This is a genomic window from Streptomyces sp. NPDC051104, assembly GCF_040682835.1.
Lineage (GTDB): Bacteria > Actinomycetota > Actinomycetes > Streptomycetales > Streptomycetaceae > Streptomyces > Streptomyces cynarae.
In genome coordinates this window covers 1-42,314 of record NZ_JBFBBS010000046.1, presented here as the reverse complement: position 1 = coordinate 42,314, position 42,314 = coordinate 1, and the positions used below count along the sequence as shown (strand labels likewise).

The following is a 42,314-nucleotide window of genomic DNA, read 5'->3' as shown; positions in this document are numbered from 1 at the left end:
GCCGGTGTACTGCCGCGACACGCATGCCGAGGCAGTCCCGTCCTTGAGGAACCCGGTGTCGTCGAAGACCAGGGCCTGCGGCCCGATCACTCCCTTCATCCGCCAGGCCAGTTTCGCCCGGATGTGGGCCGGGTCCCACGGGCTGGTGGTGATGAAATGGGCCAGTGCCTGCCGGTTCCCGTCCTCACCGAGCCGCGCGGCCATCGGCTCGACCGACTTACGCTGCCCGTCAGTAAGCAGCCCCCGCAGATAGACCTGGCCCCAGCGGCGCTGGTCATTGCGCGCGAACGGCTCGAACACCTCCGCCGCGAACGCCTCCAACTCACCACGCACCAAAGCCATCTCGTCCGGAGTCACACACTCCCAACGCACACCGGGCCCCAAGGACACGCACCACCGCAACCGACCTGACCAAGCAATACTAGGGACGCAGACCGTCGAAGCCGACGGCCAGATGGCGCGGCCCGCGCAGCACCGCGTTCTGCCGGTAGGGCGGCGGGTCCTCGAGGAGACGGGGATCGTCGAGCCTGCGGGCCAGTTCGGACAGCGCGATCTGCGCCTCCAGCCGCGCCAGCGGAGCGCCGAAACAGGAGTGGATGCCGCTGCCGAAGCCGAGGTGCTGGATGTCGCCCCGGTACGGATCGAACCGGTCGGGATCCCTGAACCGCTCCGGATCCCGGTTGCCCGCGGCCAGGACGAGCCAGATCCTCGTACCCTTCGGAATCGTGACCCCGCGCACCTCGATGTCCGCGATACAAGTCCGCTGCGGCACGAGCTGCACCGGAGGCTCGTAACGCAGCAGCTCCTCCACGACGTTGACGGCCAGGCCGGGGTCGTCGCGCAGTTTGCGCAGGTACTCCGGGTACCGCAGCAGGGTGAGCATGCCGTTGGTGATCAGGTTGACCGTCGTCTCGTGGCCCGCGATCAGCAGCAGTACCGACGTGCTGAGCACCTCCATCGTCGTCATCGGGCCGTCCGGGCCGTGGCTCGTCACCAGCTCGGACAGCATGTCGTTCCCGGGTTCCCTCCTCCGCTGCTCGACCAGCTCCGCCAGATACAGGCCCAGTTGCACCCGCGCCTCCCGCGTGGACCGCAGGCGTTCGGCCTCGTTCTCACCCGTCTGCGTCTGCGGATCCAGACTGGCGACGATCGGCTCGACCCAGGCGCGGAAGCGCGGTTCGTCCTCGCGCGGTACCCCGAGCAGCCTGCAGATGACGGTCACCGGGAAGGGGTAAGCGAACTGGTCCACCACATCGATCTGCCGCGCGTCCCCGAAGCCGTCGATCAACCCGGTGACGATCCCGGCGAGTTCACCGCGCATCGCATCGATCCGGCGGGGGCAGTGCGGCGGCCCGAAGGACCGGTTGGCGATCCGCCGCAGCCGGTCGTGCTCCGGAGGGTCGAGCCGGATGAAGCTCGGCGGCAGCCCCGTCTCCTCCGCCCCGACCGCTTCGTCGGCTCCCGCCGCGGCGAGGTTGCCCGCGTCGGAGCTGATCCGCGGATCATGCAGCAGACCCAGGATGTCCCAGTACGAACCGACGAGGTAAGGACCGCCGTCCTCCTCGTGCAGCACCGGAGTCCTCCGGAGCTCCTCGTACAGCGGATAGGGGTTCGCGCGGTTGGCGGAATCGGTGATCCGGTGCAGGAGCGAGGCGTGCGTCATGAGTGGTCCTAGGGCGTGAAGTCCGTCAGGGCGGGGGAGGCGCGGGGACCGGAGTCGGTCAGTGGCGGGCCGGGGTGAACACCAGACGGCGGTCGCTCGGCGAGTAACCGCTGAGCGTCACGGTCGGGCCGTGCGTCGGCAGGGACGGGTCGGGGAAGTCGGCGGGCACCGGCTGCCGTCCCTCAGGACGGCGGTTGACCGTCGGGAACTCCAGCGGGAACGGTGTGGCCGTCTCGATCAGCCGCTCGTAGAACTGAAGCCACCGCGTGTTGTCGAAGCTCACCGCGGCGATGACCCGGCCCTGGTAGCCGTACGCCCCGATGAACCGGCGCTCGGCCAGCGACCCCTGAGTGATCATGATCTGCTCGCCCATGGACGGGACACCGACCGACTTGATGTTCACACCGAACTGCGACGACCAGAAGGCCGGCACCCACAGGTGCGGACGCCGGTCCGCACCGCTGCAGATCATGTTGTGGGCGGCCACCTCGGCCTGTGCGACGGCGTTGCCCCAGTGCTCCAGCGACAGGAACTGATAGCCGAACAACGGATGCGGAGAACGGGCCACATCGCCGGCGACGTAGACGTCGTCGGTCACGATGCCCCTGAAGTCGAAGGCCCGGCAGCCCGCGTCGCAGGCGATGCCCCGGGGCCCCGCACCGAGCCCGGAGCCCTCCAGCCACTCGGTGTTGCGGGTCGCGCCGAGGCAGACGACCACGACGTCCGTCTCGACGACGCTGCCGTCGGACAGATGGGCGGCCCGCACCCGGCCCATCGAGTCGCCCTCCAGCGCGGTCACCATGACGCCGGTCCGCAGGTCCACACCGTTCTCCCGCTGCAGTTCCGCGGCCACCGCGCCGATCACCCCGCCGAGGGCGCCCACCAGCGGTGCGCCCCCGCGCTCCGCGAGGGTCACCGCGACGGCCTGCACCCGGCAGGCGGAGGCGATCTCCGAACCGGTGAATCCGGCGCCGATGACGAACACCCGGCGCGGGGAGGCCTGCAGCCTCCGCAGCAGGGCGGCCGCGTCGTCGCGCGTGCGCAGCACGAAGACACCGTCCAGTTGGGCCTCCGACGCCTTCGGCCAGGGCCGGGCACGCACACCGGTGGCGATCAGCAGCCGGTCGTACTCGACCTCGTCCCCGTCGGCCAGCCGTACCCGTTTGGCCGTCATGTCGAGGCCGGTCGCCGCGACACCCAGGCGCCACTTGGCGTCGATCTCGAGGCGCCGGGGCAGGTCGGTGCGATGCGGTGACGCCTTGCCGAGCAGGACCGCCTTCGACAACGGCGGCCGGTCGTACGGTTCGTACGGCTCGTCACCGATCATGGTGAGCGAACCGGCGAAACCCTCGGCGCGCAGCGTCTCGGCGGCCCGCAGCCCCGCCAGTGAGGCGCCCACGATGACGATCCGGCCCTCGCGCCTGAGCCATTGAAGGAAGTCCTCAGCGGGCATGGGACGTCTCCTGCCCGGCCCCGGCGGGCTCCTCGCCCACGTCGTCCAGCCCGTCGGCCAGGATGGCCTGCACCGGGCAGGCCGCCACGGCGCGCGCCAGCCTCTCCCGCTGCCCCTCCTCGGCCCGGGGGTTGTAGACCAGCGACTCCTCGCCGTGCAGGGCGAAGACATCCGGTGCGAGGAACGCGCACTGCGCGTATCCCTGGCACCTGTTGAGATCGACGACAAGCCTCATGAGCCCTCCGCCCCTTCGGCGGCCAGGTCCGCGGGGCGCCGCTGCGACGCGGCGGAACCGTCGGACGGCGGTCAGCTCCCCCACGCCAGCATCGCCGGACCGGACGGTGGCGCGCCCCCCGAGGCGCGCCGAAGGAGTGACCGGCCGGCGCCCCGCTACGACGCCGCGGTGGTGCCCGGCCGGGGGCTGCGGCCCGCCGTGAGGACGAAGGCGCCGACGAGGAGCGACCACCCCGGGAACACCAGCTCCGACCAGGGCACACCGGCCGAGACGAACAGCAGTGTCAGGAAGGTGAGGAAAACCAGCAGACTGACCCACCGCGGCAGGAGCCTCAGTTGATGGCAGATGACCGACGTGGAGCAGGTGAAGACCGCCGCCATCCGCGTCGCGTACTCGGTCAACAGCGTGTACGCGAAGTGGCGGCCGAAGTTCCAGGCGGGCAGGCCGGGAGTGCCGCCGGGCGCGTCCGTGGTGGCCAGCACGCCCGCGGCGGCCGCGGCCGCCCCGAACAGCGTCGCCACGAAGACCAGCCCGCTGCCGAGAAAGACGGTGGCGAGGAACTGGTCCTCGGCCTCACCCATACGGGCCCGCAGCGCCCCCATGAACCACAGGAAGCAGATACCGGCCAACGGCACCAGCGCGAGCGCCGCCTTCACCGCGCTGCGCCGCGTGGGGTCCGTGAGCCCCTGGAGGGTGACCGACTCCGCGCCCTGGGGGATCGACAGCCGGATCAGCACCATGGCCGCCGCGAGGAGGAACGCGAACACGACTCCGGCCAGCCCGGCGGCCCGCGGGGTCTGCAACGCCTGCTGACCCGCCCGGGTCTCGGTCATACGCGGCTCACTCCCTTCGGTACCCCCTGGCACCAGCAAGCCGCCGTGCGGGAAGGGCCGCCACCGGGACACGCCCGAACGGCAGATCCTCTGCGGCGAGGCTCACCTCCTGTCCCGCACGTCGACGGCGTCGAGCACGGCGTCGGCCACCTCGCCGACCGGCCGGCCGTCACCCACGTCGAGGCGGGTCAGCCCGAGCCTGTCGACGGCGTCGAGGACGATGCTCCGAAAGCGCTCGGAACGGGCCACGAACTTGTCCATCACAAGCCGCTCCGACGGCGTGGCCGCGTCGTACTGCCCGGCCGCGTACACCCGCGTCCGTACGACGGACACGTCCGCGGCGAGCCATACCGCGCCCGTGCCCGGACCCTGCAACCGCGCGACGTGATCGGGCAGGAGCGCCGACCCATCGAGGACCAGCCCCGGCCGGACGTTGTCCTCACCGGCATGGGCCACGATCAACTCCTCGATGCGGGGCCGGAGTCGCTCGTGGTGACCGAGCACGGACTCGGTCAACTCCTCGACGTGAGGGCCGCGTAGTGTTCGGTTACATGGGTCGGCACCTCCCGCTCCGGGACTCCGCCACGGCCTTCCCGGGTGCCGCGCCAGCCCGCCCGTCGACCGGTACGCGAACCCGAGTCTGTCCGCCGACTCCCGGGCGACAGTGGACTTCCCGGCATTCGACGTCCCGCCGATCAGCATCACACGCATCGCACCCATACCGGCGACCCCAGTGATCGCGGGAAGGCGGCACGAGCCTTACTGAGTGGCCTTACCGGTCCTGCTCCGGCCGGTCCTCGGCCTCGTTCGCCGTGGTCGGTTCGGCGGCGTCCGGTGCGGTGTAGAAGACAGCGGTTCCCTGCTTGGTGCGCTGGGCCTGCTTCTTGGCCACGAGCCCTTCGAGCGTGGACCGCACGACGGTGGCCTTGATGCCACGCTCGGGATGGGCCTCGCCGAGTGCGTCGGCGACCTCCGCGGCGGAACGCGGCTCACTCTGCTCGCTGAGGTGGGCGCGCACGAGTTCGACCAGCGTGGGCTGGCCCGTCTTCGTCGCCTCCGTCTTGGCGGGCTCCGCCTTCGTGGCTTCCGTCTTCTTGTCCGCGGCCTTCTTGCCGGCGGTCTTCCGGCCCGTCGTACGCGTCTGCCCGGCGGCGGCCTTCTTCTTCGCCTGCGGCTGCCTGCCCGTGCCGGATCCGGCAGGGGACTTCTTCCGCGGAGCGGGGACCGTGGCGCTCTCGGGCGCGGCGACGGGCTCCACGGGTCCGGTCGGAATACCGAGTGCGTTCTGCATGGTCACCAGCACCGCGTGGTCGTGCTGCAGTGTGGCCAACTGCTCCTGCAGAGCGGCGATTTCGGCACTGACGCGTTCCTGCTCCTTCACATTGCGCTCGAGATCGCCGGCCACTTGGGCGGCGTACTGCGATGTCAGTTCGGAAGTCGCGGTCGTGGTCTCGGACATGGCGTGACTCACTTTCCTCGCCTACGGCGATGTTGCTGCACAGTGTCCCCCCGGTGCACAAGATGGTACGGGCGAGGGGAGGCACTTGTTCCTCTGTTCCTCGGTCCGTGGTCAGTCGTACGTCGCGCGGCCCTGACGCCTCATCGGCGTGTGAGGGGGCTCCAGCCCTGTTGCGTCGAAGACCGGAAGACCGGCCGTTACTCCGACAGGGTAGTTCGTCATATGGTCGGTATGTCGGATGCGGTCAGCTTCGCGGCGATATGTACCTTCAGTCTCGCATCGGTTCACAGCCGACGTGTCTGAGACAGGAGAAGTGACATGGCAACGCGTTCCACTGCAGTAACCGCCGCGATCGCGGCCGGTGCGGCCCTGGTGGCCACTGGCATCACCTACGCTTCGGCCGCATCCGAGCCCGCCCACTCGGCCTCGGTCGTCCAGCAGGCCGCCGCCCCGGCCGCCGCCCTCGAGGGCAATGGCAACAACAACAATGGGAACAACAACAACAACAACGACAACAACAACAACTCCAAGGGCAACGAGGGCGAGCACCACTACCGCCACCACTACCGCCACCACCACCGCCACCTCCGCCTGCGCCACATCGGCCGGATCCACATCAACGAGCGGGACTTCCCGGCCATCCCGGACGGCTGCGTGCCCATCCTGAGTGGCCTCGGCTCCAACAGCATCAACATCGTCAACGACAGCAGGCACACCGTTGAGGTGTTCAGAGGGGTCACCTGTGACAACGGCGCTCCCATCGCCGTTGTCGGCCCGTGGAGCCAGAGTGACGGTGTGCGTCCCCAGCACGTCCGTGGCGGTGTGAAGATCAAGCACGGTGTCGCGGGCAGCTTCCGCGTGATCTGCGACCGCCGCGGGCGCGGCGGCTTCGGCTTCGGCGACGGCGACGGCGACGGTGACGGCTACGGCGAGGGCTTCCGCGGCGACCGCTGCAGCGCCTTCGAAAAGGACGGCTACCACCGCGACCACGACCGCGACCGCGACCGCGACCACGACCGCGACCACGACAACGACCACGACAACGACCACGACAACGACCACGACGACTGACGGGAGGTCGTAACCGAGCCACCCGCCTGACACCAACAAGGAGAACCCCGGCCCGCCGGAATCGGGCCGGGGTTCCGGTCTGTCCGGGCCTCGGTGACACGGTGAGTCAGCGATGAGGCGGTGGAGGCGGTGGCAACTCCGTCGACGGGGCCTCTTCCGGCCACACCAGCAGAACAGGACAGGGGCCGTGGTCGACCACGAAGCGAGTGGCGGGGCCGAGGCTGTGCGGGCCGAGCCGGGAACGGTCGCCGTCCCGTGCGCAGATCAGCAGATCCGCGCCGGTGGCCTCCTCGACGACCTTCCGCTCCGTACGGCCATGTGCGAGGACCTGGCGGGCCGGGCGCCCCAGACGCCGCGCCGCGGCATCCAGCAGGCGCCGCGCGGCCGACTCCGACAGCCCCTCGATGCGATGCCCGGGATCCCGCTCGGGGCGACCACGGCCCAGGAGCCCGGCGAACGCGCTGTGCGCCGTCTCGGCGACCGTGTCGTCGCGCACGTACAGCAGCACGATCTCCTCGCCGGGGGCGGCGCGGCCGAGCGCGGCGTCCACACAGGCGGGCCAGGTCCCTTCGGTGATCCAGACGACGGCGCTCATGGGCGGCTCCGGTGTGGCGTGGTGGGTCGGGTGCCGATCGTGTGCAGAATCCCCGCAACACCGAGGGGTGGCAAGAAGCCAGGCTGGAACGGCCGCCGACCCGAACCGCCCACCGCGACACGGGGTCCGCAACCCGGCATTACCGGGACGGGGAGCTAGATTTCAGATCCGTACAATTGTGCGCTCTGGGGGCGTTGGGGGGAAGTCCTTGCGTCAAGGGGTGGAAAGGCCTCAAAACCGTGCCGAGGACCACGGCACATGGAGCAGCGGACCACGCCGCGGTACGGCGCCGTCCGCCACGGGCGACGGTGCCCTGGCTGCCGCGGTGCGCCGCGTCGCGCTGTTCATCGTGCGCACGGTGCGGGGTGAGTGGCGCGGTATCGTCGTCGATCCGGTACGGCGACTGCTGCGGCGCGGGCTGTCCGGGCTCGTGCTGGCCTTCGTCGCGGCCTTCGGTGTGATCTTCTTCCACGCCGTCGCGCAGCATCCGACCGGCGCGGTGGCGGTACGGCTCCTGGGCGGCGTCTACGCCGACCTGCCGTTGTGGCTGGCCCTGTTACGCACCCCCGTGTCGCTGTACGTCCCGGCCCTGGACCTGCCGGTCTGGGCCGGCATCACCCAGTTGTTCCTCGCCTTCGCCCTGGCGCAACTGGCGTTGGGCCCCGCCCGCACACTGGCCGTCGCGTACGCGACCACCCTCGCCGGCACCCTCACCGTACGGGTGATGATCGCGCTGGGGCCGGGCTGGTGGGGGCTGGGACTGCCGCCTGAGACCGGTCGGGTACTCGACACGGGACCGTCCGCCGCGGTCGTGGGCCTGTTCACCTACCTCTCCGTCGTCCGGCGCGCCCCCGTCGTGTTCACCCTCACCGGCGGGTCGATGGTGTGGGAGTCCATCGCCATACCGAACCTGGCCGGCCGGGAGCACCTGATCGCGGTGGCCGCGGCGATCGTCCTGGGACTGCTCCACGGACACGGCCGCAGCCTGCGGCGACGGGCGTGGTCGGTACTGCGCATCGGGAGCGGGCCCGTCAATGCGCCGGTGCAGGGCGACGGCGAACGTACCGTCACCGCGCCGCTCACCCCGTATGACAAGCCGTCAGCCGCGAAGCTGCCCCAGCAGCGGAGGCTCACCGGCCCGTCGAACTCGATGGGCACACCGACCGGAACACCTTGATGCCCGTCAACCGGCCGTGACGCTCCCCGGCATCACCGCGGGCCGCACCTGCGGAGGATCTGGTCCACACCGACCGCCACGATGACGAGGGTTCCGGTCGCCACATCCTGGTAGAGGCTGTCGATACCCGCCTGGGTGAGCCCGGAACGCAGCACATTGACGATGAGCGCCCCGATGAGCGTGCCGATGACGCTTCCGCGGCCGCCGAAGAGGCTCGTGCCGCCGAGCACGACCGCGGTGATGCTCTCCACGTTCGCCGTCTGGTACGAGTTGGGGTCGGCGTTCGGGATACGGCCGAGGGACTGCCAGGCGGCGATGCCGTACAGCAACCCGGCCGTGACGTAGACCGAGAGAACCGTGCGCCGTACGTCGATGCCGGTCAGGCGGGCGGACTCCGGTGCGTTGCCGACGGCGTAGATGTGCCGGCCCCACGCCGTCTGCGTGAGGACGTACCAGAAGAACCCGTACAGGCCCACGAGCAGAAAGGTCCCCCAGGTGAGGAACACACCACCGATGCCGAGACCGTTGCCCCAGAAGACGAGCAGGCCGGAGGTCACCGGATAGCTGCGGGACTGCGAGTACAGTCTGGCGGCGGCGTAGACGACGGTGAGCGCCCCCAGGGTCACGATGAAGGGCGGCAGGCGCAGCCGGGACACGAGCAGTCCGTTCACCAGCCCGACGAGGGTCGCCGCGACCAGGCCTAGCACCAGTGCCGTCACGGGGTTGCCGCCGTCGATGGCCAGTTTGGCCATGACGATCGTGCCGAGCACCGCGATCGCACCGTTCGCGAGGTCGATGCCCGCGGTGAGGATGATCAGTGACTGGCCCAGCGCCAGCGTGCCGACCACGATGGACTGCTGCAGCACCAGCGACAGGTTCTGCGGTGTCAGGAACGTCTCCGTCGTGACCGCGAACGCCACCACGGTGACGACCAGAGCCGCCAGCGGGCCGATGGCCGGCGTGCGAAAGGCGTACCGGAGCATGTCCCGCGGCCGGGGGCGCGCATCACCGCCGGCGGCGGGGGTGGTGACGGGTGACCTCATGTGCTGTTCCGATCCCTTCGACCCGCTCGGTGAGTCGGCGACTCGGTGACTGGAGTAGTCATCCCCAGCAGTGCTGGAGCCCCCAGGCCGTGCTCTGCGACGGCACACCGTGCACCGGCCTGTCCGTGATGAGCACCGTGCCCGTGTCCGTGAAACCGGACGGCCTCTTCCCGCTTCTGGCAAAAGCGATCACCGCGTCCACGCCGTCGGTCGCCATCCTGATCGGGAACTGCATGACGGTCGCTGCGAGAGTGCCCGCCTTGACGTCCCGGACCCCGTCACATGAGCCGTCGATGGAGCCGATGGTCACCCGGCGGGTCAGCCCCCGGTCCGTGATGGCCTCGTACGCGCCGCCCGCCACCGGTTCGTTGATGGTGTAGATGGTGTTGACGTCGCTCGCGCGCAGCAGCAGGTTCTCCGTCGCGGCCTGCGCCGTGTTCCGGTCGCCGTTGGCGTTCGCCTGGCCGATGATCGCCGGTGAGCCGTCCTTGAGCCCGAAGCCGTCGAGGAACCCGTCGTGGCGGTCCTGACTGACCTCCGAGCCCGGCGTGCCGTCCAGCATGAACACCTTGGGAGCCCGGCCGGCGAGCACCGCCTTGACATACGCCCCCTGCAGGCGACCGGCCTTGAAGTTGTCCGTCGCGTACGTGGCGTCGACCGCGTTCTCCGGCTGTGTCGCGGTGTCCAGCGCGATCACCAGGATGCCCTGCCGACGCGCCTCCCTGATCGCGCCCAGAATCCCCGTCGTGTTCGACGGCGTGATGAGAATGCCGTTCACACCGCGCGCGATGAGGCTCTCCACCGCGTTCACCTGACCTTCGTTGTCCCCGTCGAACTTGCCGGCGAGAGCGATCAACCGGGCGTCGTTCCTGTGCGCCGCGGCCGTGGCGGCATGGCGCAGCGCCACGAAGAACGGGTTGGCCTCGGTCTTGGTCACCAGGCCGATGGTGATCTGGTGCGCCCCCCGGCCACCGCTGCCGTTCGCCCCGCCGCAGGCGGCGGCACCGCTCACCAGGGCCCCCACCACAAGGAGCGTCACCCCTCGCCGGCGGCGCCGCCGGGTGCGTTCGTGGCCCGCACGGTCGCGTGTCATGGGTCAGCCCTCCTCCGGCCGGAGCCGGCGTCACACGAGCCTCTGTGACCTCCATCATGAGCCGAGATTATTAGTAAATGCGCAGATAACGGATATTGGGAGCTCTTGATCCGCTCTTAATCCTCTATGCCTTATTCATCCTGAAGGGACCATTGCTCGGATACCCTGGTGATCAGTCCGGCCGTACGGCGTCACCCCGCCGTACGCAGAAGGTGAGGTTCACGTGACTGAGCCGCCTCTGCTGGCGCTGCGCGGCATCTCCAAGCGGTTCGGCGCCGTCCAGGCACTCAAGGACGTCGAGCTGGAGGTCCACAGTGGGGAGGTCGTCGCCCTCCTGGGGGACAACGGGGCGGGCAAGTCCACTCTCGTCCGGATCATCGCGGGCGTCGTCCCCGCCGACCAGGGCGTCATCGAGTGGGAGGGTCAGGCCGTGCAGATCAGGACGCCCCGGGCCGCCCGGCACCTGGGTATCGCGACGGTGTACCAGAACCTGGCCCTGTGCGACGGCCTCGATGTCGCCGAGAACCTCTACCTCGGACGCGAACAGAGGCGCCCCGACGCCCTGGGTCGTCTCCTGCGGCTGATGGACAAGGGCGGCATGCGCAGGGAGGCACGCCGACAGCTGGACGCCATGGGCATCCGCGTCCCCGACATGCGCACCCCGGTCGCCTCCCTGTCGGCAGGGCAGCGGCAGACCGTCGCGATCTCCCGGGCACTGCTCGGCGAACCGAAGGCCGTCCTCCTGGACGAGCCGACCGCGTCACTCGGCGTCCAGCAGGCCGGCCACGTCCTCGACCTGGTCGACGAACTGCGCGAGCAGGGGGTCGGCGTCATCCTCATCAGCCACAACATGGGAGACGTCAAGGCCGTCGCGGACCGTGCCGCGGTGCTGCGGCTCGGCTGCAACAACGGCTTCTTCCACGTGCCGACCACCCCCCAGGACCGGATCATGTCCTCGATCATCGGCGTCACCAGCAGCCCCTGACCGGCCACCGCGACGACGCGACGGTCACCGCCGGTGCGGTCCGGTCTCCCCGTGGAGGTCAGCGGGAAGACGGTAGGCGGCGAGCGCGGCGGTGTCGTCGTCGAGGGTCGCGTCGCTGTAGGCCAGCAGATCCTGCTGCAGACGGTCTAGAAGTTCACCGGGAGGCAGAGCGGCCCACGACCGGACCCGCTCGGCCAGCGGGTAGAACGCCCCCGTACGGTCGCGCGTCTCGGTGACGCCATCGGTGTACAGCAGCAGCTGTTCGCCGGGACGGAACGGGCTCACCTCCACGTGGTAGTCGTCCCCGACCAGAACGCCGAGGTTGATGGGCGGTGAGGGATCGGCAGAGTCCAGCTCCGTGACCTCGTTCGGGCCGATGAGCAGGGGAGGGGATGGCCGCAGTTGACGATGCGGACCACGGGTTCGTGATCGGGGACCTCGGCGAACACCGCGGTGACGAAGCGTTCCGCAGCATCGCTGCCCGCGAGCTCCGTGGCCCTGCGGGTCATGCTCCTCTCGACCCGGCGCGCCACCCCGGCCAGGTCGGGTTCGTCGTGGGCGGCCTCACGGAAGGCGCCGAGCATCGTGGCGGCCGTCTCCACCGCCACCTTGCCCCGGACGTCACCGATGAGGAGGCGGACTCCGTAGGCTGTGGGCACCGCCTCGTACAGATCACCACCGATCCGCGCCTCCGCGGCGGCGGACAGGTACAACGTCTCGATCGACACCTGCCCGAGGCGCCGGGGCACTGGGCGCAACAGCACACGCTGTGCGGTCTCGGCCACGGACCGAACGGTGGCGAGGGTACGCTCCCGACGCGTCCGGCTCGCGGCCATGATCGTGCCCAGGACCCCGACCGGCACGGTGGAGATGTACGAGGCCACGTAGTGGCGCTCCCACAGGTACCCCACGGCGCGGCCCGCGCAGCACGGGGTGCCGGCCAGCAGAGCCTCGAACCCGACGGCGAACACCGTGATGGCGGCGACGGCGGCGGGACCGTGGGCGTAGGCGGCGACCACGGGGAGGGCGATCAGCAGGAAGCTCACCGGCCACTGCACCGGAGTGACAGGCTCGAGCACCAGGACTCCCGCGACGTAGATCGCCGGCAGCCAGCGCAGCCACACAGGCGGACGCGGCACCTGCAGGCCGGTGCTGCTGAGCCGCGGCGCCCGGCGGCTTTCGGCCTCCCGGCGCGCCGACCACCTCATGGCATGCTCCCGCCGGCACGGAACAGGGATGGCGGGCATCCCGCGCAACCGGGCCGGCGCACGAGGGCGCCTCCCAGGACCGGACGGCAGCCCGGGCGGATCCCTTCACACGGCCTGTTCACGGGAACTCCTGCAGAGCCTGATCAAGACCACCGGCTCGGTGCGGCTCGACAGAGCGATCCGACGACTGCTCGGACAGGGGGCATACCCGGATCTTCAGTGCAATCCTAGACGTTGTGATCCGCGCGAGGGATCCCGAGCCGCACCCCACACAACGGCCGGCAGACGGAAACCGCTGGGCGCGGACCGCCCGGTCGCGGTGCCCCAAAGGCGCGCGAAAAGGGGGAGCGACGGCGCCGTCGCAGGCCTTACGGTGCTGCGATGCGGCTGTATCCGGAGATCGAACCGTACGACCACGGCATGCTCGACGTCGGTGACGGCAACCGCGTCTACTGGGAGGTCTGCGGGAACCCGCGCGGCAAGCCCGCGGTCATGCTGCACGGTGGTCCCGGCTCGGGATGCGGGACGGGATACCGGCGGTACTGCGATCCGGCGGCGTACCGCATCGTGCTGCTCGACCAGCGCGGCTGCGGCCGTTCCACCCCGCACGCGAGCGCGTACGACACCGACATGAGCGTGAACACGACGGCCCACCTCATCGCCGACCTGGAGCGGCTGCGGCAGCACCTGGGAATCGAACGATGGCTCGTCTGGGGCGTGTCGTGGGGCTCGGTGCTCGGGCTCCGCTACGCGCAGACGCACCCGCAGGCGGTGTCGGAACTGGTCCTGACCGCGGTCGCGACGGGCTCGAACCGGGAAGTGGCCCTGCTCACCAGGGGACTCGGGCGGTTCTTCCCGGACGCTTTCCAGCGCTTCCTGGCCGCGCTGCCCGACGAGGACCGGCAGGGAGACCTCGCGGCGGCCTGCAACCGGCTGATCGAGTCACCGGGACCCCGAGGTACGGTCCCGCGCGGCGCGGGCATGGACCGACTGGGAGACGGCGACGATCCCGGCGCCACCGCGATCGGTCGAGCGCTACGAGGACCCCGTGTTCCGCATGGGCTTCGCCCGGACGGTCACCCACTACTGGGGCAACGACCACTTCCTGGGCGACGGCAACGACGAGGGCGTCATCCTGCGCGACGCCCCCCTCCTGAAAGGCATTCCCGGCACCCTGGTCCAGGGCAGCCTGGACTTCGGCAATCTGCTCGGCACGGTATGGCGGCTCCACCACGCCTGGCCGGACAGCGAGCTGATCCTGGTGGACGACGTGGGACACACGACGGGGGCACCCGGCATGGTGGACGCGCTGGTAGCGGCGACGGACGCCTACGCACACCACTGAACGTGCCGCGCGCCGCCCCCGGTCGAGGCCCAGCCCACTCCGCTGTTACCCCCTGCCCTCTGACGCCGGCCCGCGCGCCGGGAAAGGACGGCACCGTGGACGCCGAACCGACGAACTCGGCAGCCTGGACGACCTACGGGGCCCACCATCTGGCCAGGGGCACGCATGTGCCCGAAGTGGACCGCCTCGCCTGGGGTTTCTGGCCGAGCGGTCCCGGAGCGGAGATCCTCGGCGTTCTGCGCGGCCGACGCGTCGCGGACCTCGGGTCGGGCCTGGGCAAGCACGCCGCGCACCTGGTCCGGGCCCACGGGGCGGTCGTCGACGCTGTCGAGGCCTCTCCCACCCAGCACCAGCGGGCAACCGCCCGCTACGGCCGGTTGCCGGGGCTGAACCTGATCCTGGCCGACGCCGTCGACCACCTGCGGCAGGCGGAGCCGTACGACGTCATCTACTCGATCCACGGCTTCGCCTACGTCGAACCGCGGCGAATGCTGCCCGCCGTCGCGGCCGCGCTCGCTCCGGGCGGCCGTCTGGTGTTCTCCGTACTGCACACCAACTCCCACGGCCACCGACCCTCGAGCACCCTCACCCCCCGCCCGGAAGTCCTTCCGCTGGCCGGCGGCGGCCGGCTCACCGTGCAGATGTGGGTGCTCACCCCTGCGGTGTGGCAGGGCCTCCTGGAGGAGCACGGCCTGATCGTCGAGCGGGTGGACATCCTGCACGCGCCGCCCACGGACGGCAATCCGGTGTCCTGCAGCGTGTTCCACGCACGCCGGCGCACCCGGGTCACCAGCCGGCCCCGCACCAGCACCCCGCCCCCGCCGAACACGGCCCTCGGGGTGGGAGCGATCCTTCACTCGCCCCACGGCGTTCTGCTGGGCCGGCACCGGCGACGCACCTGGGAACTGCCCGGCGGAACCGTGGAGTCGGGTGAATCCCTGACCCGGACCGTCGTCCGCGAGGTGAGGGAGGAGACCGGCTGCACGGTGCGGGAGGAGGACGTCGTACTGCTCGGCATGCTCCTGGACGACGTCGGGGGTGTGGTCAGGGCGACCGTCGCCGCCGTGGTCACCGCCTGGGACGGCGAACCCGCGGATCAGCCTCGGGAGCCGGTCGGCGACTGGCGATGGTGGCCGCTCGACCGTCTCCCGAACGGCCTGTTCGTCCCGAGCGCACAGTGCCTCACCGCGTGGCGCCCCGAGCTGCCGATCGACCATCCGCCCGCCCGCTTCCACCCACTGGCCTCCAACGGCACGCCGTCAAGGGGAGGTTGAGAGGCCGCCGACTCGGATTTCCCGTTCCGTAGGCGGTGTTCAGCGGACGGGAAAGCCGAAGGAGTACCCCTGCTGCTTGAGCCACGGCAGGAGCTGGCGCAGGGCGGCCACGGTCTGGGAGCGGTCCCCGCCCGCGTCGTGGAAGAGGAGGGTCGGACCGTTGTGGATCTCGCTCTTGACGGTGGCCACGATGGCGGCGGTGCCGGGACGCTCGAAGTCCTTGGAGTCGACGTTCCAGCCCAGTGGCCGCATTCCGTGGGATGCGGCGAGGTGGCGGCTGTAGGGCGTGAAGGCGCCGCCCGGGGCCCGGTAGTACTGCGGCCGAACGCCCCCCGACGCCTGGGTGATCGAGCGTTCGGCGTCCAGGATCTGCTGCGACTGGTAGGCCTCGGACTTGGTGTTCATGGTGGTGTCGTGGGAGACCGTGTGGTCACACAACCGGTGCCCGGCCGCCACCACCGCCTTGACCAGGTCCGGGTGCGCCTGGGCCTGCGTGCCCACCATGCAGAACGTGGCCTTCACGCCGTTGTCCCGCAGCACCTCGAGCACCTGCGGCGTCCACACGGGATCCGGCCCGTCGTCGATGGTGATGTTGACCCCGTGGGCGCCCTGGTCGGAGGCGTGGACGATGTCCGCGGACACCGGCGCACCCGCGGCGCCCCGCCCCGGGGCGTTCGGCGCGGAGGGGCGCACCAGGACGTTCGTTCGCGCGCCGGGTTCCTCGGCGGAGCCGGCCTGCGCGGTCCACACCGAAGTGGCGGTCGCCACCGCCGTCACACCGACCGCCGCCGCGAGCACCCGCCCGTACCATCCCCGTCCGCCACGCCGCGCCATGTCCGCCCCGTTCCTCGTCGTCTCTGTGGTCACGTGCACCCATCAGGACGGAGGAAGAATGGTGCAGGATCCGTCTGTTACCGATCTCGGACAATTCCGCGGGCATTCCACGACACAGCGGCGGCGACCCTCAGGCCGCGGATCCAACTGCCTTGTCTCCACGGCGACTCCACGGCAAGGAGAGCCGACGCTCAGACCCTGCGCCAGCGCGCCAGCGCGAAGGAGAAGAGGCCGAACAGTACGACCCCGGCGGCCACGAGCACCAGCAGCCACGGACCGAACGGGGTCTCGGCGAACGACCGCAGTGTGTCGTCGAGCCCCTTGGCCCGGTCGGGGCGGTAATCGGCCGCGGCGCGGAGCGCGAAGGCGCCCGCCGCGGCGAACACCAGGCCGCGCGCAGCGCCTCCGCCCACGCCGGCGATGTCCACCAGTCGCCTCAGGCCCGGGGACATCTCGCCGAGCCTGAGATCCTTGTGGTACTTGCGCCGGACGGCCCGGACCCCGATCCAGACCCCCGCCACGACGATGCCGACCGCGACGGCGCCCACGATCCACTGACCGGCGGGCACCCCCAGAGCCCTGGCCGTGACGTCCCTGGACTGCTCGTCGCTGGATGAGCCACCCGTGCCGGAACCGGTCGCGAACGACAGCACCGAGTAGGCGACGAACGCATAGAACACGCACCGGGCCAGCGCCAGCAGCCGTTTCCTCACCTTGCGGCCGTCCGGCCCGACGGCGCCGAACACCGCCTCGGACAACCGCCACACGGCCATGCCGGCGACCCCGATGCCCAGCGCCCACAGCAGTACGGCACCGAACGGCTCTTGCGCGATCTCGGCGAGCGCACCGCTGCGGTCGGCCTGTCGGCTGCCGTCGCCGAACGCGATCCGCAGTGCCAGCACGCCGACCAGCACGTAGATCACTCCCCGGGCGGTCAGCCCCGCCCGGGCAGCGGCCTGCGTCAGTGAGCCGACCTCGCCCCCGGCCCGCATCCGACGGGTATGGGCCATGGCACTCGTGTTCATCTCGACCTCCCCGAATCCGTGTGCCCCCGCACCGCGTTGACACACCGGGCCGGCACTCGTGTCGGGGAGGAGCGGCGGGTGCGGAGGGGAGGTGACGGCTGATCGCAGGCACCTCCGTTCCCTGTTCAGGGGGTGCGCATGGCTTCCCGCATCGTCCGTGCGGTGCCGGCGGGGTCGTAGGTGTCGCGGACACCGTCGACCAGGATGATGTCGCCGTCGATGTGCCGGGAGCGCAGCGGTGCGATCTCCTGGTACGCGGGGGAGTCCCACCAGGCCCGGGCCTCGGCGAGGCCGGGGAAGCTGATGACGACCACGTGTCCGGGCCAGCTGCCCTCCTTCACCTCGTGCTGTGTGGCGTGCACGAGGAACCGGCCGCCGTAGGGGGCGAAGGTGGCGGTGATGCGCTCGATGTACTCGGCGATCTCCGGGTGCGGGGCGGCTTCCTGCAGGTGGGCTATGGCGTAGGCGGTCATGGCGTCCTTCCGGTCGGCCGGGCTCCGTACGCCGACGATCGTGGCATGCGCTCCGTTCCGGGTCGATGACCTCAGAGGTAAGCGGCCCTGGCCGGCGGCGTGTGCCCGCCGTCCAGGGCCGGTGACCACTTTGCCGCCGGTGCCGGCCTACGCGCTCTTGGGCGCCGCCTGCTGTACGACCTCGAAGGACCACAGCGTGGACCCGCTCGCCGCCGGCCTGGGGCGTTCGCCCCCTGCCGCGTCACCGCCCTGGTGGGCCGCCTTCATGGGGCCCTCCATCCAGGCCTGGAACGACTCCTCGTCCCGCCACCGGGTGTAAACGAGGTAGTTGTCGGTGCCGTCGACCGGCCTGAGGAGTTCGAACCACTCGAACCCGTCGGAACTCTCCACGGCGTGGGCCCGGGAGGCGAAGCGCTTCTCCAGCGTCTCCCGCTGCTCGGCGGGGACGGTCAGTACGTTGATCTTGACTACGCTCATGGTCCCATCCTGCCGCAGGCCGGCCGGCGGACGCGGAGCGGCTCGTCCACTCAAGCGGAGCGGCTCGTCCGCTCACGCGGACGGTTGGTGGCACGCCGCGCGCCCAAGGCGCGCAGGTCCGCTATCGGGGCTTGTCCTAGCGCATGGCGGGGTGCCCCTGATCGGTCTCGTCGCCGTGAGGTCACACTGGGGTCGTGAACGAAGAGTCAAGGGCCCTGCACGAGCGACTCGCCCGGTTGGAGGAACTGCTCACCGCGGCCCGCCAGGACCCGGCCTGGCGCCGGCCCACTCGTGACGAGTCGCGCTGGGCCGTCAGCGCGGCGGTGCTCGCCGCGGTCGCCCTGCAGCTCCTGCTCCCCGAGAGGCTGGCCTTCCGGCCGGTGTGGCTCCTGCCCACACTGGAGCTGCTCTTGCTGGTCGTGCTGCTGTGGGCCTTCAGGATCAGTACGAGACGGGCGGCCTCGCTGCTGCGCGCGGGCGGGCTGACGCTGGCCGCCCTCGTCAGCGTCGCCAACGGCTGGTCGGCGGCGCTGCTGGTCCGGGGGCTGGTGCGCGGTACCGAGGGCAGTGATGCCGGGGCGCTGCTGATGACGGGGGCGGGCATCTGGCTGACCAACGTCATTGTTTTCGCTCTGTGGTACTGGGAGTGGGACAGGGGTGGGCCGGCGGCCCGGGCCGCCGGCCACCGCGACTACCCGGACTTCCTCTTCCCCCAGATGCAGAGCGGGGAGTTGGCGCCGCCGGACTGGGAACCGGAGTTCGCCGACTACCTCTATGTCTCCTTCACCAACGCGACCGCCTTCAGCCCCACCGACACCATGCCGCTGTCCCGCTGGGCCAAGCTGCTGATGGCGTCGCAGGCATCGATCTCGTTGCTCACCGTGGCGCTGGTGGTGGCACGGGCGGTGAACATCCTCAGGTGAAGCGGCGTCCTGGCCGGGGAGACGGTAAGAGAGCGATGAGCGATGCGCTCAGCGTGTCGAGCGGACCGCGCTCAGGATCAGCTCGGTGACGGGGCTCGGGTCGCTCACGGCGACCGCGTGCGGTGCGCGGACCCTGATCGTGTGGGCGCCGGCCCGATCGGCCATCCACCGTTCGGCCGCCGGCGGGATGTTGCGGTCCTCGGTGGCCACGAGGTACCAGCTGGGGATCTTCTTCCAGGCGGCGGCGGTGGCCTTCTCCTGGAGCGCGGCAAGGGCGATGGGACGCTGCCCCACGGCCATCACCTGAGCGGTCGTGACCGGCACACCGGCCGCGAACTGCTCCCGGATGAGCTTCTTCTTGATGACCAGTTCCTCACCCTGTCCGCCTCCGGGCAGCGGGTAGTACTGGGCCGATGTGGCCTGCGCCAGAGTGCTGCCGGGATACCTGTCGGTGAGCTCCAGCGCGCTCTCTCCGATCTCCGGCACGAAGGCGGCTATGTAGACCAGCGCCTCGACCCGGGCGGCCGGCCGCGGCGAGGCTGATGACCGATCCGCCGTATGACTGGCCCACCAGGACGATCGGGCCCGGAACGCTGTCCAGAACACTGCCGATGTAGGCGGCGTCGCTCGTCAGCCCGCGCAGCGGCAGTGCCGGTGCCAGGACGTGGTGGCCCCGCCGCTGCAGCCGTTCGACGACGGCGTTCCAGCTGGAGGCGTCGGCGAACGCGCCATGGATCAGGACGATGGTGGGTCTGCCCTCGTGCGGGTGCGGACGGGTCGGCCCGTCGGCCGCCGCCGACGGGGCCGAGAAGGCGGGCACGGCGCTGCTCAGAGCGGCCGCGCCGGCCAGGAGGCAGACGGTGACGGTACGGCGGGAGATCGGTGCGTTCATCCTTCACTTCCTCGGGTGGTGGCAGGAGTTCGTCCCCGGGCGGGCGGACGCGCGCGTGAGCGGTGCCGGCCAGGGGGAGTCAGACGGGTGAGACCCGTGGCCGAGGGGCGGCCGGGATGCCGGTAAGCCCTACCGAGCGGTGGCCCGGACCGCCTCGACGATGAACTCGGCGACACGCCGGGGATGGGCGAGCATCACCAGGTGCGAGGAGTCGACCTCGAGACGGGGTCACGAGAGGGGCCGGGGACGGCCGGTGTCTCGTACCGGGAATGCCGCCGCAGGGGACCCTTCGATGGTTCCGGGCCGGCGGAGAGCCGCCGGCGCCAACGAAAAGGTAGGGACGAACGGCACGGGCGTTTTGCCTGTCCGTGCACGGAGTCTGACCTGTCCCCGCCTGCCGGGCCCGGACGCCCACCTCGTCGCCGTCCGCGGTATCAGGATGTACGTGGCCGATGCCGCGCCACGTCCCCAGCAGGACCGAAGTTCCGCATCGCCTGCCCCACCGGGCGCTGGGCCGAGGTACGGCGCGGGCTGCGCGTGTCGTGCGGGGCGGATGGATACCGTGGGGTTCCTGGCCAGTGATCAACTGCCGAGTGTTTCCCCGAGAAGGGAGTTCCCGATGGTCGACGAGCCGATCCTGGTGCTTGCCGCGACCGGTGGCCAGGGCGGGGCGGTGACCGAGGCCCTGCTCGCCCGAGGGGCCGGGGTCCGGGCACTGGTGCGGGATCCCGCGCGCAGCACCGCGCGGGAACTGGCCGACCAGGGCGCCGAAGTGGTGGCGGGGTCCCTGAGCGACCGTGCGTCACTCGCCGCGGCCATGCGCGGGGTGGCCGCGGTGTTCGCGTTCACCACTCCCTTCGAGGCCGGTCCGGAGGCCGAGGTGGCCCAGGGGCGGGCGATCCTGGCCGCCGCGCACGAGCAGCGCGTGCCGCATCTCGTGTTCAGCTCGGTGGCCGGGGCGGACCAGGAGAGCGGGGTGCCGCACTTCGACAGCAAGGCGCGCATCGAGGCCGAGCTGGTTTCGGGCGATGTGCCCTACACGATCCTCGGGCCGACATACTTCTACGACAACGCGCTGGGCGGAGCCGAGCGGATCCTCGGCGGGGCGCTCGATCTGCCGCTGCCGTCCGACCGGCCGTTGCAGCAGCTCGACCGCGCCGACCTCGGTGCCTTCGCGGCCGCGGTGCTGCTGAACCCCGGCCCGTACGCAGGGCACCGCATCGAGCTGGCCAGTGACGCCCCGACGCCCGCCGACATGGCGGCCGCGCTCGGTACGGTCGTGGGACGCGAAGTCCGCCATGTGCGGGTACCGCTGGCGGCGGTGGGCGATCCGGACATGCACGCGATGTGGACGTTCCTGAACGGGCCCGGCTATCAGGTCGACATCCCCGCGCTGCACGACGCCCATCCCGGCATCTCCTGGACCGGTTTCACCGACTGGGCGCGCCGCACGTTCGCGGGCGTCCGCTGAGGACAGCCCTCACGCTCGCAGATCACGAAGTATGCCGTGATGTCTTTCATGGTTGAATGACCGCCCGATGCCCGGACCGGGACACACGGGCCAGGTACCGGAGCGGGTCCGGAGGGCGGGGGAGCGGCAGGGGCGTCGCGGTGGTGAAGAGGGCGGGGTAACCGAGGTCATGAGCGGTGCGGGCATGGCCGGGGACCGTGCGGCCGAACCGGTCCTGGCCGGACGGGACACCCATGTCGTGGTCATCCGCGCGGCCCTCGTGGACATCGCCTCCACCGGGACGTCGGTGCTCCTGCGCGGTGATCCCGACATGGGGAAGACCGCGCTGCTGAAGGTGGCCGGGGCCGAGGCCCGTCGCGCCGGTCTGCGCGTCCTGCGGATGACCGGTGCCGAAGCGGAGTCCGGCCTGCCGTTCGCCGCCCTGCACCAGGTGCTCTGGCCGCTGCTCGGCGACGCGCAGTCTCTCGCGGAGGAGCAACGCGACGCACTGGAACGGGCGTTGGTCGTACGCGAGGGCGCACCTCCCGAGGGTTCACGGTGGCGGGCGCCGCCCTCTTCCTGCTCGCCCACGCCGCCGCCCGCCGACCCGTCGTCGTACTCCTGGACGACCTGCAGTGGGCCGACCCGTCCAGCGCCGCCGTGTTGGGGTACATCCAGCGGAATCTGGCTCCCCTGCCCGTCGTCGTCATCGGGGCGAGGCGGCACCTGACGGCCGTGGCCCGGCGGGATCCTGTCGCGGCCCGGGAAGAAGGGAACGACACCGAGGGGCTGCCGGGCCGGGTGCTCGACCTGGAGCCACTGGACGAGCGGCAGGCCGAACTGTTGCTGAGCACCCTCCACCCGCACCTGCCCGACCAGGCGCGCCGCCGGGTGCTGCGCGCCGCGGGAGGCAACCCGCTCGCGCTGCACGAACTTCCGGTGCAGATGCGGACGGTGGCAGCGGCCGGCCCCGCCCACCTGGCAGACCCACGGGCAACCGGCGTCACCGAGCTGTTCGACGAGCTGCCTGTGGGCGAGCGCCTCGGGCGCCTGTACGAGGACAGGGTGCGCGCCCTGCCGGACGGCACCCGGCGTCTGCTGCTGGTGGTGGCACTGGGCGGCTCGTTCGCGCAGCGCGTCCGCGTGCTGCGCGACCTGGCGGACCGGGCGGCGGGAACGTCCTGGACGGAGGTCCGGGACCAGATGCACGCCTCCGGCCTGGCCCACGCCGACCCGGCGTCGGACCACGTGGCCTTCCACCATCCGCTGGTGCGTGCCTGCCTGGTGCACCTCGCCTCGCCGGCCGAACGCCGGGCTGCCCACCGCCTGCTCGCGGACGCCCTCCCCGTGCGGAGCCCGCGGCGGATCATTCACCTGGCGGCCGCCGCCATCGGCAGCGACGGCGAGCTGGCCGCGCTGGTGCACGCGGAAGCCGACACCATGGCCGCCCAGGGCGGACCCGCCGAGGCGGCGGGAATGATGGCGCGCGCGGCACGTCTCAGCCCGGACACGGCGAGCCGGACGGCGCGCCTCGTCGCCGCCGCGGCTGTGGCGGCACGGGACGGACGGCTGCGCCTGGCGGCGGAACTCGTCGCCGAGGCCGAGACCGAGGCCCGCCCGGGAAGGCCCGAACCCGCCGACCTGTACGCCTTCGCCGTCGCCTGCACCCGGCTCCAGCTGGACGCCGACCCGGCACCGGCGATCGAACTGCTTCCCGAGGTCCTGGACCGCCCGGCCGCACCGGTGGCCGACGCCTCGTGCAGCAGCCGGCGCGGGTCGTCCACTTCCTGGGGCGCGCCGCCATGAGCGGTTACTGGGAGCATTACGCGCCGGACCCGGAGACCCGGACCCAGGACATCGTCTCGCCGCTGCGCGCACCGACTCGCCGTCTGCGGGGCCTGCCGCCCGCGCTCGTCCTCACCGCCGAGGCCGATGTGCTGCGCGACGAAGGCGAGGCGTACGCGGCGCGACTGAGGGAAGCGGACGTCCCGGTCGTGTCGGTCCGCTATCAGGCACGGTCCACGGCTTCGCCCTGTTCGACCTGCTCCGCGGTACGCACGCGTCCAGAGCGGCCCGCATCCAGGTGACGGACACCCTGCACGCCGCCCTGCACGCGTCCTGAGCGTGCCGCCCGCCCTCACCCGGCGTACTGGTCGTCGCGTTGTTCGGGCGTGCGGATCAGGCCGGGGCCGGCGTCGAGGACCGAGTCCTCGAACGTCACCTCATGCCCGTCCTCGCACTGCAGGACCGCGTGCACGGCGGCGCCGCACTCCTTGTGGCGTACGACCACCGGGGGCCCCTGTTCACCCGCCGCCCAGGTGTCGCCCCACTGGCGCAGCGCCACCAGCACGGGCAGGAAGTCGCGTCCGTTCTCGGTGAGTTGATAGGCGAACCGGGTCCGCTGGCCGGGTTCTTGGTAGGGGACGCGCTCCAGCAGCCCGGCGGCGGTCAGTTCCTTCAGGCGCGCCGAGGTGGCGGGCTCGCCGATGCCCACACGCCGTGCGAAGTCGTCGAACCGGCGTGTGCCGAAGAACGCCTCTCGCATGATCAGCAGCGCCGTCCTGGTGCCGACGATCTCCAGGGCGCGGGCGATGGAGCAGTTCGCCATCGACCAGGCGTCGCGTGCCGTCAGCAGATCGCTCATGTCTCACCATCTCGCCTGACTTGCGTCCAGCTTAGTCAGGAGATAGCGCACAGCTAACTTCTGCAAACGTTAGTCAGCCGCAGGGCGTCCGCGCCTTGGGAGGAATCATGGACATCGGCGGTGCAACCGCTCTGGTCACCGGAGCCAACCGCGGGCTCGGCAGGGCCCTCGCACAGGAGCTGGTCGCGCGCGGTGCGACCGTCTACGCCGCGGCCCGGCAGCCGGACCAGGTCGATCTGCCCGGCGTGAAGGCGATCCGGCTCGATATCACCGACCCCGCCTCCGTCGCCGCGGCGGCCGAGCAGGCCCGCGACGTCACCGTGCTGGTCAACAACGCAGGCACCTCGACCGGCGCTGATCTGCTCACCGGCAGCTGGGACGCCGTCCGTCTGGAGACGGAGACCCACTACCTGGGCACCCTGCGCATGACCCGGGCCTTCGCCCCGGTCATCGAGGCCCGGGGCGGCGGGTCGATCCTCAACATCCTGTCCGTCCTGTCGTGGATCAACCTGCCCACCGTCGGCGCCTACTCCGCAGCCAAGGCGGCGGAGTGGAGCATGACCAACGCCCTGCGCCAGCAACTCGCACCGAAGGGCATCACCGTCGCAGGACTGCACGTCGGCTACATGGACACCGACATGGCCCGCGATGTGACCACACCCCCGGCGGACGTCGCGCGCGGCCGTGGACGGCATCGCCACCGGCGCTCACGAGATCGTCGTCGACGACCTCAGCCGCCAGGTGCAGGCGGGCCTCGCAGGCGGCGTCGCAGCTCTCTACCCGCAGCTCGACTGACACACGGGGAGAGGACGACGCCGCCCAGGACCGCTATCCGGCGAGTGTCTGCGTGCCCAGCACGGTGAGCAGCGCCAGGCGCTCGGCGTCCTCGGTGCCCGGCTCGGCCGTGTAGACCATGATGCGCAGATCGCTGCCCGCCACGGTGAGCACGTCGCAGTCCAGCGTCAGGGCGCCCACGTGCGGATGGTCGATGATCTTGCGTGCGGCCTCGTGGCGGCCGACGGCTCCGGAGTCCCACAGCTCGGCGAACCGGTCGCTGCTCGTCCGCAGATCCCCGATCAGCCGTCGCAGCCGCTGGTCGGCCGGATAGCGGGCGGTGGCCGCGCGCAGATCGGCCACCAGTGCCGCCTCGAAGGCGCGCAGCGACTCCGGGGTGTGCCGGGCCCGGCCGCCCGGGCCGACGAAGTGCCGCCACACGCTGTTGCGCTCGTTGCCCCGCCAACCGGACGGGTCGCCCATCAGGGCCGCGTACGGCGGATTGGCCATGAGCAGCGTCCAGGTCGCGTCATACACGGCGACGGGCGTCCCGGTGAAGCGGTCCACCATCCGCTGGACGCTCGGGGTCAGGTACGTGGGGACCGTGTCCGGGCCGGGCGGAACCAGTCCCGCGAGACGGAAGAGGTGGGCTCGCTCGTCGCCCGACAGCCGCAGCGCCCGGGCGAGGGCGTCGACGACCTGCGTCGACGGGTTGGAGGCGCGGCCCTGTTCGAGGCGCGTGACGTAGTCGACGGAGATGCCGGCCAGCATGGCCAGCTCCTCACGGCGCAGCCCCGCCGCACGCCGCTGCCCGCCCGTGGGCAGCCCCGCCGCCTCGGGCGAGACCCGGTCGCGCCAGCGGCGCACCGCCCTGCCGAATTCCGCCGTCGCCATGCCGACCAGTGTGCCCCCGTGCCGCCCGGTGTGCCTGGTACCAGCAGTCCCAGGAACACGGGACGCCTGGCTGACCGCGCCGCCCGCCCGGAACCTGGGGGCATGACGACAACACTGATCACCGGGGCCAACAAGGGCCTCGGACACGAGACCGCCCGACGGCTGCTCGCCGCCGGCCACACCGTCTACATCGGCAGCCGTGACGCCGACCGCGGACGCCGCGCCGCCGAGCGGCTGGGCGCGCGGACGGTCCTCATCGACGTCACCGACGACGCGTCCGTCGCGGCCGCCGCCAAGGCCATCGAGGCCGAAGGCGGCCTGGACGTGCTGGTCAACAACGCCGGCATCGAGGCGCGCGGCGAAGGCAACACGGTCATCGACGCCGCAGGAGCCACCGCCGACCTGGTGCGGCCCGTGTTCGAGACCAACGTCTTCGGCCTCGTGCGCGTCACCCATGCGTTCCTGCCACTGCTGGAGCGGTCCACCGCGCCGGTCGTGGTCAACGTCAGCAGCGGCCTGGGCTCGCTCACCCGCGTCGCCACCCCGGGCACGCCGGCGTACGCCTACCCCGGTGTCGCCTATCCGGCGTCGAAGGCCGCGGTCAACATGATCACCGTGCAGTACGCAAAGGCCTTCCCGAACATGCGGATCAACGCGGTGGAGCCCGGCTACACCGCGACGGACCTGAACGGCAACACGGGCACGCAGACCGTCGAGGAGGGCGCCGAGATCATCGTCCGGATGGCACAGGTCGGGCCCGACGGCCCCACCGGAGGGTACTTCGACGCTGCTGGACCTCTTCCCTGGTGAGTGCGCGTCACCTTGCCGGTGCCCTGGAGACGGCTGACTCCCGGGCACCGGCCGCGCAGAACTCCTCGACCCGCCGCACGAACGCGGCGATAGCGGCGTCGGCACCCGCCGGACTCGGTGCCACCCACGTCCCGAACGTCACGGCACGCTTGACCGCGGCACTCGCCGCGTGCCGGCCCTGACGGATCGGATCGTTCGGACATCGTCGAACTCCCGGTCGTGACCCGCGACCGTACCCGTGAACCCGTGGTGAGGGAGTTCTTGAGCATTGCGTCGGGTGCCCGGCAGGAGACGCGAAGACGGCCGCACCCGCCCCCGACGACAGACGGCGGCCGTGCCACCTTTGTGCAATCGTGGCCGGTGCTTTGCTGCCCTACCGTTGTCATGCTCTGCCGCTCGTGCCTAGCCTCACCTGCGGACTGCGGGAGGGTCGTCATGCTGAAGACCGTCAGAGACCAGGCAGCGGGGCTCACCAAGGACCAGCGCCATGCCTTCGTCGCCGCCTATCTGGGCTGGGCGATGGATGCCTTCGACTACTTCCTGGTGGTTCTCGTCTACAGCGAGATAGCCAAGGATTTCGACGTCTCCCTCACCGACATGGCGTTCCTCACCACCGTCACCCTGGTGATGCGCCCGGTCGGTGCCGCGCTGTTCGGTATGTGGGCCGATCGTCGCGGTCGCCGCATCCCGCTCATGACCGATGTCGTCTTCTACTCGGTCGTCGGTTTCGCCTGCGCCTTCGCGCCGAACTACACCGTTCTGCTGGTGCTGCGCCTGTTGTACGGCATCGGAATGGGCGGCGAGTGGGGTCTGGGCGCGGCTCTGGCCATGGAGAAGATCCCGGCGGCACGGCGCGGTTTCTGGTCGGGCCTGCTGCAGAGCGGGTACTCCCTGGGCTACCTGCTCGCCGCCGTCGCGTTCTTCGTCATCGAGCCCGCCTTCGGCTGGCGGGGACTGTTCGCCTTCAGCCTGCTGCCCGCCCTGGTCGCGCTGTGGGTGCGTACCAGGGTCGAGGAGAGCGAGGTGTGGGAGAAGAGCGTCCGGCTCAACCGCACCCCCGCGTACCAGGTGTTCAAGAACCCGGCGGTGCTGCGGCGCTTCCTGTACCTGGTGGCGCTGATGACCGCGTTCAACTGGATGTCGCACGGCACCCAGGACATCTACCCGACCTTCGTCAAGAAGGGTCTGGGCCTGTCCGCGAACACCTCGATCGCCATCGCCGTGGTCTACAACATCGGCGCCATCCTCGGTGGTGTGCTGCTCGGCGCATACTCCGAGCGGCTGGGCCGCCGCCGTACGATCATGATCGCGGCGACCGGCGGCCTGCTCGTCGTGCCGTTCTTCGTGCTGTCCACCAGCGTCGGTTGGCTGATGCTGTCCTCCTTCCTGATGCAGGTGTGCGTGCAGGGAGCCTGGGGCGTCATCCCGGCGCACCTGACCGAGATGAGCCCGGACTCCATCCGGGGCTTCTACCCGGGCGTCACCTACCAACTCGGCAACCTGATCGCCGCCCTCAACCTGCCGATCCAGGAGGCCCTCGCCGGGCGCCACGGCTATCCGGCGGCGATGGCATGGACCATCCTGCCGACCCTGGCCGTGGTCATCCTGCTGAGCGCGGTCGGCAAGGAAGCCAAGGGCATCCGGTTCGGCACCACCGGCGCGCAGGCCCCGGCCGATGCGGCGGCCGACGCCGCGCAGCCCTGACGCGCAGGCGCACGCGCACGGCGCCGAGCGCGCGCCGCCGTCGCCGCCGGTCGCGCCGCGGAGTCACCGAAGGCGCCCGCGCACGGCCTTCCGACACGCCCGACGGCCTTGACCTCGAGAACACTCGAAGATCTAGTGTCGTCAGGGTCGAGGACGTGCGGGTGACTGTGAACGGAGACGGACATGCACGTGGGCGTGCACATCAACCGGTTCGACCACCCCGAGGGCGGCGGCGCGCTGCGCGACGAGCTGGCCGCCGCAGGCGCCGCGGCGGAGGCGGCAGGCGTGAGCTGGCTGTCGGTCATGGACCACTACTTCCAGATGGAGTTCAACGGCGGGGCCGAGGCGCCCATGCTGGAGGCCTACACCACGCTCGGATACCTGGCCGCCCGGACCTCCACGGTGCGGCTCGGCGCCCTGGTCACCGGAGTGACGTACCGTCATCCCGGACTCCTCGCCAAGATCGCCACGACCCTTGACGTGCTGTCCGGCGGCCGGGTCACGCTGGGCATCGGGGCTGCCTGGTACGACCGCGAGCACCATGGCCTGGGCGTGCCGTACCCGCCGCTGGCGGAACGCTTCGAGCGGCTTGAGGAAACCCTGCGAATCTGCCTGCAGATGTGGGATCCGGAGAACAACGGGCCGTTCGAGGGCCGGTACTACCAGCTGGCCGAGACGCTGTGCGTGCCGCCGCCGGTGAGCTCCCCGCGCCCGGAGATCCTGGTCGGCGGCGGGGGCGAGAAGAAGACGCTGCGGCTCGTCGCCCGCTACGCGGACGCCTGCAACCTGTTCGCCACGAGCCCGGAGGAGGTCGCGCACAAGCTCGACGTGCTGCGCCGCCACTGCGACGACGCCGGCCGCGACTACGACACCGTCCGCAAGACGGTGACGTACTCGGGAGAGCCGGCCACCGCCGGCGACGTGGACGGCTTCACCAGCGACATCTCCGGCTACACCAAGCTCGGCGTCGACACGGTGATCCTCGCGCCCCGCACGGGCACCACATCGCCGTGGATGGAGACCTTCGTGGCTCCCGCCGTGCGACGGCTGGCCGAGCTGGACTGAGGCGCCGGCGGACGTCGGCAGCCGTACGAACCCGGGGTGCTGGGCCGTACGCGTTCCGGTCGTGAGACCAGCGGGACTCGACCGGGCAACGCACGGCACCGGTGGACCCCGGACGAAGGGGCGGGACGGCGTGTGACCTCCCCAGGAACACGCCGCCCCGACCACCTGCGCCTGGGCGGCTACCCCCGCTGGTCTCGTTCATTCCTCCCGCCGGGCATCATTTAAACACCCATACGCTTCGCTCCTCGGACGCTCAGTTGCCGTTGGACGTCGCTTCCTGGTAGAGGCTCTGGACGCTCTGGCCGAAGACGACGCTGTAGGAGACGTCGGCGGTGTCGCCGCCCTGCTCGTAGCCGCCGATGACCCCCATGACCGTGCCCGGGCTGTCGCCGGTGACCCAGGGGCTGCCGCTGGTGCCGCCGGTCATGCCGGTGCAGTAGATCTCGTTCTGCGTGCTGCTGAACGAGGAGATGTGGTTGGTGCAGGTCACCGGGTCCTGTGACGTCGCCGGGTAGCCGGTGAGGGTGACACGACCGCTCGTACCCTCGTCGATACCGAGGGCGTAGCCGCCGACCACCGACTGGATGGTGCGCCCGTCGAGTGGTGCGACCACGGCGAACGCCACATCGTCGTCCGGGCTGGAGTCGTCGGTCCACGCGGCGTCGACGACGATGCGCTGCAGATGCCACACACCGTAGGGGGCGACACCGTCGTGGTACGCGGGGACGAAGACGTCCGACGTGGAGCCGAGGCAGTGCGCGGCGGTCACGATCAGGTCCTCGCCGGGGCTGTTCACCACGCTCGCCGTGCAGTGATGCGACCCGCTCAAACCGCTGCCATCGAACAACGCCCCGACTTGCCGACGCAGTTGGGGACCCGGAACCGTCCGTGAGACGCCCAGGGGAGGCGCCTGGTGAGAGGGGGACGCGGTGGCGTGCGGTGAAGACCGAGCGGGGGCGGCAGAGGGGGTCGGCGAGGCGGTCGCCTTCCGATCGGTGGGGGACGGCGGCTGGTGTCTCCCGCCGCTGGAACGCCGCGGTGAGGTCGCGGTCTTCTTGGCGTTCGCGGCGTTCAGGCCGAAGATCTTGCCGGCGGCCGCGGCGCCGCTGGTGCACGCCACAAGGCATGCGACGACACACCCCACAATCAGCGCCGGTCTGCGATACCGGGCGCGTCCAGTGCGTTGCCTGCCGCCGTCTGCCGCCCCCTGCATCGTCATGCGCTCGTCCTCGCTTCCCTGGCCGTCTGCCCCCTGGTACCCCCGCTTGCCGCGCATGTGCACCAGATTCGGGTCTCCCTGTGATGCCCGGATGGGAGACGGATGGGAATCGGATGAACTCGGCCGTGAGGTCGCCGATCTCCTCGCGCGCAGGAGCCGAGTCGGCCGGGTCAGGCAAGAGCGCCCCTCTCGCAGATCTGCTGGGCGACCTCACGCACTTTGATGTTCTTCTCCTGCGAGTAGCGGCGAAGCACGTCGAACGCCTGCTCCTCGGTGAGGTGGTGGCTGCCCATGAGGATGCCCATGGCTTCGCCGATCGCGTGGCGCGTGGCGAGGGCCTGCTCCAGCTGTGCGTTGGTGCGGGCGCTGGAGAAGGCGACCGCGGCGTGGGAGGCCAGCAGCCACCCGGCGGTCTCGCTGGCCTCGGTGAACGCGCCCGGCCGGCGGGAGTAGAAATCCAGCGCGCCGAGGTCCTCGTCCTCGGTGAACAGCAGGAAGCCCATGATGCTGCCCACCCCCAGCTCGCGCGCCTGCGGGGCGTAGGAGGGCCAGCGTGCATGCTCCTGGGTGAGGTCGGCGATGCGGAACACCCTGTCCCCTTCGCGGATGCGCGCGGCGTCGAAGCAGGGGCCCTCCTGGAGGCGTTCCTGAAGCTGGTCGCTGTGGAGGACCAGGTCGTCGGTGGGGGCCATCGTCTGCACCCGTCTGCCGTGCAGGAGCAGGATGCCGGCCGCGTCGCATCCCGCCACCAGCTCGATGGCCGAGGCGGTGATCCGCTCCAGGGTGGCAGCGACCGAGTCCTGAGCCAGCAGGTCGCGCGCCATGGAGGCCATCTGCTGCGCGAACGTACGCCAGTCCATACCGCCCTCCACGCTGTCGATGACCTCGGCGCGCCGCCGTCCGGCCGCGGATCCGGTCGGACACCGCGGTGGCGAGCATCGGCTCCGGCAGCGCCCGGATCACGCCGTCCTCCCGCCACACTAGAGCGTCGACCTGGGATTTCGCCGTCTCCTCGGTGCGTCCCCGGTTCGCGTCGCACCGGGCGGCCGGGGTGCTCTCCAAGCCTGCATCGGTGGCGATCTCCATGCGGCGGCCCGGACCGGCGACCGCACACGGGTGATCATCGGCGATGTCAGGGAAAGGGGACTGGCCGGGGTCGGGGAGGCGGCCACGCTGCTCGGCGCGTTCCAGGAGGCCGCCCACCAGCACGCCACGTTGCCCGCCCTGGCCGAGGTACTGATCGGCAGGGTCTCCCGCTGCCTCACCCAGTTCCCCTGGCGTTCCCTGTCGGTGCCGCTCGCCGGTCCGAGGCGATGGCCGCTTCGGCGCGGCACCGGCCAGGCGGGAGGGTGCCTGTCACGCGTCCAAGGCGGCGCGGAGGGTGGGGTGGAAGTCGATGAGGGAGTCGAGACCGACCAGCTGCAGGACGCGCAGGACGGGTTGCCGAACGCCGGCCAGGCGCAGCCAGCCGCCATCGCCGTGGGCCTGCTGGGCGGTGATGAGGGCGGTGATGCCGCCGGAGTCCAGGAAGGTCACGCCGCTGAAGTCCGCGACGGTCCGCGGCGCGGCGGTGCCGGAGGGAGGCGTCAGGGCCTGGCGGAGAGAGCCGACGGTGTTGTGGTCGATCTCGCCTTGCACCGTGACCACGGTGACTCCGTCGACGAGGGCGCTGGTGATCGACAGGCGGTTCGGTTCTGCCAGTTCGTCGGTGTCTGTCACACGTCCCTCAACAACGCTCGGTGATCTTCAAGCCAGTGCTTCCCCGGAGATGCTGCCCAAGATGGTACGGGGGATGCTCTCGAGGTGCGGCCACTTGGGTGCGGCAGGTCTGTACGGCGCGGGAGTGGGTATACGCGGCCGTGTGAACGGGGTAGCGAAGGTGATTCGGATGGAACCAGATGTCCTCGGGGAGGACCGGATAGCGCCAGATCGTGAGTATGTGCACATCACGGCGGCCTTGGAGGGCGATGGTGCCTGCATCGCCGAGGCCCGCCATCTGGCGGCTGACTTCCTCACCCGGGTGGAGGCCGTCCACGGGGTGCCCGTGTCGGACCGCACGGTGGACCTGACGCAGCTGGTGGTCAGCGAGCTGGTCACCAATGCCCGCAAGTACGCGCCCGGTCCCGTGCTGCTGGAGGTGCGGATCGCCGACGGGGCGGTGGAGGTGGAGGTCTGGGACAGCGACCCGGTACTGCCGGTGGCCCGGGCGGCCGACCCCGGCCGGGTGGGCCAGCACGGCTTGGAGATCGTGATGGCCGTCGTGCAGGGCTTCGAGGCACGACGGGAACCGGTCGGCAAGCGCATCACCGCCAGGATCGCCCTGCCGGACGAGCCGGTCGTCGACGTCGTCGGACGTCGCGCCAGGTAAGCCTGATCACCGCCCCGGCTGCCCCCGGGCCAGTCCGCGGACCGGAGGGGCGCCATCAGAGCCATCGGCCATGGTCCCGGCCACCCCGCTGCTCGGTGGCCGCCCTACGTCCGCCCGCGGCTGGACACACTCCATGGCCGGCAGGGGGAGTCCACCGACCACGGGGCCGACCACGCAGGGCAGCCGTCCCGCAGGCCGGCGGCACGCCGCACGTTGTGTCGGACGCCGGGGAGGGGTACTCGGCACGCACCGGCGTCGGGAGGCGGGGAAGGACCACAGGCAGCGATACGGAGACGGAACCGCTCCGCGATTCCGTCGGACGGGGCGGTCATGACCAAGGCCATTGATGACGCGGTCGAGATCCATTTCATCGGCAACGCAACTGTCCTGCTCCGCTACGGGGAGCTGACCCTCCTGACGGACCCCAATTTCCTGCACCGCGGCGAGTACGCCTACCTCGGGTACGGGCTGGTGAGCCGCCGCCTCACCGAACCGGCCCTCGATGCCGCCGCACTGCCGCGCCTCGATGCGGTGGTCCTCTCCCACCTCCACGGAGACCACTGGGACCGCAGGGCCCGACGGCGCCTCGACCGTTCCCTCCCCGTCGTCACCACCCCCCACGCCGCGCGCCGCCTCAGGACCGTGCACGGGTTCCGCCGGGCGGGAGGACTGCGGACCTGGCACAGCTGTACGCTCCGGCGCGGTGACGACCAGGTGCGCATCACCGCCTTGCCCGGACGGCACGCAGGCCACCCGGTGCTGCGCCGACTGCTTCCGCCCGTGATGGGCAGCATGCTCGAGTTCGGTCCCCCGCGCGGCCCTGTCCGCCTCCGGCTGTACGTATCGGGGGACACGCTCCTGTTCGACGGGCTCGACGTCATCGCCCAGCGCTTCCCGGCCGCCGATCTCGCCGTGCTGCACCTCGGCGGCACCCTCCTGCCGGGTGGCTTCCTGGTGACCATGGACGGCGCGCAGGGAGCCGAACTGGCCCGGCGTCTCCAGCCCCGCCTGCTGCTGCCCGTCCACTACGGCGACTACACGGTGATGCGCTCGCCGCTCGCGGACTTTCTCGCCGCGATCGCGCAGGCGGGGCTGGGTGATCGGCTCGTCCGCTGCCGTCATGGTCAGCGAGCGCGGGTGAGTGCGGCGAAGGACGAGGCTCCTGCCGTCTTCTGACGCGGCGTCGTTCAGCGACCGGCCGGTGGCTGGATGTAGTCCTCCAGGCGCGCCACGGCGAATCCCTGCTCCTGGATGCGCTTGAGGAGATTGCGGAACATCTCCGTCATGCCGACGCCCTTGAGCTCCTTGGGACCGCGGAAGTGGGCGAGGATGATGTCCCCGGGGCGCAGCTTCTTGTCCGGCTCCTGGTACTGCATGTTCTTGATCTGCATGGACTCCCGCCACCAGACGATCGCCCGCGGCCCGCACTCACCCACCGCGATCCGGGTGTTGAGGTTGTACACGCCGTAGGGCGGGCGGAACAGCAGGGGCGCGGTACCGTACTGCTGAGTGAGGATCTTCTGGTTGCCGCAGACCTCTTCCTTCTGCCCGGCCGGCGGGAGAGTGCTCATCACCGGGTGGTGCAGGGTGTGGTTCTGTATGTGGTCACCCATCGCCTGCAGCGGTTTGAAGTACGCGTAGTCCGACTTTATGGCGTCGTTCGTCAGGAACATCGTGATCGGGACCTTCAGGTCCCGCATCATCCGTATGAAGCTGGGGTCCTTCTCCTGCCCGTCGTCGACGGTGATGAAGACGACCTTCTGCGAGGTCGGTATGTGGGTGAAGACCGGGACTGTTCCGGTGGCGGAGAGCTTCACGGGCTTGTCGACCGGAGGCTTGGGGGTCGTGGGCAGCGGTGTCAGGCCCCACCTGTGCCAGGCGTCGGCGGTCACGCGCGGCGCGCTGCTTGTGCTGCCGCCGGTGGGGGCGGGCTGCGACGAAGTGGGGGCCGCTCCGAGCCCCCTTGCATCGCCCGCGCCGCAGCCGCCGACGGTCAGGGCCGCCACGACCGCCCCCGCCAGTGTCCCGTGGAACCTGCCCCGCCCGCTGCGCCGCGTCACCGCGCCTGCCCCCCACGACTACCGTGCCGTCACTGCCTGTCGCTGGGTACGGTACCTGGCGGAATGAGAGGTTCCTTCAACGCTGGGGTTCGTCCGGAGATCGGCGGGGGCCGTCGGCCCGGCTTCGGCATCGGTGTTTCCCCAGGTCGGGGGAGGGCGACTACGTGGGCAGCTCCGGCGCGGAGGTGAGTGCGCGCTGCGGGCGGCGGCGGGAATGCGTGAGCGGGTCCGCTTGTTGCAGGGGCAGCTGACATGCTCGGGCCAAACGTCCGGGGTGTGAGCGAAAGGAGGACCTCATGGCACGCACCAACGCGCGTCCCGTCGTCAAGCTGAAGTCGACAGCCGGGACCGGTGTCACCTACGTGACGCGCAAGAACCGTCTCAACGACCCCGACCGGCTCGTCCTGCGCAAGTACGACCCGGTGGTCGGCCGGCACGTCGACTTCCGCGAGGAACGCTGAACCACGCCTCCGCCCCCTGGGCGGTGGACCACGAGGAGGTACACCCCATGAGGCCTGACATTCACCCCGACTCCCGCCCGGTCGTCTTCCGCGACCGCGCCGCGAACGCCTCGTTCCTCATCCGCTCGACCGCGCACTCGGCCCGGACGACCGAATGGGAGGACGGCCGCATCTACCCGCTGATCGACGTGGAGATCTCGTCGGCCAGTCACCCGTTCTACACCGGCACCTCGGGCGTCGTGGACACCGCGGGCCGCGTCGAGCGTTTCGAGCGCCGCTACGGCCGCGCGGCGGCGGCCCGCCACTGACCGCGGCCCCGGTCCCGGTTCCGAGCAGAAAGAGAGACCCGTCATGAAGGTGCGCAAGTCCCTGCGCTCATCGAAGTCCAAGCCGGGCGCCCAGGTGGTCCGACGGCGCGGCGTGACCTTCGTCATCAACAAGAAGGACCCGCGCTTCAAGGCTCGCCAGGGCTGACAGCCTGGCCACACAGAACACGATCGGCCCGGCCCGCACCACGCGGTCCGGGCCGATGCGCGGTCCGGGGCGTCGCCCGGCCGGCACTGGCGGACCTTCCGCGTCGACCGGATCGCCTCACCCGCGCATTCCCAACCGCATTCCCAGCCGCCGCTCCAGGTACCCGGCTGATCCCGGGGCGCCGCGGGTTCCCCTGAACGCAGGCTCGCGGTCCGTTACGTACTGGAATGGGCTGATTGGGGGAGCCCGGGTGGCACTGCGGACCGGAGTGTCTCGCACGGTCGGTTGCCTCTCCGCTGGCCAGGGGGCGGAGGGAGCGGGAGCGGATCCGTGGCCCGGGTTCCCGTGGGGGTCATTGGCAGGTACAAGGGAGCGTTACGGATTTGTCGGCGTTTTGTAACGCGAACGGTGTGGTTGAGCCAGCGGCGATGAAGGCCGCCAGAGTGGCGGCCTCGGCACCCAGCCGGGATCTCGAATGCACACCGGCCCGATCGGGGAGGGTGTGCGCGAACGTCAGAAGGGACAGCTCCATGTCTGTTTCTCGTACCGCTCTTCGGCTCATCGCCGCGTGTGTGGCATCGGGCGCCCTCATGGGGGCGGCCGCCCTGCCGGCCTTCGCCGACGGAGGCAGCCATATCCGTGAGCAGGGGAGAAGTTACGCCCACAGCGACGGCCTCGACACCGTCCGCGACCACGACCGCGACCACGACCGCGGTTACAGGCACGGCCACGGCCACGACCGTGATCGCTTCCGCGGCTGGGACCGGGACCGGGGCCGTCACCACGGCTGGTACGGCGACCGTCGCCACGACCGTCGTTTGGGTGGCTGGCTTCGCGACCGGGGCCGTCACCACGGCTGGTACGGCGAGCAGCGGCATCACGGCCACCACGCCCACCGCCGCTAGGACGTGACGCCGCCTGGGCCCGCGGGGCCGGTGGACGACTCGCTCATCGACAGCCGGTGAGGCGGGCCCAGGCGGGGGACCGCGATCGAGACAAGCCTGTGAGTCGGGGGAGAAGAGGGGCACCCGTGCGGTGACTGGTGCCGGGCGGCGGGTGTCGGTCGGGTGCAGTGACGGGAGTGATGGGACATGGCGGACGTCGACGCGTTCATGAGCCGGCTGAACCCCGAGATGTGCGTCGTCACGGCCGCGGCGGGCGAGGAGCGGTCGGGGTGTCTGGTCGGATTCTCCTCGCAGTGCTCCATCCGACCGGTGCGGTTCGTTGTGTGGCTGTCCAAGGTCAACCACACCTACGGGGTGGCCCGCGACGCGGAATGCCTCGCCGTCCATCTGCTGACCGGCGACCAGCACAAGCTGGCGGCTCTGTTCGGCGGGGAGACGGGCGACGAGGTCGACAAGTTCTCGCAGGTGCGCTGGACGCGGGGGTACGGCGGGGCGGTCGTCCTGGAGGACGCGGCGGCCTGGTTCGTCGGCACCGTCCAGCGAAGCGTCGACGGGGGCGATCACGTGGGTTTCGTCCTCGAACCAGTGCGGTGCGGCCGGCGGGCCGACGGCCCCTTGCTGCGGCTCGGCGACACCCTCGACATCAGTCCCGGTCACCCGGTGGACTGACCGGCCCGGCGGTTCCGCCGACGAAAAAGTTGAGCCGACAGGTGTCAACTTCTCCGTGGGTGCGGTATATCGGAAGTGGAGAAGGAGAAGCGGAACAGCAGGAGTACGCACGAAGGAGGGATGCAGATGCTGATGCGGACGGATCCCTTCCGCGAGTTTGACCGGCTCGCCGAACGGGTCTTGGGCACGGCCGCCCGCCCCGCCGGTATGCCGATGGACGCCTGGCGCGAGGGTGACACGTTCTGTGTCGAACTGGATCTGCCGGGCGTGACGCCGGAGTCGATCGACCTCGACGTCGAGCGCAACGTCCTGACCGTGAAGGCCGAGCGCAAGCCGGCGTACGGCCAGGACAGCGAAATGGTGATCACGGAGCGGCCTGTGGGGACGTTCAGCCGGCAGCTGTTCCTCGGCGAGACCCTGGACACCGAGCGAATCGACGCTTCCTACGAGGCGGGTGTTCTGAAGCTGCGGATCCCGGTCGCCGACCAGGCGAAGCCCCGGAAGATCGCTGTCAGCGGCGGCGGTGAACGCAAGGAGCTCAGGAGCTGATCCGGGACGACTCAGAGCCTCGGCGGTCGGCAAGCGCACGGTGAGCGCGGTGCCGGTGCGCCGCCCGGGCGCTCCGTTTCGAGTGCGATCCCTGGTGATCGCGGATGCCCCGTCCGGGCCGATCAGGTCCAGGGGCCGCGTTCGTATGGCTTTGCCCGGGCGGACCCGTCACCCTGAAGGCGGGCGGACACCCCGTCGAGTGGAGGTGCGCGGGGACGTGCGTACACCTGGCCGAAGCCGGCTCCCTCCGGCCGCAGCGTGGCTGCGTGCCCGCGATCCGGACCTGGCCGCGACCCGCCGCGCCGGGCGCACCGCGATCGTCATGCCCGCGCTGTTCGCTCCGTGCGGCCAGGTGATCGGGTCGCCGACGAGGGCCGCCTTCGCCGCGTTCGGCTCGTTCTCCATGCTGCTGCTGGTGGATTTCACCGGCCCGATGGTGCAGAGACTACGGGCGCACCTGGGTCTTGCGGTGGCCTGGGCGGTACTCGTCTGCCTGGGCACGCTCGTGGCGCACCGGATCTGGCTCGCGGTGACCACCATGGTGGTGATCGGTTTCCTGGTGCTGTTCGCCGGGGTGGTCAGTTCCGTTCTCGCCGGCACGTCGACCGCCCTGTTGCTGGCCTTCGTCCTCCCCGTGACCTCGCCGGTGCCGCTGTCGCAGCTGCCCGCCCGGCTCGCGGGAGCGGGTCTGGCAGCGGCCGCCGCCATGATCGCGGTCTGCCTTCTGCGGCCCCGTCCCACCACTGATCCGCTCAGCGCGCCCGCGGCCCGCGTGTGCCGCGCGGCGGCGGCGCAACTGCGCACCGACGCCTCTCTGCTGGCCGGCGGCCCCGGCGCGCCCAGCGGCACGAAGTGCCGGGCCGTCGCCGACGAGGCCGCGACCGCGGCGGCCGACCTGCGCGGTGTCTTCGACGCCACCCCCTACCGGCCCACAGGACTGTCCGCCGGCTCCCGTGCCGTCGTGCGGCTGGTCGACGAACTGACCTGGCTCAGCAGCATCCTGGCCGACAGCGCACCCCCGCTCGACGACCGCCCGGCCTGCGACGTCGACGCCTGTGCCGTACGTCGTGCCGCCGCCGCGGTTCTGCACGAGGCGGCCGACCTGCTCGACGCCCCGCGCAACACTCCGGACGGGCTGCGCGCCGCGGCCGGCGACCTGCGAGCGGCCATGGCCCGGATGGAGCACAACGCGACCACACGACTGCCCGTCCACCACGCGGGAGCCGGTACGCCCGCACAGGTGCACCCCGTCATCGGGCCCTGGACCTGTCCTTCCGCGCGCAGGAACTGGGCTTCGCGACGCTCCAGATCGCCGGCAACGTCGACCTGGCCTCGGCCGCCGAGCGCCGCAGCTGGGCCGAGCGTCTGCTCGGCCGCGAGCCCGGTGCCGTGGCCAGACCGCTGGTCGCGGCCCGCGAGCGGGCCGCCACGCACCTTCAGCCGCAGTCCGTCTGGCTGCACAACAGCCTGCGGGGCGCGATCGGCCTGGGCATCGCGGTCGCCCTGGCGGACCTGATCAGCGTCCGGCACTCCTTCTGGGTGCTGCTGGGCATCCTGTCGGTACTGCGTTCCAACGCCCTCAACACCGGACAGAACGCGCTCCGCGCCGTCGGCGGCACCATCGCGGGCTCGATCGTCGGGGCCGGACTGCTCCAGCTCATCGGACACCGCGGCACGGTGCTCTGGTTCTTGCTGCCCCTCGCCGTCCTCCTCGCCGGCATCGCCCCTGCGGTCATCTCGTTCGCCGCCGGGCAGTCGTCCTTCACCATCACCCTCGTCGTCCTGTTCAACATCGGCCAGAACCCCGACTGGCACATCGTGCTGCTGCGGATCGAGGACATCGCGATCGGCTGCGCCGTGAGCGTGCTGGTCGGCCTGTTCTTCTGGCCACGCGGCGCCGCGGCGGCCGTGGAGCGGGCCCTCGGCGAGGCGTACACGGACAGCGCCCGTTATCTGGCGGGCGCTGTGGAGTACGCCGTGGGCCGCTGCGGCGGCGGTGCCCCATCGGCGGAACTCGCGCTGCAGGAGGGCCGCGAGGCCGCCGCCGCGGCGCGACGGCTCGACGACGCCTTCCGCACCTACCTCGCCGAACGCGGGCAGAAGCCGGTGCCGCTCGCGGACATGACCACCCTGGTCACCGGCATCGTCGGACTGCGCCTCGCCGCGGACGCCGTTCTGGGGCTGTGGCAGCGCGCCCCACAACCGCACGGCGAAGCCGATCGGGCGCAGGCCCGCCTCGTTCTCCTGAGACCAGCCGGACGGGTCTCCGGCTGGTACCGGGACCTGGCCGCCGGTCTGGGGCGGGACGGCTCTGTCCGGGATCCGCTGCCGCGCAGCCCCACGGCCGAAGCGCAGTTGGTCGCTTCCCTGCGCCGCGACCTCAGCGACGAGCACGGGCGGGCCACGGACACGGCCGTCCGCATCGTCTGGAGGGCCGACCACCTCGACGCCGCGCGCCGCCTGCAGCCCAGCCTGGCGGCAGCGGCGCGGCCGGGCAGCGCCTCCTGACCGAGGACGAGCTGTTCCGGCTCGATTCCGCCCTGCGGCCTTCGCCGAAAGCGGGTCCGTCCGGCGGCGGTACCGGTTACAGTCGGCGGGCGGTCGGATGCTGATCCGAGGGGGAGCGGACGACGGCCGGAAGCATGATGAGGCGATGCCCAGCGCGGACCGGGGTCCGGGCGTCCGGCCGGCAACTCCTCGCACTCGCCGTTCCACGCGCTGTCGGACGCCGGTGGCTTCCGACCCGGCAGGCAGCCGCCGGGGGCCTTCCTGTGGCGTTGCCCGGCCGGACATCCGTCCCTGCCAGTGAGGTGGTACCTCGATGAGCATCGTTGACCTCGCCGCGCTCGGCGAGTCCTTCACCCGCGACCCCTACTCCGTCTACGCTCGCTTACGGGCCCAGGGCCCGGTCCACCGCATCCGGATGCCGGAGGGGGGCGCGGAGGCCTGGCTCGTCGTCGGATACGAGGCCGGGCGCGCGGCGCTGGCGGACTCCCGGCTCTCCAAGGACTGGAGCAAAGCGTCCCCCTCTCTGCCCCTGGGGGCCGTCTCGTCCGGCCCGCACATGCTCAGGGCCGATCCGCCGGACCACACCCAGCGCGCAAACTGGTCGCCCGCCAGTTCACCGCGCGCCGGGTGGAGGAACTCGCGCCGCGCGTCCAGAAGACCACCGACGCGCTCCTGGACCGGATGCTCGCCGACCCCGACGGACGCGCCGACCTCGTCGAGGCGCTGTCCTTCCCGCTGCCCATCTCCGTGATCTGCGAACTCCTCGGCGTCCCGGACCTGGACCGCGACTCCTTCAGGAGGTGGTCGAACGACGCGCTCGGCGCCACCGACCCCGAAGAGCGAACAGCAGCGGCGACCTCGATGGCGCGCTACTTGGCCGAGTTGGTGGAGGGCAAGCGGCACCGGCCCGGCGACGACCTCATGAGCGCGCTGATCCACGGCTCGGACTAGGACGGCGACAGGCTGTCCCACGAGGAGCTTCTCGGCATGGCCTGGCTCCTGCTCGTCGCAGGCCACGAGACGACCGTTAACCTCGTCTCCAACGGCGTCCTCGCCCTCCTCACCCATCCCGAGCAACTGGCCGCCCTGCGCGCCGACCTCTCCCTCGTCGACACCGCGGTCGAGGAGATGCTGCGCTACGACGGCCCGGTGGAGACCCCCACGTACCGCTTCACCACCGAGCCGGTGACGATCGGCGACACAGCCATCCCCGGCGGCGGCGAACTCGTCCTCGTCGCCATGGCCGACGCCAACCGTGACCCCGCGCGCTTCCCCTCACCCGACCGCTTCGACATCTCCCGTGACGCGCGCGGCCACGTGGCGTTCGGCCATGGCATCCACTACTGCCTGGGGGCGCCGCTGGCCCGCCTGGAGGCGCGCATCGCCATCAGGACGCTGCTGGAACGCTGTGCCGACCTGACCCTGGACATCCACCCGGCAGCGATCACCTGGCGCCCGGGAATGATGATCCGCGGTCCGCGAAGCCTGCCTGTCCGGTTCACCCGGTAGCCCACCGGTCACCGGGCGGGGGACAAGGCGCGGGGCCGACCGCCCTGAGGCCGCCGGTGTGACTCTTGTCATGGCCGACCGCTGACGTACGGCGATGCCTAGTACTCCAGCCGGAGATGTGATCTTGTTGGTAGGGGCCGGTGGGGACACGGGTGCGGCCACCGTTGATCATCGTCAGGTGTGTGGACTGAAG

General features: G+C 71.0%; 43 protein-coding genes and 6 pseudogenes. 26 read left to right on the top strand and 23 right to left on the bottom strand.

The window, feature by feature from the left end:
* The 7 genes from AB0N14_RS34665 to AB0N14_RS34635 all read right to left on the bottom strand — a co-directional run.
* Positions 1-357, bottom strand: a 357-nt coding sequence (locus AB0N14_RS34665; protein ID WP_366029670.1) for a transposase, incomplete at its 3' end; no start/stop codon positions are given.
* A 64-nt stretch (positions 358-421) separates the two neighbouring features.
* Complete coding sequence (locus AB0N14_RS34660) at positions 422-1,663, bottom strand: cytochrome P450 (protein WP_366029669.1); 1,242 nt, start codon at positions 1,661-1,663, stop codon at positions 422-424.
* Positions 1,664-1,721: 58 nt separating this feature from the next.
* Positions 1,722-3,116, bottom strand: coding sequence for an FAD/NAD(P)-binding oxidoreductase (locus AB0N14_RS34655; protein WP_366029668.1), 1,395 nt, complete (start codon positions 3,114-3,116; stop codon positions 1,722-1,724).
* Positions 3,106-3,351: a ferredoxin gene (locus tag AB0N14_RS34650; RefSeq protein WP_366029667.1), complete on the bottom strand. Its 246-nt coding sequence runs from the start codon at positions 3,349-3,351 to the stop codon at positions 3,106-3,108. Before AB0N14_RS34650 ends, AB0N14_RS34655 begins: the two co-directional genes overlap by 11 nt.
* 155 nt (positions 3,352-3,506) lie before the next feature.
* Positions 3,507-4,184 carry a hypothetical protein gene (locus AB0N14_RS34645; RefSeq protein ID WP_366029666.1) on the bottom strand — a complete coding sequence of 226 codons (678 nt, stop codon included), beginning with the start codon at positions 4,182-4,184 and terminating at the stop codon, positions 3,507-3,509.
* 102 nt (positions 4,185-4,286) lie between these two features.
* Positions 4,287-4,700, bottom strand: a complete 414-nt coding sequence (locus AB0N14_RS34640) for a hypothetical protein (RefSeq protein WP_366029665.1) — start codon at positions 4,698-4,700, stop codon at positions 4,287-4,289.
* Positions 4,701-4,956: 256 nt separating this feature from the next.
* Positions 4,957-5,643 carry a hypothetical protein gene (locus tag AB0N14_RS34635; RefSeq protein ID WP_366029664.1) on the bottom strand — a complete coding sequence of 229 codons (687 nt, stop codon included), beginning with the start codon at positions 5,641-5,643 and terminating at the stop codon, positions 4,957-4,959.
* Between the two features lie 318 nt (positions 5,644-5,961).
* On the opposite strand from AB0N14_RS34635, the gene AB0N14_RS34630 reads away from it, so the two are divergent.
* Entirely contained in the window at positions 5,962-6,714 is a 753-nt protein-coding gene (locus AB0N14_RS34630; RefSeq protein ID WP_366029663.1) for a hypothetical protein, read from the top strand.
* 106 nt (positions 6,715-6,820) lie between these two features.
* On the opposite strand, the gene AB0N14_RS34625 is transcribed toward AB0N14_RS34630, so the two are convergent.
* Positions 6,821-7,309: a universal stress protein gene (locus AB0N14_RS34625; protein ID WP_366029662.1), complete on the bottom strand. Its 489-nt coding sequence runs from the start codon at positions 7,307-7,309 to the stop codon at positions 6,821-6,823.
* Between the two features lie 340 nt (positions 7,310-7,649).
* Here AB0N14_RS34625 and AB0N14_RS34620 point away from each other — a divergent pair, with 340 nt between their 5' ends.
* A complete protein-coding gene (locus AB0N14_RS34620) occupies positions 7,650-8,486 on the top strand; it encodes a hypothetical protein (RefSeq protein ID WP_366029673.1) in 837 nt (278 codons plus the stop codon).
* A 32-nt stretch (positions 8,487-8,518) separates the two neighbouring features.
* On the opposite strand, the gene AB0N14_RS34615 is transcribed toward AB0N14_RS34620, so the two are convergent.
* Positions 8,519-9,529 (bottom strand): ABC transporter permease, encoded by a 1,011-nt coding sequence (locus tag AB0N14_RS34615; RefSeq protein ID WP_366029661.1) that lies wholly within the window; start codon positions 9,527-9,529, stop codon positions 8,519-8,521.
* A 58-nt stretch (positions 9,530-9,587) separates the two neighbouring features.
* The gene (locus AB0N14_RS34610; RefSeq protein ID WP_366029660.1) at positions 9,588-10,622 is read right to left on the bottom strand and encodes a substrate-binding domain-containing protein; all 1,035 of its coding nucleotides are present in this window, start codon (positions 10,620-10,622) and stop codon (positions 9,588-9,590) included.
* 223 nt (positions 10,623-10,845) lie between these two features.
* On the opposite strand from AB0N14_RS34610, the gene AB0N14_RS34605 reads away from it, so the two are divergent.
* Complete coding sequence (locus AB0N14_RS34605; protein WP_366029659.1) at positions 10,846-11,607, top strand: ATP-binding cassette domain-containing protein; 762 nt, start codon at positions 10,846-10,848, stop codon at positions 11,605-11,607.
* 24 nt (positions 11,608-11,631) lie between these two features.
* On the opposite strand, the pseudogene AB0N14_RS34600 reads toward AB0N14_RS34605, so the two are convergent.
* Positions 11,632-12,191, bottom strand: a pseudogene (locus AB0N14_RS34600) (PP2C family protein-serine/threonine phosphatase).
* A gap of 1,005 nt (positions 12,192-13,196) precedes the next feature.
* Here AB0N14_RS34600 and pip point away from each other — a divergent pair.
* Together pip and AB0N14_RS34590 are read left to right on the top strand one after the other, a co-directional pair.
* Positions 13,197-14,160 (top strand): annotated as a pseudogene (gene pip, locus AB0N14_RS34595) (prolyl aminopeptidase).
* Positions 14,161-14,255: 95 nt separating this feature from the next.
* Positions 14,256-15,434, top strand: coding sequence for a bifunctional class I SAM-dependent methyltransferase/NUDIX hydrolase (locus tag AB0N14_RS34590; RefSeq protein ID WP_366029658.1), 1,179 nt, complete (start codon positions 14,256-14,258; stop codon positions 15,432-15,434).
* Between the two features lie 39 nt (positions 15,435-15,473).
* On the opposite strand, the gene AB0N14_RS34585 is transcribed toward AB0N14_RS34590, so the two are convergent.
* The 4 genes from AB0N14_RS34585 to AB0N14_RS34570 all read right to left on the bottom strand — a co-directional run bounded on the left by AB0N14_RS34585 (position 15,474) and on the right by AB0N14_RS34570 (position 18,243).
* Positions 15,474-16,268 (bottom strand): polysaccharide deacetylase family protein, encoded by a 795-nt coding sequence (locus tag AB0N14_RS34585; RefSeq protein WP_366029657.1) that lies wholly within the window; start codon positions 16,266-16,268, stop codon positions 15,474-15,476.
* 191 nt (positions 16,269-16,459) lie between these two features.
* Positions 16,460-17,293: a DUF1206 domain-containing protein gene (locus tag AB0N14_RS34580; protein WP_366029656.1), complete on the bottom strand. Its 834-nt coding sequence runs from the start codon at positions 17,291-17,293 to the stop codon at positions 16,460-16,462.
* Positions 17,294-17,418: 125 nt separating this feature from the next.
* On the bottom strand, positions 17,419-17,766 hold the full coding sequence (locus AB0N14_RS34575) for a DUF1330 domain-containing protein (RefSeq protein WP_366029655.1): 348 nt from the start codon (positions 17,764-17,766) through the stop codon (positions 17,419-17,421).
* 147 nt (positions 17,767-17,913) lie between these two features.
* Positions 17,914-18,243, bottom strand: coding sequence for an antibiotic biosynthesis monooxygenase (locus AB0N14_RS34570; protein WP_366029654.1), 330 nt, complete (start codon positions 18,241-18,243; stop codon positions 17,914-17,916).
* 194 nt (positions 18,244-18,437) lie between these two features.
* Between AB0N14_RS34570 and AB0N14_RS34565 the strand changes: the two genes are divergently transcribed.
* Positions 18,438-19,166, top strand: a complete 729-nt coding sequence (locus AB0N14_RS34565) for a hypothetical protein (RefSeq protein ID WP_366029653.1) — start codon at positions 18,438-18,440, stop codon at positions 19,164-19,166.
* A gap of 48 nt (positions 19,167-19,214) precedes the next feature.
* Here the strand turns inward: AB0N14_RS34565 and AB0N14_RS34560 are convergent.
* A pseudogene (locus tag AB0N14_RS34560) lies at positions 19,215-19,986 on the bottom strand (alpha/beta hydrolase).
* On the opposite strand from AB0N14_RS34560, the gene AB0N14_RS34555 reads away from it, so the two are divergent.
* Both AB0N14_RS34555 and AB0N14_RS34550 read left to right on the top strand, forming a co-directional pair.
* Complete coding sequence (locus tag AB0N14_RS34555; protein ID WP_366029674.1) at positions 19,910-20,149, top strand: hypothetical protein; 240 nt, start codon at positions 19,910-19,912, stop codon at positions 20,147-20,149. The pseudogene AB0N14_RS34560 and the gene AB0N14_RS34555 overlap by 77 nt on opposite strands.
* A 528-nt stretch (positions 20,150-20,677) precedes the next feature.
* Positions 20,678-21,529, top strand: a complete 852-nt coding sequence (locus tag AB0N14_RS34550; protein WP_366029652.1) for an NmrA/HSCARG family protein — start codon at positions 20,678-20,680, stop codon at positions 21,527-21,529.
* Between the two features lie 46 nt (positions 21,530-21,575).
* Here the strand turns inward: AB0N14_RS34550 and AB0N14_RS34545 are convergent, their stop codons facing one another.
* Complete coding sequence (locus tag AB0N14_RS34545) at positions 21,576-22,007, bottom strand: hypothetical protein (RefSeq protein ID WP_366029651.1); 432 nt, start codon at positions 22,005-22,007, stop codon at positions 21,576-21,578.
* A 59-nt stretch (positions 22,008-22,066) separates the two neighbouring features.
* Between AB0N14_RS34545 and AB0N14_RS34540 the strand changes: the two genes are divergently transcribed.
* Both AB0N14_RS34540 and AB0N14_RS34535 read left to right on the top strand, forming a co-directional pair.
* On the top strand, positions 22,067-23,314 hold the full coding sequence (locus AB0N14_RS34540) for a hypothetical protein (RefSeq protein WP_366029650.1): 1,248 nt from the start codon (positions 22,067-22,069) through the stop codon (positions 23,312-23,314).
* Entirely contained in the window at positions 23,311-23,595 is a 285-nt protein-coding gene (locus AB0N14_RS34535; RefSeq protein WP_366029649.1) for an alpha/beta hydrolase fold domain-containing protein, read from the top strand. The genes AB0N14_RS34540 and AB0N14_RS34535 overlap by 4 nt, the downstream gene beginning before the upstream one ends.
* Before the next feature lie 50 nt (positions 23,596-23,645).
* On the opposite strand, the gene AB0N14_RS34530 is transcribed toward AB0N14_RS34535, so the two are convergent.
* A complete protein-coding gene (locus AB0N14_RS34530; RefSeq protein WP_366029648.1) occupies positions 23,646-24,152 on the bottom strand; it encodes a helix-turn-helix domain-containing protein in 507 nt (168 codons plus the stop codon).
* Positions 24,153-24,259: 107 nt separating this feature from the next.
* Between AB0N14_RS34530 and AB0N14_RS34525 the strand changes: the two are divergent.
* A pseudogene (locus AB0N14_RS34525) lies at positions 24,260-24,947 on the top strand (SDR family oxidoreductase).
* Positions 24,948-24,980: 33 nt separating this feature from the next.
* Here the strand turns inward: AB0N14_RS34525 and AB0N14_RS34520 are convergent.
* Positions 24,981-25,820 (bottom strand): helix-turn-helix transcriptional regulator, encoded by an 840-nt coding sequence (locus tag AB0N14_RS34520; protein WP_366029647.1) that lies wholly within the window; start codon positions 25,818-25,820, stop codon positions 24,981-24,983.
* Positions 25,821-25,922: 102 nt separating this feature from the next.
* Here AB0N14_RS34520 and AB0N14_RS34515 point away from each other — a divergent pair, with 102 nt between their 5' ends.
* The 3 genes from AB0N14_RS34515 to AB0N14_RS34505 all read left to right on the top strand — a co-directional run bounded on the left by AB0N14_RS34515 (position 25,923) and on the right by AB0N14_RS34505 (position 29,399).
* Positions 25,923-26,630, top strand: coding sequence for an SDR family NAD(P)-dependent oxidoreductase (locus AB0N14_RS34515; RefSeq protein ID WP_366029646.1), 708 nt, complete (start codon positions 25,923-25,925; stop codon positions 26,628-26,630).
* Positions 26,631-27,065: 435 nt separating this feature from the next.
* Positions 27,066-28,334 (top strand): MFS transporter, encoded by a 1,269-nt coding sequence (locus tag AB0N14_RS34510; protein ID WP_366029645.1) that lies wholly within the window; start codon positions 27,066-27,068, stop codon positions 28,332-28,334.
* Positions 28,335-28,517: 183 nt separating this feature from the next.
* Entirely contained in the window at positions 28,518-29,399 is an 882-nt protein-coding gene (locus tag AB0N14_RS34505; protein ID WP_366029644.1) for an LLM class F420-dependent oxidoreductase, read from the top strand.
* A gap of 253 nt (positions 29,400-29,652) precedes the next feature.
* On the opposite strand, the gene AB0N14_RS34500 is transcribed toward AB0N14_RS34505, so the two are convergent.
* Complete coding sequence (locus tag AB0N14_RS34500; protein ID WP_366029643.1) at positions 29,653-30,228, bottom strand: trypsin-like peptidase domain-containing protein; 576 nt, start codon at positions 30,226-30,228, stop codon at positions 29,653-29,655.
* Between the two features lie 560 nt (positions 30,229-30,788).
* On the bottom strand, positions 30,789-31,478 hold the full coding sequence (locus AB0N14_RS34495; RefSeq protein ID WP_366029642.1) for a GAF and ANTAR domain-containing protein: 690 nt from the start codon (positions 31,476-31,478) through the stop codon (positions 30,789-30,791).
* A 199-nt stretch (positions 31,479-31,677) separates the two neighbouring features.
* Between AB0N14_RS34495 and AB0N14_RS34490 the strand changes: the two are divergent.
* Positions 31,678-31,848: pseudogene (locus AB0N14_RS34490) on the top strand (serine/threonine-protein phosphatase); the annotation flags it as partial.
* A gap of 126 nt (positions 31,849-31,974) precedes the next feature.
* Here the strand turns inward: AB0N14_RS34490 and AB0N14_RS34485 are convergent.
* A complete protein-coding gene (locus AB0N14_RS34485; protein ID WP_366029641.1) occupies positions 31,975-32,337 on the bottom strand; it encodes an STAS domain-containing protein in 363 nt (120 codons plus the stop codon).
* A gap of 169 nt (positions 32,338-32,506) precedes the next feature.
* On the opposite strand from AB0N14_RS34485, the gene AB0N14_RS34480 reads away from it, so the two are divergent.
* On the top strand, positions 32,507-32,986 hold the full coding sequence (locus AB0N14_RS34480; protein ID WP_366029640.1) for an ATP-binding protein: 480 nt from the start codon (positions 32,507-32,509) through the stop codon (positions 32,984-32,986).
* Between the two features lie 330 nt (positions 32,987-33,316).
* Positions 33,317-34,162 carry an MBL fold metallo-hydrolase gene (locus AB0N14_RS34475; RefSeq protein WP_366029639.1) on the top strand — a complete coding sequence of 282 codons (846 nt, stop codon included), beginning with the start codon at positions 33,317-33,319 and terminating at the stop codon, positions 34,160-34,162.
* 11 nt (positions 34,163-34,173) lie between these two features.
* Here AB0N14_RS34475 and AB0N14_RS34470 read toward each other — a convergent pair whose 3' ends face one another.
* On the bottom strand, positions 34,174-34,878 hold the full coding sequence (locus AB0N14_RS34470; protein WP_366029638.1) for a polysaccharide deacetylase family protein: 705 nt from the start codon (positions 34,876-34,878) through the stop codon (positions 34,174-34,176).
* A gap of 464 nt (positions 34,879-35,342) precedes the next feature.
* Between AB0N14_RS34470 and rpmG the strand changes: the two genes are divergently transcribed.
* The 9 genes and pseudogenes from rpmG (at position 35,343) to AB0N14_RS34425 (ending at position 42,121) form a co-directional block, all read left to right on the top strand.
* Positions 35,343-35,507, top strand: a complete 165-nt coding sequence (gene rpmG / locus AB0N14_RS34465; protein ID WP_366029637.1) for a 50S ribosomal protein L33 — start codon at positions 35,343-35,345, stop codon at positions 35,505-35,507.
* A 47-nt stretch (positions 35,508-35,554) separates the two neighbouring features.
* Positions 35,555-35,815, top strand: a complete 261-nt coding sequence (locus tag AB0N14_RS34460; protein WP_366029636.1) for a type B 50S ribosomal protein L31 — start codon at positions 35,555-35,557, stop codon at positions 35,813-35,815.
* Positions 35,816-35,858: 43 nt separating this feature from the next.
* Positions 35,859-35,981, top strand: coding sequence for a type B 50S ribosomal protein L36 (gene ykgO / locus AB0N14_RS34455; RefSeq protein ID WP_366029635.1), 123 nt, complete (start codon positions 35,859-35,861; stop codon positions 35,979-35,981).
* Between the two features lie 530 nt (positions 35,982-36,511).
* Positions 36,512-36,886, top strand: a complete 375-nt coding sequence (locus tag AB0N14_RS34450; RefSeq protein ID WP_366029634.1) for a hypothetical protein — start codon at positions 36,512-36,514, stop codon at positions 36,884-36,886.
* A 186-nt stretch (positions 36,887-37,072) separates the two neighbouring features.
* Entirely contained in the window at positions 37,073-37,555 is a 483-nt protein-coding gene (locus tag AB0N14_RS34445) for a flavin reductase family protein (protein WP_366029633.1), read from the top strand.
* Positions 37,556-37,681: 126 nt separating this feature from the next.
* On the top strand, positions 37,682-38,104 hold the full coding sequence (locus AB0N14_RS34440) for an Hsp20/alpha crystallin family protein (RefSeq protein WP_366029632.1): 423 nt from the start codon (positions 37,682-37,684) through the stop codon (positions 38,102-38,104).
* A 217-nt stretch (positions 38,105-38,321) separates the two neighbouring features.
* Positions 38,322-39,620: a hypothetical protein gene (locus AB0N14_RS34435; protein ID WP_366029631.1), complete on the top strand. Its 1,299-nt coding sequence runs from the start codon at positions 38,322-38,324 to the stop codon at positions 39,618-39,620.
* Between the two features lie 23 nt (positions 39,621-39,643).
* Positions 39,644-40,612: an FUSC family protein gene (locus AB0N14_RS34430; protein ID WP_366029672.1), complete on the top strand. Its 969-nt coding sequence runs from the start codon at positions 39,644-39,646 to the stop codon at positions 40,610-40,612.
* Between the two features lie 313 nt (positions 40,613-40,925).
* A pseudogene (locus tag AB0N14_RS34425) lies at positions 40,926-42,121 on the top strand (cytochrome P450).
* The last annotated feature ends 193 nt before the right edge of the window (positions 42,122-42,314 follow it).

Excerpts from the sequence above, each read along its gene's own strand:
- AB0N14_RS34660 (WP_366029669.1), bottom strand. The coding sequence starts at position 1,663 with ATGACGCACGCCTCGCTCCTGCACCGGATCACCGATTCCGCCAACCGC.
- AB0N14_RS34655 (WP_366029668.1), bottom strand. The coding sequence starts at position 3,116 with ATGCCCGCTGAGGACTTCCTTCAATGGCTCAGGCGCGAGGGCCGGATC.
- AB0N14_RS34650 (WP_366029667.1), bottom strand. The coding sequence starts at position 3,351 with ATGAGGCTTGTCGTCGATCTCAACAGGTGCCAGGGATACGCGCAGTGC.
- AB0N14_RS34645 (WP_366029666.1), bottom strand. The coding sequence starts at position 4,184 with ATGACCGAGACCCGGGCGGGTCAGCAGGCGTTGCAGACCCCGCGGGCC.
- AB0N14_RS34635 (WP_366029664.1), bottom strand. The coding sequence starts at position 5,643 with ATGTCCGAGACCACGACCGCGACTTCCGAACTGACATCGCAGTACGCC.
- AB0N14_RS34630 (WP_366029663.1), top strand. The coding sequence starts at position 5,962 with ATGGCAACGCGTTCCACTGCAGTAACCGCCGCGATCGCGGCCGGTGCG.
- AB0N14_RS34625 (WP_366029662.1), bottom strand. The coding sequence starts at position 7,309 with ATGAGCGCCGTCGTCTGGATCACCGAAGGGACCTGGCCCGCCTGTGTG.
- AB0N14_RS34615 (WP_366029661.1), bottom strand. The coding sequence starts at position 9,529 with ATGAGGTCACCCGTCACCACCCCCGCCGCCGGCGGTGATGCGCGCCCC.
- AB0N14_RS34610 (WP_366029660.1), bottom strand. The coding sequence starts at position 10,622 with ATGACACGCGACCGTGCGGGCCACGAACGCACCCGGCGGCGCCGCCGG.
- AB0N14_RS34585 (WP_366029657.1), bottom strand. The coding sequence starts at position 16,268 with ATGGCGCGGCGTGGCGGACGGGGATGGTACGGGCGGGTGCTCGCGGCG.
- AB0N14_RS34580 (WP_366029656.1), bottom strand. The coding sequence starts at position 17,293 with ATGAACACGAGTGCCATGGCCCATACCCGTCGGATGCGGGCCGGGGGC.
- AB0N14_RS34575 (WP_366029655.1), bottom strand. The coding sequence starts at position 17,766 with ATGACCGCCTACGCCATAGCCCACCTGCAGGAAGCCGCCCCGCACCCG.
- AB0N14_RS34570 (WP_366029654.1), bottom strand. The coding sequence starts at position 18,243 with ATGAGCGTAGTCAAGATCAACGTACTGACCGTCCCCGCCGAGCAGCGG.
- AB0N14_RS34555 (WP_366029674.1), top strand. The coding sequence starts at position 19,910 with ATGGTGGGTCTGCCCTCGTGCGGGTGCGGACGGGTCGGCCCGTCGGCC.
- AB0N14_RS34550 (WP_366029652.1), top strand. The coding sequence starts at position 20,678 with ATGGTCGACGAGCCGATCCTGGTGCTTGCCGCGACCGGTGGCCAGGGC.
- AB0N14_RS34535 (WP_366029649.1), top strand. The coding sequence starts at position 23,311 with ATGAGCGGTTACTGGGAGCATTACGCGCCGGACCCGGAGACCCGGACC.
- AB0N14_RS34530 (WP_366029648.1), bottom strand. The coding sequence starts at position 24,152 with ATGAGCGATCTGCTGACGGCACGCGACGCCTGGTCGATGGCGAACTGC.
- AB0N14_RS34520 (WP_366029647.1), bottom strand. The coding sequence starts at position 25,820 with ATGGCGACGGCGGAATTCGGCAGGGCGGTGCGCCGCTGGCGCGACCGG.
- AB0N14_RS34515 (WP_366029646.1), top strand. The coding sequence starts at position 25,923 with ATGACGACAACACTGATCACCGGGGCCAACAAGGGCCTCGGACACGAG.
- AB0N14_RS34510 (WP_366029645.1), top strand. The coding sequence starts at position 27,066 with ATGCTGAAGACCGTCAGAGACCAGGCAGCGGGGCTCACCAAGGACCAG.
- AB0N14_RS34505 (WP_366029644.1), top strand. The coding sequence starts at position 28,518 with ATGCACGTGGGCGTGCACATCAACCGGTTCGACCACCCCGAGGGCGGC.
- AB0N14_RS34495 (WP_366029642.1), bottom strand. The coding sequence starts at position 31,478 with ATGGACTGGCGTACGTTCGCGCAGCAGATGGCCTCCATGGCGCGCGAC.
- AB0N14_RS34480 (WP_366029640.1), top strand. The coding sequence starts at position 32,507 with ATGGAACCAGATGTCCTCGGGGAGGACCGGATAGCGCCAGATCGTGAG.
- AB0N14_RS34475 (WP_366029639.1), top strand. The coding sequence starts at position 33,317 with ATGACCAAGGCCATTGATGACGCGGTCGAGATCCATTTCATCGGCAAC.
- rpmG (WP_366029637.1), top strand. The coding sequence starts at position 35,343 with ATGGCACGCACCAACGCGCGTCCCGTCGTCAAGCTGAAGTCGACAGCC.
- AB0N14_RS34460 (WP_366029636.1), top strand. The coding sequence starts at position 35,555 with ATGAGGCCTGACATTCACCCCGACTCCCGCCCGGTCGTCTTCCGCGAC.
- ykgO (WP_366029635.1), top strand. The coding sequence starts at position 35,859 with ATGAAGGTGCGCAAGTCCCTGCGCTCATCGAAGTCCAAGCCGGGCGCC.
- AB0N14_RS34450 (WP_366029634.1), top strand. The coding sequence starts at position 36,512 with ATGTCTGTTTCTCGTACCGCTCTTCGGCTCATCGCCGCGTGTGTGGCA.
- AB0N14_RS34445 (WP_366029633.1), top strand. The coding sequence starts at position 37,073 with ATGGCGGACGTCGACGCGTTCATGAGCCGGCTGAACCCCGAGATGTGC.
- AB0N14_RS34440 (WP_366029632.1), top strand. The coding sequence starts at position 37,682 with ATGCTGATGCGGACGGATCCCTTCCGCGAGTTTGACCGGCTCGCCGAA.